The following is a 57,671-nucleotide window of genomic DNA, read 5'->3' on the forward strand; positions in this document are numbered from 1 at the left end:
AGGACCGTGGGCGCGACGTCGAACAGGTGGGCGTCTTCGACGGGGACGGGGTCGACGCCGGAACCGGCGACGGCGACGATCCCGTCCCGCTTGTGCGTCCACGGTTCGCGCGGCGATCCGAACGTCTCCTCTCGTATCGACGCCGAGAGCGTGTGCTCGAACTCGTTCGGAACGAGCAGCAGGTCCGGTGCGTCGTCGACGTACGGACCGTGAAAGACGTCCTCCCGCGGGAGCACCGCCTCGAACGCCGGCTCGCCGTCGGGCGTGCGGAGCGACTCGAACGCGTCGGCGATGTCGGCGCGGCGCTCCCGGTACTCGTCGATGCCGACCGTCCCGTCGGGCTCGCGCCCCTCGAGGTTGAGGCGGACCCCGAGTTCGATCCGGTCTCGGAGGTACGCCGTCGAGTTCGGGAAGTCGACCGTCTCCTCGGCGGCGGCCACGAGGTCGGCGGAGACCACCTGTAACACGAGTCCGTCGAGTCTGAGTTTCCGGAGCACGGTCCCGATGCGCTGGCTGGTGAGCCCGACGCCCGCGGCCGCGGCGAGCGCTCGCTCGACCGCGGAGGGGCCGTCGTCCGTCGAATCGACGTCGGTCTCGTCGCCCGCGCGCAACCGGCGCGTCGAGATGTCCGACCACGACGGTTTCTCCCCGTCGGTGGTCGTCACGACGTCCCCGCGGTCGCGCAGGAGCGCGTTCGGCCGGATCTCGTAGCCCGAACAGGGCCCGATCCCGTGGTCGCTGACGAGTACGACCGTCTCCGGGGGGAACGCGTCCATCGTCGCTTCGATCTCGGCGTCGATCGCCGCGTAGACGCGGTCCGGCGCGTCACCGTCGGGAAACTCGTGAAAGACCGTGTCGCTCTGTTGGAACTGGAGGAACGCGAAGTCGGGGTCCTCGCGGTCGAGCAGGTACCGGAACGCCTTCCCGCGCATTTCGACGAGTTCCTCGTAGCCGTCGATGCGGTCGGCCTTCGACGCCCCTTCGCGGAGCTGTCGGTTGTAGAGCCGGTACTCGCCGACGGCGTCGCGGACCTCCGCGAGCAGCCCCGGCGGGTGACACTCGGGGTCTTCCGGGGCGGTGTAGCCCGGGATCAACGCCCCCTCGAAGGTCGGCGGCGGATGCGTCACGGGGACGTTGACGACGACGCTCGTGAGCCCCTGCGCCGAACAGAGCTCCCAGATCGATCGCTCGCGGACGTCCGTCGAGTTGACGACGTCCCAGTCGTACCCGTCGAAGCGGAGGAACCCGTACACCCCGTGTTTCCCCGGGTTGACGCCCGTGTAGATCGAGGGCCACGCGCTCGGCGTCCACGGCGGCAACTGCGATTCCAGCGGCCCGCTCGCCCCCGACGCGAGGATCGACTCGATCGTCGGAGCCGTCCCCTTCGAGAGCCGAGACAACACGTCGCGGCTGAGCGCGTCGATCCCGATCACGAGCGTGCGGGGTCCCGTCGCACCTGTCTCAGACATACGGGAGAAGTCCGGCACAGTTCGGCTTTGTTAGCCCCTCGATACGCCCGAATCGAAGGACTGAACGATCCGAAGCCGGCCGCTACGGCGGAAACTATCGCATAACAAAGTGCTCCAGCGGAGATGCTTCGACAGATCACGCGACGGTCGGCGAAACCGTCGCAGACGGACGATCTATCGTGGTTACCATCACTATGAGACGCAGTTACAATCGGAGTAAACGCGACCGGAGTAGAGTCACCGAGCGCCGAGCACCGCCCGGCGAGCACCCGAACGGGAAGCGATGACGGCGTCGAACGAATCCCGATCGAACGCGGTGGGGCAGGACTCCCGTATCGACCCCGGCGTGCGGATCGGCGGTGACGGCGACGACGCAGTCACGGTGGTCGGCGACGGCGCGCGGATCCGCTCGGGGACGGTGATATACCCGAACGTCAGGATCGGCGAGAACTTCACGACGGGCCACGACGCCCTCGTCCGGGAGGACACGTGGATCGGCGACGATGTCCTCGTCGGGACGAAGACGGTCGTCGACGGCGCGACGACGATCGGCGATCGAACGAGCCTCCAGACCGGCGTCTACGTCCCCAGCGAAACGTCGATCGGGGCCGAGGTGTTCGTCGGCCCGCGGGCGGTGCTGACGAACGACCCCTATCCGGCGCGGACCGACGTCGAACTCGTCGGCCCGACGCTGGAAGACGGCGTCAGCATCGGCGCGAACGCGACGCTCCTCCCGGGGATAACCGTCGGCGAGCGGGCGTTCGTCGCGGCCGGTGCGGTCGTGACCGACGACGTGCCGCCGGAGACGCTCGCGGTCGGGTCGCCGGCGAGACATCGACCGCTCCCCGACGAGCTCGCCGGGAGGAACGACCTGTGATGACCGGACTCTACGGGTCCGACCTCGGTCCGGCGGCCCAGCGGATCGCGCTCTTGAACGGCGACGTGCCGATCGCGGTCTACGGCCTCGGAAAGATGGGCCTCCCCGTCGCGTCGGTGCTCGCGGACGTGACGGGATCGGTCGTCGGTGCCGACATCGACGAGGACGTCGTCGACGCGGTCCGGCGCGGGGAGTGCCCGGTCTCGGGGGAGCCGGGGCTCCCGGAACTGCTCTCGGACGTCGTCGACGCCGGGAGGCTGGACGCCGTGTCCGACCCCGCCGAAGCGGCCGACGACGCCGCGATACACGTCGTCGTCGTCCCGACGCTGGTGGACGACGACGGCGAGGTCGACCTCTCGGCGCTCGGGGCTGTCCTCGAAGACGTCGCCGCGGGGCTCGATCCCGGCGACACCGTCTGCATCGAATCGACGGTGCCACCGCGGACGTGCGCGGACGTCGTCGTCCCGACGCTGGCCGGGCGCAGCGGCCTCAGCGAAACCTCCTTCGGCGTCGCGTTTTGCCCGGAGCGAACGCTCAGCGGTCGCGCGCTCGAAGACATCAGAGAGGCGTACCCGAAGGTCGTCGGCGGCGTCGACGAGGAGAGCACCCGGGTCGCCGCGCTCCTCTACGACGAGGTGACCGACAACGACGTCATCACCCTCGACGACGCCACGACGGCGGAGGCGATGAAGGTGTTCAGCGGCGTCTACCGCGACGTCAACATCGCTCTGGCCAACGAGTTCGCGCGGTACGCGGACGCGATGGAGATCGACGTCAGAGACGCCATCTCGGCGGCGAACAGCCAGCCGCACTCGAAGATCCTCTCGCCGGGACCCGGCGTCGGCGGGCACTGCATCCCGGTGTACCCGCACTTCCTGCTCTCGACGTTCGACGTCGAGAGCCCTCTGACGCGAGTCGGACGCGCGGTCAACGAGTCGATGCCCGCGTTCACCGTGGACCTCGTGCGCGACGCGCTGGCCGACGCCGGGACCGAGACCGCCGAGGCGACGGTCCTGCTCTTGGGAACGACCTACCGGCCCGGCGTGGCCGAGACGCGGAACAGCCCCGCGGTTCCGATCGCAGAGGGCCTCGCCAAGCGCGGTGCGGACGTCTACAGCAGCGACCCGCTCGTCGACGGCCCCGACCGCATCGCTGCGGAACCGGTTCCCCTGCAGCGCGGCCTCGACCTGAACCCGGACGCGATCGTCGTCGTGACCCCCCACGAGGAGTTCGCGTCGATCGACTGGGCGGACGTCGAGCCGACGATCGTGGTCGACTGTCACGACGCCCTCGATCTGGAGGGGACCCGTCACGCCGGGTACGCCATCGGCTCCCCGAGAGCGAGATCGGATCCGAGGGCGGACGCGAACGCCGTTCGCGGCGAACCACGCGGCGGCACCGAGACGGTGAACGACGGCGTCGGCGAACTGTCCGGAAGCAGGACCGTCTTCGACGGCGGCGAGGAGGAGACGGACGACGCGAACCGAGAGCCGCGGGACCGGAGCGAACGATGAGCCGCATTCAGTTCGACGTCACCCATCCGGCACACGTGCACCTGTTCAAGCACGCGATCGAAGAACTCGCCCGCGACGGGCACGCGGTCGCCGTCACCTCCCGGGAGAAGGAGATCACGACCGACCTGCTGGACGCCTACGGCATCGCACACACGGTGCTCTCCAAGAAGGGGACCCGGAAGGCGGCGCTGGTGCCCGAGTGGCTCCTGCGGGACGTCAGGACGGTCCGGTTCGCCGCCCGGTTCGATCCCGACGTGATCGTCAGCCGGCTCAGTCCCACTGCCGTCCACGCGGCGAAGATGGTCGGCGCGGGCGCGGTCGCCTTCCACGACCACGAGGGGACCAACCGGCTGGCGAGCGCGCTCGCGCCGTTCACCGATCGGCTCTGTACGCCGGCGACGTTCGAGGCCGACTTCGGGGAATCTCACGACCGCCACGCCGGGGTCCAGGAACTGGCCTACCTCCACCCGGACCGGTTCGATCCCGACCGCGACCGGTTACGCGAGTTCGGCGTCGATCCCGACGATCCCTACGTTGTCTTGCGATTCGTCGAGATGGGAGCGCACCACGACGTTGGGCTCGACGGCTTCTCCGCGGCTGCGAAACGACGCCTCGTGCGGGCGCTTTCAGCGGACACGGCGGTGTACGTCTCGACGGAGCGAGGCGTCGACGCCGACGTCGACGCGGCGCAGATCCCCGTGCCGCCCGCGATGATGCACGACCTACTGAGCGAGGCGTCGCTCCTCGTCACCGACTCCAACACGATGGCGACCGAGGCGGGGATCCTCGGGACGCCCACGGTCAGGTCGGGCGCGTACGCCGGGACGGACCAGTTCAGCAACTTCGAGGTCCTCACCGAGGCGGGGCTCGTCGAATCGGTGGCCGCGGAAGACCGCGCCGTCGAGCGCGCGCTGGAACTGTTCGCGGACCCGGACGCCGAGCGTCGCTGGCGCGAGCGGCGGGACGAATACGTCGCCGACAAGCCCGACCTCACGGACTACATCGTCGAACGGGTGCTGAGCGTTGCGGGCGATACCCCGGGGAAACCGGAGGCGGAAGACTCGCCACGGCGGCCGGTGGCGGCCGGGACGGCTCGGTTCGACACGCAGATCGACGAGCGGGGGCGGAAGCTCGCGGACGGGGAGGGCGATGACTGATACCGCGTCGGAATCCGCTGCGGACGGCGGTCGGCCCGGAGACGCCGCGTCGCGTCGTCGGCGGCAGATCCCCGAGGGGAAGCCCTTCGCGCTCTGTCTCACCCACGACGTCGACCGGCCGTACAAGACGTATCAGTCGATCTACTACGCCGTCAGCGAGGGCGACCTCGCACAGTTGAAATCGCTGTTTCCTGGGCGGAATCCGTACTGGTCGTTCGACCGGATCAAGGCGATCGAGTCGGACCTCGGCGTCCGCTCCTCGTTCAACTTCCTCGACGAGCAGTCGCTCTTCACCGACCGTCCCCGGCGAGAGCTGCTCAGTCCGGAGTCGTGGATGCGGTACGCCGGGCGCTACGATCTCACCGATCCGGCGATCGTAGAGCTGATCCACGACCTCGACGCCGGCGGGTGGGAGATCGGACTGCACGGCTCCTACGACTCCTACCGCGACCGGGAGCGACTCCGCGACGAGAAGCGGCGGCTCGAATCGGTGCTGGGCCGGGAGGTCACCGGGATCAGACAGCACCATCTCAACCTCTCGGTCCCCGACACTTGGGAGCACCACGCGGCGATCGGCCTCGAGTACGACACCTCACTCGGCTCGTCGACCGAGTACGGATTTCAGTACGGCTACGGACTCAAGCGCCCGTTCGGCGACTCGTTCGTCGTCTTTCCGCTCACCGTGATGGAGATGGCCCTGCCGGTCGAGCGCGACCCGACCGCCGCGTGGGAGGCGCTGGAGTCGCTCCTGTTCGAAGCCAGAGCCAACGGCGCGGTGATGAGCGTGCTCTGGCATCCGCGGTTCTTCTGCGAGGACACGCCGGCGTACGGTCCGCTGTACCGGCGGTTGATCGAGCGCGCGTTGGAACTCGGGGCGTGGGTCGGACCGCCGGGGGCGCTGTACGAGCGGCTCGATCACCCCACGGCGGCCGCGGATCAGGCGTCGCCTTCGGACTGATACGGTTCGCCGACGGCCTCGCGCGGGAGCGCGTTGTGCAGTTCGGTCTCGAGATCCTCGGGCGACTCGAACGTCTCGCTCCCCGTCGATTCCACTAGGTCGCCGAAGTTCTCGGAGCCGTCTGCCAACAACAGCGTCACGTCGGCGAGTTCGTCGGCCGCGGTCGCGCGGTCGATCGGGTACTCCAGCGCTTCGAGCGTCTCTCGGACGTGACTGAATTTCACTTCTCGGTCCATAGCCACACTACGCCGACAGGACACTTGAAGCTGTAGCCGGGCGGTCGCATCGGCCGGCCCGTCCGGGTAGCGCGGGACGAACCGGGTCGACCGTCCGACACCACCGGCGGGAGGCGGCCGTCGAGACCGAGAGCGTGCCGGCAGCGTGACAGTATGCGCGGGTTAACAAAGCCGTCGAGGCGGTAGAGTACTCCCAATGGAACTCGAACGGATCTCGCTGTCTGAGTGGGCCGCGGCGCTGCCAAAACGCGGGTTCGAGGTGTTTCACTTCCCGGAAGCGCTGTCCGTGCTCGACGACCACACGTCCGGAGAGATGGAACTCCTCGGCGGTTTCAAGGGTGACAGACCCACGGCGTTACTCCCGGTGTTCGTCCGGGACCTGCCGGTGGGCCGCGTCGTGACGTCGCCGCCGCCGGGGATGGGCGTCCCCCGCCTCGGGCCGGTCGTGATGCCGGCGAGCCCGAAGCGGCGGAAACGGGAGAAAGTGAACCAGACGTTCGCCGACTTGGTGATCGACGAGTTGGATCTCACCGCGCCGACGACGCTGTTCTCGATGGTGTGTCACTCGCGGTTCGGTGACCCCAGACCGTACAGTTGGGCCGACTTCGACGTCGGGACGCGGTTCACGTACCGCCTCGATCTCGACGGCGGAGACCCCGAAACGGTCCTCGCGGACGCCAGCAAGAGCCTCCGACGAGAGGTCAACGACGCCCGCGAGTTGGATCTCAGCGTCGAGCGCGGCGGGGTCGACGACGCGAAGCGGGTCTTCGAGGAGACCCGCGATCGATACGCCGAGCAGGGCGAGTCGTTTCCGCTGCGCTGGCCGTACGTGCGAGACCTCGTCACGGCGCTCGGGGAGCACGCGAGAGTGTACACCGTCAGAGACGGCGACGGCGACTTCCTCACCGGCGTCACCGTCCTGTACTCCGCCGACGACGCGTACTTCTGGCAGGGCGGCAGTCGCACGGTTCACGAGGGGGTCGCGGTGAACAGCTTCCTCCACTGGCGGGTGATCGCCGACGTCGTCGGGGACCCGCCCGCTGACTCGGTCCGGTTCTACGATCTTCACGGGGCCAACACCGAGCGGCTCTGCCGCTACAAGAGCAAGTTCGGCGGCGAACTGGTCCCGTACCACGCCGTCGACACGAGCGGGTATCGGATGAACCTCGCCAAGCGCGTCTACGAGCGGTTCGTGCGGTGATTCGATGCGGGTACTCAGCCTCGTCACGAACGGTCACTCGCGCTTTTACCGCCAGCAGTGCGACGGGCTCCGCGAGCGGGGCCACGAGGTCGACACGCTGGCCGTGCCCGGGCGATCGAAGGAGTCAGGGCGGTCGATGTGGACCTACGCGAAGTACTACCCGCGCGTTCTCGCCGCCTCCGCCGGCGACTACGATCTCGTGCACGCGAACTACGGCCTCAGCGCACCGCCGGCAGTCGTCCAGCCCTCACTACCGACAGTGCTGTCGCTGTGGGGCAGCGACCTGATGGGTACCTACGGGTGGCTGTCGCGGTACTGCGCTCGGTTCGCCGAGGAAGTGATCGTCATGTCGCCGGAGATGGCCGCCCTGCTCGACCGCCCGACGCACGTGATCCCACACGGGATCGACCTCGACCTGTTCCGACCGCTTCCGCAGTCGTTCGCGCGGCGGGAAGTGGGCTGGCGGGAGGACCGCTATCAGGTGCTCTTCCCGTATCGGCCCTTCCGGCCGGTGAAGAACTTCGACCGGGCGGAGCGCGTCGTCGAGTCGGCCCGCGAGCGCGTCGACCGACCGATCGAACTGCAGGTCGCCGACGGCGTCGAACACAGCCGGATGCCGGTGTTGATGAACGCGGCGGACGCGATCCTGCTCACGTCGAACCGGGAGGGATCGCCGAACACGGTGAAGGAGGCGATGGCCTGTAACGTCCCGGTCATCGCCACCGACGTGGGGGACCTGTCCGAGCGGTTGGAGCCGATCGCCCACTCGACGGTCAGCGACGACGACGACGCCCTCGCCGCGGCGCTCGCTGCGACGCTCCGGACGGGCGAGCGCTCCGACGGGCGCGAGGCGATCGCCGAGATCGGCCTCTCTCGACAGCTCGATCGCCTCGAAGCCGTCTTCGAGCGAGCGGTCGGCTCGTCGTGACGGCGAGACCGGATGCAGGCCGGTCGCTTCAACTCCCGAGAAACGGTGAGACGACCGCTTTCGCTCCCTCGACGAGGTGCGGGAGCGGGTCGGTCGCCGAGAGGTTCGTGTCGGTCCGCGGTGACACGAGGTCCCCGAAGATCGCGGGCGTCGAGTCGGGTCGGGCGATCGCGTGTTGGATATCCCCCGAGAGCGGCCAGTGAAACCGCCGAGAGGAGAAGGAGAAATCCGGTCGGGTCCCGTCCCGGAGATACCGCACCATCGCCTCGGGGAAGTCCAGCCCCGAGGCGATCCCGAGGTCGAGCGAGCCCCAGAACTTCGGGTTGATCTCGATCAGGTGCGGCGTCCCGGTCGCATCGCGTTTGAACTCCACCATCACCGGCCCGTTCCACCCCAGCGCGTCGAGGATTCGCGTCCCGTACTCGGTCAACGTCTCGTCGAGAATGGACTCCGCACAGGCGCTTATGCCTCCCGTCGGCGGGAACTCCCGGATTCGACGGTGCGAGTAGCTACCTGCCGGTTCGCCGTCGAGGTACAGCGCGAAAAAGCCGCAGCCCTCCCCGGAGAGGTACTCCTGTGCGAGCGGTGAGTCGGTGTACTGCTCGGCGTAGTCGTCGACCGCCGCGCGCAGTTCCGCCTCCGAGGTGGCGTACTCGACGAACCGGGGGGCGGACTCGGTCCCGGCCTTGACGACGAGCGGAAACCCGAGGGAGTCCGCAGCCGAGACGTCGCCGTCGGGGTCGAGTCGCACTGTCTCCGGGACGGGGACGTCCAGAGCCCTCGCGAGGAGGTAACACCGCCACTTGTCCTGGGCGATCCGCATCGACTCCCGCCCCGGCAGGACCTCCTCGATCGGGGCGGACAGCGCGTCGCGGTGTTCCGAGAAGACGTTCGTCGTCCAGCCGCCGACGGGGAGCACGTAGTCGTAGCCGTACCGTTCGACGACCTCGTTCACGCCGTCGACGTAGGCCCGCGGCGAGGTCCTTCGAACCTGATGCTCTCCGTCGGCGAAGCGAGATATCCCGGCCATCGAGTGGGGAAACGACGAAACGACGCCCGTCCGCGACGCGACGGGGGCGACCGAGCGAAGCACCGAGAGCGACTTCTTCATCATCCCGTCGGTTATCAGGACCTCCATAGCCGCGTACACAACGCGGACACACAAAACCACACGTGACAGATAGTTGGATTTGGTGGCGTAAGACGTGCGTACCCCAAAGGAACTGGCCAGCACCCCTCAGACGCGTCGGGGCGTCTCACAGGAGACAGTTCGGTCTCGCGGTCGGGGAGAGAGACGACACAGCAGACGATTCAGGGGCGATCAGAGTCTCCGGACCGACCCCGCCCGAGCCGGTTCCAGCGGCGTCTCCCGCATAACGACCGCCTTACTAAGCCGCGGGCGGTTCCGCTACCCGTATGGCTGATCGCTCCGTCCCGGAGACGGGCCTCGAAGACGCGACGGTACTCGTCACGGGTGGTGCGGGCTTCATCGGGAGTCACCTGACGGCGGCTCTGGCGGCGGAAAACGAGGTCCGCGTGCTCGACGACTGCTCTACCGGCACCGCGTCGAAACTCCCGGACGGCGCGACCCTGCTGCGTGCCGACGTCCGGGACGAGACCGCCCTCGACCGGGCTATGGCCGGCGTCGACGTGGTGTTTCACCTCGCCGCGGTGGTCAGCGTCGAGCAGTCCGTCGAGGATCCGGTGGAGTCGCACGCGGTGAACGTCGACGGAACCCTGGCGGTGCTCGAACGCGCCCGACGGGAGGACGCACGCGTGGTCTTGGCGTCCAGCGCGGCCGTGTACGGCGAACCCACCGACCTCCCGGTGGACGAGACCGCGGACACGGACCCGCTATCGCCGTACGGGGCCGACAAACTCGCCGCCGACTCGTACGCGAGAGTGTACGCCGACGTGTACGACCTCCCGGTCGCAGTTATGCGCTTCTTCAACGTGTACGGGCCGGGGCAACGCGGTCCCTACAGCGGCGTCGTCGACGCGTTCCTGCAGCGCGCGTTCGCCGACGAACCGCTCGTCGTCCACGGCGACGGCGAGCAGACGCGGGACTTCGTCCACGTCTCCGACGTCGTCCGCGCGCTGGTCGCCGCCGCCTCCACGGCCCACACGGGTCTGGCGTACAACGTCGGGTCGGGCGAGTCAGCGTCGATCAACGAACTCGCGGCGGCGATTCGGGAGGCGACCGGGACCACGGCGGAGATCACACACGGGTCCGCTCGTCCGGGAGACATCCGGCACAGCTTGGCGGATTGCGACAGGATGCGGGAGCGACTCGGCGTGGAACCGACGGTCTCGCTTCGGGAAGGAATCGAACACCTCGTCGCGTACCGACGAGGCCGGGGTGTCGACTCGGGGGACGAGCGCTCGTCGACCCGAGACACGATCGCTGAATGACCCCCCACGCCGCGTCGATCCGCCCGCGGTTCAGGTTCCAGTGGCTGGCCGATCCCGGACGGCGGCCGATCGACTGGCTCGACGACGACACGTGGATCCCGGACGGGCGGCGGCGGGTGTACCGGTGGGCGAAACAGGGGCTCACCGTCGCCTTCGAGACGCTCGATGCCGGTGAGACGGTGCTCCTCCCGGCGTACGTCCCCGGCGGTGTCACGTGGGCTGCGCTCCACGCGGGGCTGGACGTCCGTTACTACCCGGTCGCGGCCGATCTCACGCTCCCGGTCGGAGAGATCAGTCGGCTGATCCGAACGGTCGAACCCGCGGCGGTCCAGTTCATTCACTACTTCGGCTTCGTGGACGAGGGGTTCGATTCCCTCGTCTCCGTCGCCCGCGAGCACGGCGCCCTCGTGGTCGAAGACTGCGCCCGGGGGTTGTTCGGGCGCGACGAGAACGGCACTCCGCTCGGCTCACGCGGCGATCTCGCGGTGTTCTGCCCGCACAAGACGCTCCCGGTCCCCGACGGCGGTATCGCCGTCTCGCGGAACGGCCTGGAACTCCCGGAGCCGTCGCCGACGCGGGACTGGCGTCACGACGCGCGCTACCTCCTCGGGTCGCTGCGCGACCGAGTCCCGGTCGACGTCGTGCCCGACGCCGTTTTCGGTCGATCGCACACCGGCGAGGTCGACGACGTCGAACCCGAAGAGGCGCTCGCGGGTGCCAGTCCGCTCACCGCGTTCGGGCTCGCACGCTGTCGACCGGCGGTCGTCAGCGCGAAGCGACGGGCTCGCTATCGGTGTCTCCGGGGGCTTCTCGACGGCCGCGAGCGGTTCCGTGTCGTCACCGGAACGGTACACGAGGGCGCGTGTCCGTACGGAGTCGTCGGCGTCCTCGACTCCGAAGCGGAACGAGACGAGCTGTTCCGGGGGCTCCGCTCGGCCGGGTTGCCGTCCGAAGTGCTCACGTGGCCGCCAGTTCATCGCCGCGAGGAAGTACGCGGGTTCGAGGGGGCGGAGCGGCTGCGGAAGCGATCGATCGTGTTCCCGACGCACCAGCAGTTGTCGTGGGCCACGGTCGGTCGACTCGCCGCGCACGTCGCCGAGTGGGAGTGAACCATAGCTCTCGGTCGCCTCAAAGACGGCAGCGGCGTCTCGCGATTACGACCTCGCGGCCTCGCGGAGCGACGCGAGATCGGGGTGCTCGCGAAGCCGCCCCCGGAGGTCGCCGCCGTTTTCGAGGAACGTCGCCACGGCATCGCGCCAGGCAGCCCACTGGGCGTGCCTGCGGAGCACGACCACCGGGACGGCGTCGACTCCGAGAATCTTCGCGATCGCGAGTCGATTGCGGCCGTCCGCGAACAGCAGTTCACCGTCGCGGGCGACGTCGACCGCGATCTCGTCGTTGATGATGCGCTCTGCGACCGTCGCCCGACGGTACTCGACCGGGTCGTCGACCCCGGACTCCAGCAGTTGGCGCTGGCTGTAAAACCCGTGTTCGCGGAGCGATTCGTACAGGCGGTCCAGCCGTTCACACCGATCGCGGAACTCCGAACGGGACGTGCAACCCCAGCGTTCCGCGCCCTCGTTCATCTCCTCGAGGACTCTGGAGAAGAACGCCGTCTCCTCCCAGGGGACGCCCTCCTCGAAGTGCCGTTCGAAGGCGTAGAACACGTCGGTCTCTCGGAACCGAATCTCACAGCGGTCCCAATCACCGTCCACGACGGTCCCGAGGCGTCGGAACCGCGGTCGAGTCGAGTGTCGGGAGAGCCGGACGATACGCGCCGGATCGACCCACAGTACTCGATAGGGTTCGATCGGGGCTGCGTGTCGCCGGTTGTATCCCCAGCAGGTGAGACGGACGGTGGCGTCGGCGTACAGCGACCGGACCAGTCGAAGCTGTCGCTCGAACACCGGCAGCGCCTCGAAGAGTGACCGACCGAGTCCCCGCAGCGCGGAATCGAGCCACGCTCCCGCTCGTTCTGCGGGGGTCTCCGGTGGGTCGGCGGGCGATTCGGGCGGCCCGCGAGGCATACGGACGGGTTCGGATCGAGCGCCCTCTGAGGAGCGCTCGGATTCCACGGTCGGACGCGAGGGTGACGTCATACCGAATCGGTGGGGGATTCCGTCGTGAGTTGCGGCTCGAACGACGAGGAGCTGGTTCCGGACCGGGCCCGCCGGGGACGGTCGCAGCGGGCAGTACGCAGTACGTTCCAGCGACAATTCCGGGATAACGCGTTGCGAGCGACGAACGAACCACGCCGGTTCGTAGTCCGTTCCGAAAGTCCAAACACGCCGAAGCGGACGGTGGGGAGGCAGTTTGTAGTACGGAAGTTACCACGGAGTAGCAGATCGCTACCGTCGAGAGACGAGCGCGGTCATCCCGGCCGTTGTTGGATGGGGACGCCTTCGGCGCGGTTGGAGTCGTCGGGAGACCGCGGGTGGACGGCCGACCGTCGTAAGCCCGTGCTGAAACCCAGACGTCGACGACGGCCGGCGGTCGTCGCCGGACGATACCGTAGCCATACTATAAGGTATCATTTCGTTACCGTAGCGGTATCGCACGAAAAAGTCAGGTGGTTTTAATATCGTGCTTCATAATAGTGTGTCTGTCACGTGGACAACACCAATGCTGGACGACCAATCGAAGAGCTTCCGACGGAACAAAAGCTGACTGCGGAAAGCCGGAACGATCCGATCGTATGCAACAGATTACCACGAATCGCGGGGTAGAGTGCCGCGGGCACTCGACGGTAAAGGGGTGGATAGCGACCGGATCGGCCCCCGGTGGATGGTCAGCCTCACGGCGCTGCGTCCGGCGTGCCGAGACACAGACGGCCCAAGTCGGCCGCATCCTACCTCGGGAGCCACGGGTGCACACCGAGGAACTCGGATGGGCCACGCACGAGTCGACGGATGAGAACCGGGACGCAAGAGGGAACGGCGGCGACCCTCGGCTGCGTCCCGCAGTCGAACTGCCGCTCGACGTCCCGCCTCGCGGAAGCTCTGCGGTGCGTTCTACAGTCGCCCCCAAAGTGACGAGTGATGAGCCATGAGCGTGTCAACACAACAATCGGGAGAGAAGTCCGGCAGCGAAGCGGAAACGACAGACCAATCGGAGGCGGGCAATCGCGTCGAATCGGCGGAGCCGTCACTGGACGTGATCTTCGACGTGCTCAGAAACCGCCGACGGCGACTCGTGATGCAGGCCCTCGAGGAACGCGACGGGGAGACCACGCTGAGCGACCTCGCAGAGCACATCGGGGGGATCGAGAACGACAAACCGCCGGAAGCGCTCAACGCCCAGGAACGAAAGCGCGTGTACGTCGGCCTGTATCAGTGCCACCTACCGAAGATGCACGACGCCGGCGCGATAGAGTTCGACAAAGACCGCGGGACGGTCAAGCGCGGCGCGATCACTGACGAGTATCACAAGTACCTCGAGCGGGAGGTAGACGGCGGGTCTCGGTGGCCGAAGTACTACGGCGGCGTCGCCGCCGGCGCGTGTCTGCTCTACGTCGGTGCCGTAACAGCTGTCGGCCCACAGCCGATCGTTGCGATCACCTCGCTCGTTCTCGTCGGCGCGCTGTCGGCGTACCACTGGAGACGCGAATCGCCCTGAGTCGCGAGCGGGCGGTCGATACCGCGGTTCGATAGTTACTCACTAGCAACGTGGCTCGCCGATACGGCCCATTTTCGTCGATATCTGCTCGTCGTGTCAGCAAGGGGACAGCGACCTCCTAACCGGCGGTAACGTCGAGTGTCTCATCATAACAAAGCCCAGCGCTCCAGTCGGATACAGCCACCCGCTTCGATGCGATTCCGAGCGGTTCACTGAACCTATGGTCCCACAACGAAGATCCGAGAGTCCACGGACGAGTCACCGAAAAACCGACGAGAGAGCGAGGCCCTGAGAATGTGCGGAATCATCGTACGCGCCGGTGTCGGCGACGCCCTCGGGGAGCTTTTGACCGGCCTCGAGAACCTCGAGTACCGCGGCTACGACTCCGCCGGCGTGGCGCTCCGCCGAAGCGACGGCGAGATCGCAGTGTGCAAGCGCGAAGGCGAGACCGAGGCGCTCCGGAGCGACCTCGACGCCGACCGACTGAGCGGGGCCGTGGGGATCGGCCACACTCGGTGGAGCACCCACGGCGCTCCCTCGGATGCGAACGCCCACCCGCACACCGACGGGGAGAACCGCGTCGCGGTCGTCCACAACGGAATCATCCGAAATCACGAGACGCTGCGTGCAGAGCTCCGCGACCGAGGCCACGAGTTCACGAGCGAGACCGACACGGAGGTCATCCCCCATCTGGTCGCCGACGCCCTCGATGCCGGTCGCGATCCGTCGGCCGCGTTCCGATCGGCAGTCGATCGCCTGGAGGGAAGCTACGCGATCGCGATAGTCGTCGAGGACAGCGACGAGGTGTACGCGACGCGTCGCGGTTCACCGCTGGTCCTGGGACTCGGAGAGACCGCGAACTACCTCGCGAGCGACGTGCCCGCGTTCCTCGAGTTCACCGACCGAGTCGTGTATCTCGAAGACGGCGACGTCGTCGTCGTCGACGCCGACGGGTACCAGATCAGCGACGTGGCCGGCGATCCGATCGAGCGCCCGGTCGAGACCGTCGACTGGAACGCCGGAGACGCCAGAAAGGGCGTTTACAACCACTTCATGCGGAAGGAGATCGACGAGCAACCGGTATCGCTGCGACAGACCGTCGACGGGCGGATCGAGAACGGGCGGAGCGTCCTCTCGGAGTTCCCGCCCGGGTCGCTCTCGGACGTCGACGAGGTGATATTCGTGGCCTGTGGCACCTCCTATCACGCCGGGATGTACGGCTGCACGCTGCTGCGACGGAGAGGAATTCCGGCGACAGCGGTCCCCGCGAACGAGTTCGCGCACGAGCCGATGCCTCTCAGCGACCGGACGCTCGTGATCGCGGTGACGCAGAGCGGCGAGACCGCCGACACGTTGGCGTCGTTGCGGGCGGCCGAGGAGTCCCCGGCGCGCACCCTCGCGGTGACGAACGTCGTCGGATCGACCGCCGCACGCGAGGCCGACGACGCTCTGTTCATCCGCGCGGGCCCCGAGATCGGCGTCGCCGCCACGAAGACCTTCTCCTCGCAGGTCGCCGCCATCGCGCTCTTGGCGGATCAGCTCGAAGCCAGCGGTGCGGGTCGGCCCGACCGCCGAGCGGATCCAGCACAGAGCAACGACAGAGACAGTCACGACGCCAGTGCAGACACCGAGGGGAGCATTTCGGAACTCGACACGTTACCGGACCTCGTCGAGACCGTCGTCAACGACGGCGGTGCGGCGCGGTTGGCCACACAGTACTCGGAGGCGGACTCGTACTTCTTCATCGGGCGGGGCGTCGGGTACCCGGTGGCGTTGGAAGGCGCGCTGAAGTTCAAGGAGATCACCTACGAGCACGCCGAGGGGTTCGCCGCCGGGGAGCTGAAACACGGCCCGCTCGCGCTCGTGACGCCCGCGACCGTCGTCGTCGCGGTGTTCACGGGTCGGAACGACGACCGGACGCTGCACAACATCCGCGAAGCCCAGAGCCGCGGCGCACCAGTCATCGGAATCGGCCCCGATTCCGCGCGGGCCGCCCGTGAGACGGTCGACGAGTACCTGTCGTATCCCGCAGTCGATCCCGACTTCGCCGGGATCCTCGCGAACGTCCACCTGCAGTTACTCGCCTATCACGCCGCAGAGATCCGCGACCGGGCGATCGACAAACCGCGAAACCTCGCGAAAAGCGTCACCGTGGAGTGAGCGTCTACCGGGACGACGAAAAAATAGAACCGCATCGCACCACCTCGCCCGCCGAGAGCTACGGAGTGCTGCCCGTCGGCCACCGGATCCCCGCATCGGCTTCTTCCTCTTCGGCCCCTGTTCGATTCGCCGCCTTCCCGACCGCCAGTTCGGTCCGGGTGAGACAGTTGAGACAGCCGTGAACCGTGTTGTCGAAGCCGAACACGCGAACGAACTGTTTGCTGACCGCCGCGCCGCACCGTTCACACTGCCGGTTCGTGTCCATCGTGTACCTTCGGTCTGGCATACACGCTCCGATTGCGGAATACAGTCTTGGTAATGCGGACGGTACTGAGACGCCCGCGGGTTTTCCCGACGGTACCGATCGAACCGTCCCGGCGTGACTCGACAGAAGCCCGCAGAGTGCGCCGCATCGGCGTGTCGAGAAGTGACACGGTCAGCAGCCGAACGGTAGGTCGCGACAACCACCGTCTAACGGGACGATAACGAAGGTGTTGCACCGCGTCACACAACGTGCCCGGAGCACCCGACGGTCACCCCCCACCCCCCTTCACTGGCCCCCACACGATGCGTCGGGTCCACGGGCAATTTTTCACCGCCCTCCCTACGCTGGCGTGTCGCGTAGAGAGGCCCGCCTACAGTACTGGCCAACGAGCTGTGTGACGAAGACTCGTCGAAGCGTCGGTCCCGATCTCGAGGCGACGAGCGTCTCGACGCTCACCGGCCCGTTCTCGATATGTGGCAATCACGCCGTCGTTCCTGTGGCGCCAGCGGTACAGGGAACTGACAATTGGAAGGCAGTTCCGTGAGACAGAAAGTGTTGATATTTAAATATAAATAGACAAGATATGAAAATTTTATTTTATAAATTTAGAGTTTAGGCGTACTAGTTTCTTCAAACAGTATTACTACTAGTACTACAGTAATTAGTTCTGAGTATTTATATTAAATACAATATTTGTTATATTTCTATCGGCCTATCTGTGTCCGTTTGCACAGGATCGACTAGCAGAACGAACGCCGAAACATCCCACTCGGGGCGGCGGTGATACGAGAGAATTTCTAACACGTGTACGTCCGTTACTTTTTCTTGGCTACACGACGGTCAGCTGAACGTCGGGAACTCGTCGTCGGTCTCCTCCATATTGATGTTCACCTCGATGACGTTCGCGGTGTTGACGACCTCCTCGATCAACTGCTCGTGGTACTCCGATCGCTTCATCCGACGGACGGGACCGGACACGCTGATCGAACCGAGAACGCGTCCGTGACGGTTCGTCACCGGCGCGCCGATGGCCTGGAGGCCGGTGATCTCCTCTTCGTCGTTGAGCGAGTACCCGCGTTCACGTATCGTTTCGAGTTCCTCGAAGAGGTCCTCGCGGTCGGTGATCGTCGATTCGGTCTTCGACGGGAGGCCGTACCTGTCGACGATCCACTCGACGCGCTCCCGCGGGAGGTGTGCGAGGATCGCCTTGCCCGTCGCCGAGAAGTGAAGGTAATCGGCGCGCTGGAGTTTGTTCACCTGGTAGTCGCTGCCGACCGCCTTCTCGCCGCTCACTTTGTAGAGGTTGACACCCAGGCCGTGCTGTTCGGTGGCGAGGTGAGCGAACTCGCCCGTCTTCTCGGCGAGGTCTTCGAGTTCTGACTTCCCGATTCGATAGAGCGTGTTCTGATATCGGACGTACTCGCCGACCAGCAGGAACTGCAACGACAGGCGGTACGTGTCGCCCTCTTTGACCACGAACTTCTCCGAACGGAGCGTGCTGAGGTAGTTGTACACGACGCTCTTCGAGAGGTCGAGATACTCTGACAACTCCGTCACGCCAGCGCCGTCTAACTCTTCGAGGGCGCGCACGAGGTCGAACGCGCGCGACACCGTCTTCAGGGTCCGCGGCGAACCGGTCGGCCGTTCTCCGTCATACCTCCGCTTACGTCCCCACCAGTATAGGTGTTTGTATTTCACAAACCATCGAGTTCGGATTGCTCTCTAAAACCATCTAAAAGGGCTCTAAAGAGCGATCTAGCTAATCCAATCATTCCCTAATGCACGAATAGCACCGGTAGCGGCGCTCTATCTGGATCGACAAGTTGTGTTCACATACTACAAAATTTATCGACTCGATCCATCGAACTGGTCGCAAAAAATGCGAGGGGTACGGGTGACCGGGAGAGGAAATACAGCGGCGGAAGTCAGGAGCAGATCACTACGGAGCAACTGACGCGGTCAAATGGATGCGGGCGACGCTACGCTGAGGCCAGACGCCCGAGCGCACCAGCGAGCACTCGGGTCGCGTCCGCGCAGTCCTCCCAGTCGGTCCACTCCAGCGGATTGTGGGAAATCCCGTCACGCGAGGGTGCAAAGAGCAGGGCCGCGTCGGTCACGTCGGCGACGTGCATCGTGTCGTGGCCGGCCCCGGAGTGGAGATCGATCGTATCGAGGTCCGCGGACTCTCCGGCCGCGTGCAGCGCCTCGCGACACCGGTCGCTCATCTCGATCGGCCGTCGGTCCCACGGGTGTTCCAGCGACGTGGTGACCGCTCTGTCGGTCTCGATTCGGTCGAGACTCGCTCGTGCGGCGTCGATCACGTGCGTGATAGAGTCGTACTCGACGTCGCGAACGTCGAGCGTGAGCGAGACCTCGCCCGGAATCACGTTGGGCGCGTTCGGTGAGACGTCGAGTTTTCCGACGGTGGCGACGACCGACTCCGAGTCGCCCCGCCGCTCGTTGGTCGCGCGTTCGACGTCAAGGACGAACTCGCTGGCGGCCGCCAGTGCGTCCGAGCGCTCGTCCATCAGCGTCGATCCGGCGTGGTCGGCCTCCCCTGAGACGTCGATCAGGCACCGCGAGAGCCCGACGATGCTCGTTACGACCCCGGCGGCCGCGCCCGCGTCCGTCAGTCGCTCGGCCTGTTCGACGTGGAGTTCGACCCACGCGTCCCATCCGGCCGCGTCGAGTCGACCCTCGCCGCGGTGCCCGATGTCTGCGAGGGCGTCACCCAGCGGAACGCCGTCGGCGTCCTCGAGGTCGAGAGCCTCGTCGACGGCCATCGCGCCCGTAGCGACCGCCGATCCGATCAGTCCACCGCCGAATCGCTGCCCCTCCTCCTCGGTAAAACAGACGACCTCGACGGGTCGCTCGGGTTCGAGGCCCGCGTCCTGCATCGCCCGGACGCTCTCCAGCCCCGCGTAGACGCCCAGGGGACCGTCGAAAATCCCGCCCTCGGGGACGGAGTCGAGGTGGCTGCCGGTGGCGACTGGGGCCGCCTCCGGGTCGGCACTCTCCGGTACCCAGCGGCCCGCGATGTTGCCGACCTCGTCGATCTCGATCGAGAGACCGGCGTCGCGGAGTCGTTCACAAAAGAATTCCCTGGCCCGCCGGTCGGCTTCACTGCCGGTGAGAACCGTCCGTCCGCGGCCCTCGTCAGTGGGGATGGCCCCGAACTCCGCGTTGGACTCGATGTCACTGCGGAGTCGTTGCTGGTTGATCTGCATAGCGCGTACCTCCCGAATCTACCTTCTCGTATTTTATACTATCGTCTATCGGGGGATCTGCGGACACCTAGTTGTCCGCTGTTCCAGAATATTTATATACTATTGTGCTCTCTGACGACCATATGCAAGAGAATGGCAAGGAGGTAGAGTCGACTACGGACAGCGGTAGCCGGACGGGACGGCTCGGTCGACGGACGTTCCTCGGAACCGCGGCTGCCACGGGCGCAGCGGCGTTGGCCGGATGTACCGGCGGTTCCGGCGACGGAAGTGGGGACGGTGACGGCAGCGGGGACGGCGGTTCGGGAACCGGGACGGAGTCCTCCGGAAGCCCGAAGCAGGGTGGAACGCTGAACTGGGGCGGAGCCGTCCCGGTGCAGGGTCTCGACCCACACATCGACACGTCCGCGGCCTCGAAGCGAGTCCTCGAGAACATCTACGAGGAGGTCGTCGCGCTGCAGGACGACTACTCGATCGAACCCCACCTCGCGGAGTCGATGGAGCAATCGGAGGACAACACGCTCCTGACGTTCAAGCTCCGAGAGGGCGTCACGTTCCACAACGGCAAGGAGATGACCTCCGAGGACGTTCTCGCGACGTACGAGCGCGTCCAGAACGGCGATTACCTCGCGACGGGCTTTTTCGACCACGTCGAGGAGCTCCGCGCGCCCGACGACTACACGTTCGAGATCCAGCTCACTGAACCGTTCGCGCCCTTCCTCGCGAAGATGGCGACGGCCGAACTCTCGGTGATGCCCGCCGAGAAGGCCGAGCAGGATATGGTCGAAGAGCCGATCGGGACGGGCCCCTACAAGTTCGAGAGTCGGGAGATCGAGACCTCGTTCACGATGGTCCGCAACGAGGACTACTGGGGGGCGTCCGACGAGGACGGCCCGTTCATCGACACCATCGTCAAGAGCGAAGTGCCGGACTCGAGCGTCCGCCTCCAGTCGTTCCAGGCCGGCGAGTACGACTTCATCAACGGCGTCGCGCCGAAGGACGCCTCGACGGTCGAACAGAACCCCGACGCGAGGTTCGAGACGCAGTTCCCCAAGTCGCTCGTCTACCTCGGACTGAACTGCGACCGCGAGCCGTTCGACAACAAGGACGCGCGCCTCGCGCTCGATTACGCGATCGACAAGGAAAAGGTCGCCGAGGCGGCGCTGTACGGGACCGGCCAGACGACCGCGTCCCCGGCAGCGCCCGACAGCCCGTGGGTCCACCCCGATCTCGGCCCCCGCGAGCGCGACCTCGACAAGGTGCAGGAGCACCTCGAGGCCGCCGGGATGCCCGACGGCTACTCCGCGACGTTCAAGATCCCGCAGTCGTACCCGACGCAGGTGCAGGCCGCGGAGGTCATCGCCGACGACGCCGCGGAGGCGGGCATCGATCTGGAGATCCAACAGATCACCTGGAACTCGTGGCTCTCAGACGTCTTCACCGATCAGAACTTCCAGGCGACGACGAGTTCCTACCTCGCGCTGTGGTACCCGGACGTGTCCTTCTACAAGTTCCTCCACCCCGACGGGGCGTTCTTCTTCACCAACTGGGTCAACGAGGACTACAACGAACTCGTCGAGGAGGCCCGAACGCTGTACGACGAGGACCAGCGGGCCGAACTGTACCACCAGGCGACGGAGATCCTCCACGAGGAGCGCGCGGGCCACCTCTTCCTGTGGTGGCAGCCCAGCCTGTACGCCGCCGCACCGGCGTACAAGGGTGACATCGGCGCGCCGGACGGTTCGACGCTCCAGTTCGCCGACAACTGGCTCGACAGGTAACTCATCGAAAGCCATCGATGTACAATTACGTCATCCGACGCGTCGGGTTCATGGCGGTGACGCTGTTCTTAGTGACGCTCATCGCGTTCGCCGTCACGAACATCCTCCCCGGTAACGTCGCGCTCGTGATACTGGGACCGAACGCCACGGAGGAGTCGCTCGCGGCGCTGCAGGCGCAGTTGGGGCTCAACCGACCGCTGTACGTCCAGTACTTCGATTGGGTACTCGGTCTCCTGCAGGGAGACATGGGCCAGTCGCTCCGGTTCGGCGAACCCGTCGCCGCGCTCATCGCCGAGCGGCTTCCACGGTCGCTGCTGCTGGCGGTGACGGCGACGCTCATCGCGGTCGCGCTCTCGATCCCACTCGGCGTGTACGCCGCCGTCAATCAGAACGAAGCGCCCGACCTGACGGCGTCGATGTTCGCCTTCGTCGGCATCTCGATGCCGATATTCCTGTGGGGGCTGGTGTTCATCTTGATATTCGCCGTCTGGTTCAACCTCTTCCCGACCGGCGGCTACGTGTCACCGACCGAGGACCTCGTCGGATCGTTGCACCGACTGGTCCTCCCGGCAAGCGCGATGGGATTCGCGCTGACCGCCTACATCATGCGGATGACGCGGTCGTCGATGCTGGAGGTGCTGAGCGCCGAGTACATCAAACTCGCGCGTGCGAAGGGGATGAGCCAGCGAGTCGTCGTCCTTCGGCACGCGCTGAAGAACGCGGTGATCCCGGTCATCACGGTCATCGCGTTCCAGTTCAGCTACGCCTTCGGCGGCGTCGTCGTGCTCGAAGAGGTGTTCTTCTGGCCCGGCATCGGCCGCCTGACGCTGACGGCCATTCAGAGCCGCGACATCCCGCTCATTCAGGGCTGCATCATCGTCGTCGCACTGATCTACATGATATCGAACTTCGCCGCGGACCTGCTGTACGCGTACTTCGATCCGCGGATCCGGTACGGAGGTGAGGAGTAATGGCAGTCGAACAACACCGCGAGGAGGCCGACGGCGACGACGGGTTCCTCTCGGAATCACAGAAGGAGCGGCTCGGGAGCTTCGCGCGGAAGTTCCGGTCGAACACGAAGGCGATGGTCGGGTTGTTCATCGTGGTCTCGCTGATCCTCGTCGCCGTGTTCGCCCCGTTCATCGCGCCGTACGAGATGAACGAGACGAACATCGAGGACCGCACGGAAGCGCCGTCGGTCGAACACCCGTTCGGCACCGACGACCTCGGTCGGGACATCTTCAGCCGCGTCGTCCTCGGCAGCCGGATCTCGCTGTACGTCGGCTTCGGCGCGATCTCCGGCGCGCTGCTCGTCGGGGCCGTCGTCGGCGTCGTCTCGGGGTACGCCGGCGGGCTGACAGACGAGATCATAATGCGGGTGATGGACGCCGCGATGGCGTTCCCGCCGGTCCTGTTGGCCCTGACACTACTCGTCGTGTTGGGGCCGGAGCTGGTGAACGTGGTCATCGCGCTCGCGTTCGTGTACACGCCGTACATCGCACGCGTGTCGAGGAGCGCGGCGCTCGCCGAGCGCAACGAGGCCTACGTAGAATCGGCGGTCGCACGCGGCGAGAGCGACACCCGAATCGTCTTCAGCGAGGTGTTCCCGAACTGTATGGCACCCATCCTGGTCCAGGGCTCGCTCAACGTCTCCTTCGCGATCCTCGCGGAGGCGAGCCTCTCCTTCCTCGGCCTCGGCGCACAGCCCCCGCGCCCGTCGTGGGGATTGATGATCAACACGGGACGAGGGTTCATGGAGACCGCGCCGTGGATGCTGCTGTTCCCGGCGCTGGCGATCGGTATCGCCGTCGTCGGCTTCAACATGCTCGGTGACGGCCTCCGCGACGTCCTCGATCCGAAGGTGGAGGCGATAGAATGAGCGCACAGCGAGCCGAGAACGCGGAGCACGCCGACGGCGTCGAGGGACCCACTGATTCAGAGGCACCTCTCCTCGACGTGCGGGGGCTCCGCACCGAGTTCCGAACCGAGGGCGACCCGGTCGTCGCCTCCAACGGCGTGTCGTTCTCGCTGGACCGCGGCGAGACGATGGGCCTCGTCGGCGAGTCCGGCGCGGGGAAGTCGGTCACCGCGCGGTCGATCATGCGGTTGATCGACACGCCCGGGGAGATCACGGGCGGCGAGGTCGTCTTCGACGGCGAGGACCTCCTCGAAAAGAGCGAAAAGCAGATGCGGGACATCCGCGGGAACCGAATCGCGATGATCCCGCAGGACCCGATGTCCTCGCTGAATCCCGTGATGACGGTGGGCGAGCAGATCATCGAGACGATCCGCCGTCACCAAGACGTCTCGAAGTCCGAGGCGCGAGAGCTCGCGATCGAATCGATGGACGACGTCGGGATCCCCGACGCCGCCGAACGCATCGACGACTACCCGCACGAGTTCTCCGGCGGGATGCGCCAGCGCGTCCTCGTCGCCATAGGGTTCTCGTGTGAACCCGACCTGATCATCGCCGACGAGCCGACCACCGCGCTCGACGTCACGACGCAGGCGAAGATCCTCGACCTGCTCAACGAGATGCAGGAGCGGGAGAACACGGCCGTGCTGATGATCACGCACAACCTCGGCGTCGTCGCGCAGACCTGCGACCACGTCGGCGTGATGTACGCCGGGAACCTCGTCGAGACCGCCGAACTCGAAGATCTCTTCGAGCGGCCGCGACACCCCTACACGCGGGCGCTGATCGATTCGATCCCGGAGGTCGACAGCGAGTACGACGAACTGCCGACGCTCGACGGGGCGATGCCCGACCTCTCGGACCTCCCGAGCGGGTGCAACTTCGCGCCGCGGTGCCCGCACGCGACGGAAGCGTGTCGCACCGGCGGCGACCCCGCTCTCGAAAGCGTCGGAGACAGCACCTCGCGAGCGGCGTGCATCCACGCCGAAGACCTGGATCTCTCAGAGAGCACTGCAGTCGAAGCGGGCAGCGGACGCCGAGAGATCGACCGCTCCGGCGAGCCGCTCTTCGAGGTCCGCAACCTGAAGAAGTACTTCAGCGCCGGCGACGGCGTGTTGGGGAACGTGCGGCTCTCGTGGGACGGCGGCGGCCTCCCGTCGGTGGAACGACGGTACGTCAAGGCCGTCGACGACGTGAGTTTCGACATCTACCCCGGGGAGACCGTCGGGTTGGTCGGCGAGTCGGGCTGCGGGAAGTCGACCGTCGCCCGAACCGTGCTGCGGCTGTTGGAACCGACAGACGGCGAAGTGTACTTCGAGGGCGAACCGATCCACGACCTCGGATCCGGGGCGATCCGGAGCCTCCGGCGGGAGATGCAGATCATCTTCCAGGACCCGCACAGCTCGCTCAACCCGCGAAAGCCCGTCGGTCGCATCATCGGCCGCGCGATGGAGCGACACGACATCGCGACCGGCGAGGAGAAGCGCGAGCGCGTGGGTGAACTGTTAGAGCGCGTCGGTCTCTCCGCGGAGGCCGCGAGCAAGTATCCCCACGAGTTCTCCGGCGGCCAACAGCAGCGCGTCGCCATCGCGCACGCGCTGGCCGTCGAGCCGAAGCTCATCGTCTGCGACGAGCCGGTCTCGGCGCTCGACGTGAGCGTACAGGCACAGATCCTCAACCTGCTCAACGAGATCCAAGCCGAGACCGACATCTCCTATCTGTTCATCTCCCACAACATCGGCGTCGTCCGGCACATCTGCGACCGCGTGGCCGTGATGTACCTCGGCAAGATTGCGGAGTTCGGACGCATCGGCGACGTCTTCTCCGCGCCGTTCCACCCCTACACGGAGAGTCTGCTCTCTGCGGTGCCGCACGCGAACCCGAACCGGAAGACCGATCGGATCCTCCTCGAGGGCAGCGTCCCGAGTCCGATCGATCCGCCCTCTGGCTGTCCGTTCCAGACGCGCTGTCCGAAGAAGATCGGCGAGGTCTGCGAAACGGACGTGCCGGAACTGGAGGACGTCGGCGACGACGATCACCGGATATCCTGTCACCTCTCGATCGAGGAGATGAGCGAGCGCGACTCGTTCATCCGCGCTGAGCGGCAAAGCGCGGAGACTGTCGAGTCCGACTGAATCGCCGGCGCGTCGGGTGGAATTTTTTACGCGGAAAATACAGCAGTTCGCGCGTCAGTACTTCACGCCGAAGTCGAGCAGTTCCTCGGGGTAGTCGTCGAACACCTCGTCCGTCTCCGCTCGGACGCGCGCTTTGGCCTCGCGGGCCTCTTCGAGCAGTTCCCGGAGGTCCGAGACAGGAGTCTCCGAGAGATCGATCCGGAGGTTGTGATAGAACTCCGGTTCGGGCGCGTGAACGAGAACCGCCGCGCTCAGTTCTCCGCGGTCGTCTCCGCCGGCCCGCTCGCCCGCCTCGAGCGCGGAGACGAGTCGATCCGCCATATCGCCGTCAGTTTCCTCGTAGGCCGCCGCCGCCGCGTCGACGACGCCCGGACCGGCGAGGAGATTCCCCGCGACGGTGTAGTGATCGCCCGCGCGGTGGCCGGCCCAGTCGCTGCACTCCTCGCCCGTGAAGGCGAACTCCGTCTCGCTATCGACGCCGTGGACCTGTCGGTAGGACGCGTGCTCGTCGGCGGCGAGCAGCGCCTCGAAGGCCTCGTCGATCCTATCGCCCGAATCGACGCGGTCGACCGCATCGCGGCCGTGCTCGGTCTTCGTGAACGCCTGTGTGAGCGCCGCCGCGTTCGCGCTCACGTACGGGCAGGTCGCTCCGACGGCGACGGTGCCGGTCGTCACCGCGGCGCCGAACGTGTCCGTCGCGGGGTCGTGGGCGGCTATCGAGAACGTGCCAGGGGTGTATCGCATATCTCTCGAACGGACACTCGTTCGGAGGCGGTAAATAGGTGCCCGTCCGGCGCTGTGCCGCGCCGTGAGCCCGATGTCAGTGTGGATCGCAACCCGCCACCGAGCGAGTACCTATGCCCGTAGCGCCAGCACCCGAATCAGACCATATACTCAATTGTCGTATTATAACAGATTTCGTGTACTTCTGTGGAAGTTCGCGTTTTTCAGCCCGTCGAGAAAGAGATAGAAGATAGTTAGGAATAGTCGTGGTACAGTATAACAACCAAAAGGCGCAAAAATTCGATACGATGTGATCTCGGTACCAATAACATAAGTACGTCTGTTAGTACAGTCGCCGAGAGTGGTATAAAAAAGAGTCGTACATTCGAACGGGGTCAACGGCTCACCGAATCGAGCAGCAAAATGTTCTGATTATTGAAGTTCTCTGGGTTGATATCACTGTAGTAAATATGGAGCGGGATTTGAAGTTTGTATTCAAGTGAGTAGAAGTGATTATTGTTGAAATACCAAATTTTATTCTCTCTGAAAGAGCCGAGGGGGACAGTTGTGCCGTTCACTGGTCTCGTTGGTCGATATCGCAGTTTCGAGGTCTCGAAACCCGCTGTCTCACAGTCTTGCGCGGGATCTCTCACCTAACGCTCAGGATCCCAGCACAACCTAATTCGAATATAAGAAACTATTATATAACCACCTCGTGTACCCACGTGGTACGATGACGACCGACGAATCAACGGTGAAAACCACCCAGACGTCTCTGGATATCATTTCCACCATACGGGAGCGAGGCGGGGTGCGGATGAACGACATCGTCGACGAGCATGGCGTCGCAAAGAGCACGGCCCACAAGCACCTGCGCACGCTCGAACGCGCCGGATACCTGCGGAAGGTCGGCGAGCGGTACTACATCGGCTACAAGTTCCTGAACCTCGGCGAGTACGCCCGCGAACAGTGGCCGTGGTTCGCGACTGTCAAAGCCGGCGTCGAGAAATTGGCCGAGCGGACCGAGGAGGAGTGTGACTTCGTCGTCGAGGATCACGGACGCATCATCACCATCGTCGAGTCGTACCACAAGTGGGCGAAGTTCGGGAGCGACGACGGCACGAAGCGGTACCGGGCGAACATCGGCACCTACTACCCGATGCACGCCACCGGTTCGGGCCTCGCGATTCTGTCGTCGTATCCGCGGGCCCGCGTCGAGGAGATCATCGACGAACACGGCCTTCCCGCGCTCACCGATCACACCATCACGTCCCGATCCGACCTGTTCGCGGAACTCGATCGCATCGACGAGCGAGGGTACTCGATCGGCGATCAGTACTACGCCGAGGGGCTCCGAAGCGTCGGGACCGTCGTCACGGGAGCGGACGGGTGGCCGCTCGGTGCGCTCAGCGTCTCCGGGCCCACCTACCGGCTCGACGGATCAGTTCTGGACCGGGAGATTCCGCGCGCACTCGCGGACGTTACGGACTCGATCGAGGCCGACCTGGACTCGCTGGACTACCACGTTTGAGACTCGAACAGGCAGATATCGACCGGTATCGGGGCTCAAGCGTGCTCATAGATCCCCAGTAGCCGTTTTCGATCCGGGGCCACCGTTGGCTGACCGATTCAAACTGGGGTGGGAGAAGATTTTTGGTATGTGGTCTCACACTTCAATCCGTATGCGAGCAGCAGTACTCGAAGCGTACGAGGAGCCGTTAGCAATCAGAGACGTCGACCGTCCGAGCCCCGATCCGGACGGCGTGATCGCGGAGGTCGACGCCTGCGGCGTCTGTCGCAGCGACTGGCACGGGTGGGTCGGCAACTGGGAGTGGTTCGACTACAAGCCGCCCCTGGGACACATCCTCGGGCACGAGCCCTCCGGAACCGTCGTCGAAGTCGGTGAGGACGTCGAAACCGTCAGCGAGGGAGACGAGGTCGCGATCCCCTTCAACTTCGCCTGCGGGCACTGCCACGAGTGCCGCGTCGGCTACGAGAACCTCTGTGAGAACCACCTCGGGTTGGGGTTCCAAGAGGGTGCCCCCGGCGCGTTCGCCGAGGAGGTCCCGATTCCGCACGCCGACATCAACGCCGTCCCGCTGCCCGACGGCGTCGATCAGGTGGAAGTCGCCGGGATGGGCTGTCGGTACATGACCGCCTATCGCGGGATGGCCCATCAGGCCGACGTCAGCCGCGGCGAGTACGTCGTCGTCTACGGGCTGGGGGGCATCGGCCTCTCGGCCGTCCAGATCGCCAACGCCCTCGGCGGCAACGTCATCGGCGTCGACCTGATGGACGAGAAACTCGAGATGGCCGAGGAACTGGGCGCGGTCGCGACGATCGACGGCTCGGAAGTCGACGACCCGGTCAAGGAGGTCAAAGACATCACCGACGGCGGCGCACACGTTTCGCTGGACGCGCTCGGTATCGAAGAGACCTGCCGGAACGCGATCAACTCGTTGCGGACCCGCGGACGACACGTCCAGATCGGCCTCACGACGAAAGAGCAGCACGGGTACAACCCGTTGCCGACGGACACCATCGTGATGAACGAGATCGAGATCAACGGCTCCAGCGGACTCCCGCCGTCGAAGTACGGAGAGATGTTCCGGATGGTCGAACACGGGAAGTTGGATCCCGGCGCGATCATCACCGACGAGATCGGCCTCGAAGACGTCACCGACGAACTGGAGGCGATGACGGACTACCAGACGGTCGGGATCCCAGTCGTCACCGACTTCGCCTGACCGATGGCCCGAGACGAAACGCGAGACGCGATCCGACAGCGACACCGTGAGGCACACACCGAGGCGCTCCTGACCGTCGAGGTCGGCCCGTGGATCGACGGAGAGACGGCGGTCGAGGCAGGTACCCAAACGGTCGCGACGAACGACCCGGTGATCGACGAGCCGATCGCCGACGTTCCCGCCTGTGACGAGGCCGCCGTCGACCGCGCCGTCGACGCCGCGTGGGACGCCTACGATCGAACGTGGGGCGAGACGTCACCGAGAGAGCGCGCCGAACGGCTCACCGAGTGGATCGACGCGATCGAGGACCGCGTCGAGGAGCTGACCAGACTGGAATCGCTCGACACGGGCAAGACGCTCGCAGAGGCCCGCGGCGAGGTCGAGGGCGCGATCGACACCCTCCGGTACTACGCCGCGATCGTCCGCGGGGGAACGGGCGAACAGATCCCCGCCGGCGGGGAGTTGCACCTCTACACCCGTTCGGAGCCGTACGGCGTCGTCGGACAGGTGACGCCGTGGAACTTCCCCGCGTGGGCGACCGCGTGGAAACTGGGGCCGGCGCTCGCCGCCGGGAACTGCGCCGTGCTCAAGCCCTCGGCCCACGCGCCCCTGAGCACCCTGCGAATGGCGCAACTCTCGAAGGACGTCCTACCGGACGGCGTCGTGAACGTGCTCACGGGCCGCGGTTCCACCGTCGGCGCGGCCCTCACGGGACACGGGGACGTCCGGAAGGTATCGTTCACCGGCAGCGAAGGCGTCGGCGCGGAGGTGATGCGGGCGGCCGCCGGCAACATCTCCCCGGTGACCCTCGAACTCGGCGGGAAGTCACCGCTCGTGGTCTTTCCCGACGCCGACCTGGAGCACGCCGTCGACGCCGCCGCAGACGGCGTCTACTACAGCACCGGCGAGATCTGCGACGCGCTCTCGCGCGTCCTCGTCCACGAGGACGTCCACGACGAGTTCGTCGGCCGCTTCCGCGACCGCGCGGAGTCGTACGTCCTCGGCGACCCGCTCGACGAGTCGACGACGATGGGACCGCTCACGAACCGCGAGCAGTACGACACCGTCCGAGACTACATCGACGCGGGCGTCGACGAGGGGGCGACCCTCGAAGTCGGCGGCGACGTGCCCGACGATCCCGCGCTGGCAGACGGCCACTACGTCGAACCCACCGCCTTCACGGACGTCGACAACGGGATGCGGATCGCCCGCGAGGAGATCTTCGGTCCGGTCCAGACGATCCAGTCGTTCGAGACCTACGACGAGGCGATCGAGTTGGCGAACGACACGAAGTACGGCCTCGCCGCCGGGATCGCGACCGAGTCGACGGACCTCGCGCACGGCGCGGCGGCCGACCTGGAGGCCGGGATCGTCTACGTCAACGCCTACGGCCCGATCCTGCCCGAAGGGCCCTACGGCGGGTTCAAGCGCTCCGGAATCGGCAGAGACCTCGGCGAGGAGGCGCTCGAACACTACCGACAGACGAAGACGGTGTACGTCAACCTCGACGACCCCTCCGAGGCGGGTGGCCTGTAAGGCCGTTCGATGATAGCAAACCGGCAGGGACCAAACGTTTTTTTCAGAGAAGCCAGATACTCCGGCAGAGGGAACTATGGGACTAGTAGACACGCTCAAGCGGAAACTCAACCAGGAGAACGCGTCGCGGGAGACCGCCGGAATGGACAAGGATCCGGGGGTGACGCGGCTATTCTTCGCGACCGACATCCACGGCTCGACGGCCTGTTGGCGGAAGTTCGTCAACAGCAAGGAGTTCTACGACGCCGACGTGTTGGTACTCGGCGGCGACACCACCGGCAAGGCGATCTTCCCGATCGTCGACGAGGGCGATCGCTACACGTACACCCGACAGGGCGACGAGCACACGATCACCGAAGAGAGCGAGCTCGACGACCTGTTGGAGTCGCTGGAGAACACGGGCTATTACCCGTACGTGATGAACGAGTCGGAGTACGACGAGCTCCAGAACGCCGACGACGCCGACGAGCGGCAGAACGAGATATTCCTCTCGGAGATGAAGTCCCGGATCGAGGAGTGGATCGAGTTCGGCGAGGAGCGCCTCGACGACACGCCGGTGTACGCCAGTCCGGGGAACGACGATCCCTTCGAGATCGACGAGGTCTGGGAGTCGTCCGATCTCGTCCGGCTGGTCGAAGGCGAGGTCGTCGAACTCGAACAGGGCTATCAGATGGCCAGTTCGGGCTGGACGCATCCGACGCCGTGGGACACCGACCGCGAGGAGTCCGAGGCGGAACTCCGCGAACGGCTCGAACGCGTCGTCGGGCAGGTCGACGACTACGACCGCGCGATCTTCAACTTCCACGAGCCGCCGTACGACTCGGGGCTCGACGAGGCCCCCGAACTGGACGAAGATCTCAGGCCGAAGTTCGGCGCGCAGTCGACCGAACCCGTCGGGAGCGAGGCCGTCAGAGACATTATCGAGGAGTATCAGCCGCCGCTGTCGCTGCACGGGCACATCCACGAGTCCCGCGGCCAGACGGAAATCGGCGAGACGACCGCGATCAACCCCGGGAGCGTCTACTCGGAGGGGTCCTTACAGGGGGCCGTGATCGACCTCACGCCCGAAGTCGACGTCGTCGGGCTGGTCAGGGGGTAAGTTTAACTGTCGGGGTCAGATGCTACACGGTAGCAAGGTGATGCCGCCGTGAGTCAAACAGAACCGCTGTCCGACCCCATCGAAGAGGCCGAGCGAGTCATCGAGCACGCCGATCGACGCGATCTGACGGTGCGGTTGATCGGGGGAACTGCGATCAATCGTCACGCCGAGACGGCTCGCGAGGAGCCGTTCAAACGAGGGTATCGCGACGTCGATTTCGTCGGACGGCGCGAGGAGGAACAGGAGATGACCGACCTGATGCTCGATCTCGGCTACGAGGCCAACGAGCGGTTCAACACGATGCGTCGGTTCCGACTGGAGTTCTTCGATCCGGTCAACGAGCGGAAGGCCGACTACGTCATCGATCGCTTCGACTTCTGTCACTCTTGGGGGCTCCGCGATCGGATCGATCTCGACCATCCGACCGTCCCGATCGAGGATCTGCTCCTCTCGAAGTTACAGATCGTCGAGGTCTCAGACCGCGACGTCCGCGACATCGTCGCGATGCTCGTCGACCACCCGGTCGAAGCCGGGAGCGACGACACGGAAGTGATCGATCCGACGTACATCGCCGAACTCTGCAGCAGCGACTGGGGACTGTGGCGGACGGTCACCTACAGCCTCGATCGGGTCCGCGAGTACGTCGAATCGAACGAGCTCCCGATCGACGAGGAGTCCGTTGTCGACCGCCTCGACGGGATCCGAAGCGAGATCGACGACGCCCCCAAGAGCCTCCGGTGGAAGCTCCGATCGATCGTGGGCGAGCACAAGCAGTGGTACAAACGCCCCGAACTCGGCTGACCGGTCGCAGACTGCCGCTCTCTATCTGATTTCGACTACCTCGGCGCGGGAAGTCACAGATACCGTTTCTTCGGGCTACTGTATCCGACACGACCGTACCGCAAAAAACGAGCGAGGTTCGCGGACGTCGACACGGCGTCGTCGACGCGTCGATCAGTCCTTCGGGATCTCCGAGTGGAGGTTGCCGAGGTCGACGCCCTCCTGCGCTCGGTAGTACCTCATCCCGAGGTAGATGATCGCCGAGAGCAGATACAGCACGCCGAGGAAGCCCATCGAGCGCACGTTGTTCAGCCCGTAGACGCTCTCTGTCGCCCACAGGTAGAACACCGAGAGCAGGATGAGCACGTAGACGCCGGCGACGATCGAGACGACCGGAACGCCCGCGATCTCGTACTTCGAGACCGGGTTCTTCGAGAACAGCTCCGGGCGTCGCCACGGGAACAGCATACACGCGATCGTCGATCCGAGGAACGTCACGGCGATCGCGAAGGTCGCAGCGAGCGTCAGCGTCTGGAAGCCCGGTGCGAAGAAGTAAATCACGGTGAGGATCGCGGCCGGGATCGCCATCAGCAGGATGGCGTAGATCGGCGTGTTGTACCGGCCCTTGACCTCGGAGAACACTTCGGGGATCGTCCGGTCGAACGCGGTCGCGAAGATGACGCGTGTCGAGGAGAGGAACACCGTCCCCGACCACGCGAAGAACCACCCGGCCATCAGGATCGCCATCAGCTTCGCCAGCACGCCGTTGCCCATCGCGATCGCGGCCAGCGTCGTCGGCGAGGAGAGCCACTGCTGGGCACCCGCACCGACGAAGTAGTTGTAGTTCAGCGCCTGATAGAACGTGTACCCGACCGCCGAGTCGAAGAGCGGCCACAGGACGATCGCCAGCGCCGCCGCGGCGAGCAGCGCGCCCTCGAAGACGCCGAACATCTTCTTGAACTCGCCGGCCTCGCGGACCTCACCGAACAGCGTCGAGCCCCACACGGTCCACATTATCCAGAACAACAGCATCGGGAACAGCTTGTAGGAGGCGCCCCAGTTGAGGTTCCACACCGGTGCGAAGCTCACTGCGGTCCCCTCGACGATGCCGTTGTACGTCTGATCCATCCCCCACGTCGCCATCTGGGCGTCGAAGGCCGACTGGAACTGCGAGGGGTTCGTCGTTAGCAGGCCGCCGACGAAGAGCGCCAGCCCGACGACGCCGAGATAGAACAGCGCCTGTTGGATCCGCGCGTACCACTTCATTCCGAGGCTGACGTAGATGAACACGAACGCGACGACGATCATCGAGGAGGCGAAAAGCCCCATACTGGAGTTCCAGAAGTTCGCCAGTTCGACGAACCCGAACAGCGCCGATACCGGCCCGAGGACGAGCCACGACAGGATCGACCCGTAGATCGGGACCCACAGCCACAGGATGAACACCCACCCGGGCCACGAGAGGAAGAATCCCCAGAACCCGCTCAGTAACCGACTCTGCCACACGTAGTCGCCACCGACGCGCGGCATCGACGCCACGAGCGTCGCGTAGACGACGTTCTGCAAGGTGATCGCGACCACCGCGATCAGCGTCGCCAGTATCGGGCTCCCCTGCGGGATGAACGCGTTGAACGTCCAGATGTAGAAGCCCAACGTGACGATGTTCACGGACAGGAACGCGTATATTCCTGCGTCGTACGATGACCAATCACGGACTAAGCCCGTGGCTTCTCGGACGAAGAGGGTGTCATCGGATGACATGATGAACCTCCGTGCCAACGCTGAACACGACTACACTTAACATTGGTGGTTGGATTCAGAATACCCCAGATGAGATAGCGAAGCAGTCCCGGGAAGGAATTGTTTACTGTAGAACTATTTCCGATTTTAGTTGGAATAGATATGGTTCTGTGACTCAGATACGACTCGTTCATAGATTTAAGCCGAGAAATAAAGACTGTAAACATCTATATCTCTAGAATTGGTAAATTTACTGGTATGTGTTTTTATTATATATTTCGCCGATCAGTCATCGAGGTCAGAGCCGAGTACCGGTGCGTCGGCGTCGTCACTGAGCGCGATAGAGCAGATCGTACTGGTGCGCGACGTACAACAGTGTCCCGGCGTCGAGTTGCGCCCACCGCGTCGAGAGCCACGAGTCGAACCCCTCGGGGGCGTCGGCCGCCTCGGAAAGCGCGCCCGCTACGAATCCGAGAATCTGTGCGAGGAAGTACCGCTCGTCCGCTCGATAGCGCCCGTCTTGGGGTCGAACCACCCAGTCGGAACTCGCCATCGCGAGGAGGTCACCGTCGCGCTTCCTCAACTTGTCAGCGAGGTGCCGTCCCGCTCGAACGTCTCGCCCCGGCGCGTCGTCTATCGCCGCGTGGTAGGCGCGTTCGACGGCCGCGTCGTCCGGGTGGTCCGGTTGGAAGATCGTCCCGCCGTCGAACGTGAGCGGGAGATAGGCGAGTCCGCCAGGGCGAAGTGCGGACTCGATCGCGGAGACGAAGCGGTCGAGCGGGACCAGATCCGCGAACGATTGCGCGACGACGAGGTCGACGCTGCCGGCTGATTCGAGGGCGTCGAGCGCGTCGCCCGTCTCGAAGGAAATCGAGAGGTCCTCGACGGCGAAATCGGGGGGAGAGGCTGTCGCACGTGACACCGGGCGGTCGGTCCCGGCCACCGTCACGGTGTGGCCGGCCCGACGGAGCGCCGGCGGGCGGACCTCGCGGGCGAACGAGACGATCCGCTCGTCGGTGTCGATTCCGCGGTATCGACCCGCGTCGACGCCCCACGACAGCAGTTGCGGGACCGTCGCGCCCGTCCCACAGCCCGCCTCGAGGATCGTCGGCTCGTCGGGGAGTTCCGCGAGCAATCGGTCGCGGACGCGGGGACTGCGAGCGCGGGCGTCCACCGTTCGCTTCGATTCGAGATACCGCGGCCGTGCGTGCTTCATCCGTCGAGCCGACGACTGTGGCTGGCCCAGGAGACGTCGTCCTCCCAGATACGCACGGTCAGTCCCGTCGGCGTCGGGTCCGAGAGCCGATCCTCGACGCGGTCGCCGAACAGGCGGGCGAAGTGCTCGATGCTCGGGTTCAGGTCCTCGAACTCCGGCAGGTCGTTCAAGAGCGCGTCGCGATACCGCGCCTCGAGGGCGTCGAGCACCGCCTCGACGGCGTCGATGTCGACGAGGTAGCCGTAGTCGCCGAGTTCGTCCCCCGTGAATCGGACCTCCGTCGTGAAGTGGTGGCTGTGGACGTCGCCCTCGGGACCCGGGTCGGGGACGGTGAGAAAGTGCTGTGCGATGAAGTCTCTCGTGACGGTGAGTTCGTACGCGTCGGTGTTCTCAGAGTGGGACATGGTACTTTCGAGCGTGTCAGTCGTACGTGAGGAGTACCTGCAGGACGCCGTCGGCGCGGTCGTCGAGGAGGCGGTAGGCCTCGGCCGCGTCGGCGAACGGGATCCGGTGGGTGACGAGCGAGGCGGCGTCGACCTCGGCGAGTCGGTCGAGCGCCACCGACGCGCGGCGGGATTTCGTCCACCGGCCCCGCGTCTCGGGTGCGAGCGTGCTCACCTGGCTCGACTCGACGGAGATCCGGTCGCGGTGGAACGACGTTCCGAGGTCGAGCGTCGCCGGTTTGTCGCCGTACCACGAGCCGACGACGACGCGGCTGTCGTACCCCGCGGCGTCGACGGCGGCGTCGAGGGTCTCCGGCCGCCCGGACAGTTCGTACACCAGGTCGGCACCACTCGGCTTCGACCCGCCGGAGTCGGAGCCGCGACGCGTTTCGAGGTCGAGCGCCGTGTCGAGTTCCGCGGGTGCGACGGCGACGTCAGCACCCATCGCTTCCGCGCGGTCGCGTCGTTCGGGGATCGGTTCGACCGCGACGAGTCGGCCGAGCGGGAACGACGCGAGGACGCCGATCGTGCAGAGCCCGACCACGCCAGCGCCGAACACGACGACGTCCTCGCCGACCCGGGGGCTGCCGTCGAGGACGAGAGAGGTCGCCGTCTCGACCGACGGGAACATCGCCATCGTCTCCGGTGAAACGCCCTCCGGAACGGGGATCACGTTTTCCGGGGGAACCGAGAACCGCGTCTCGTGCGGGTCGAAGGCGAACACCGACCGGCCGAGCCACTCGTCGTCCACCGCCTCGCCGACGTCGACGACGTCTCCGACCGCGGCGTACCCGTACCGCAGCGGGAAGGAGAGGTCGCCGTCGAGGGCGTCGAGCGTCTCGTCGGCGGGGAGTTCCCTCGGTGCCTCGCCGCGGTAGATGAGCAGTTCGGTCCCCGCGCTGACGCCCGAGATCCGCGTCTCGACGAGTAACTCGTCGTCGTCGACATCGACGACGGTGTCCCTGATCGACGTCTCGTACGGGGCGGTGAAGTACAGCGATTTTCGGTTCATCGATGCGAGTGTGGGTGCCACTGGAGAGCGAGGAGACGAGACGTGATCCGGGGTCTGACACGTCGAAACGGCGGACCCGCTGGATCGGAGTGATACGACGACACAATCAGTAGACAGGTGCGTTCTACGCGGTATTCATACTGTCGGCCAAATCGGTCGGACAGCGGCGGGAACCGACTCCGCACCACGTAGTGCGATATAAGTCCGTCCGGCGGCGACACCGACTATGCCAGCGATCCGGGAACCGAACGCACGCGAGGGAGTGAGCTGAATGGAGCGGCGACCGATCGGCGTCGACGTCGGCGGGACGTTCACCGACGTCGCCCTGCTGTGCGACGGCGAACTCGTCACCGCGAAAGTCCCGAGCACACCAGACCAGAGCGAGGGCGTGATGAACGGGATCGAGAGGGCCTGCGAGGAGGCGGAAATCAACCCCGAGGCGCTGACGACGTTCTCCCACGCGATGACCGTCTCGGTCAACGCGCTCCTGGAGGACGACGGCGCGAGGACCGCGCTCGTCACCACCGAGGGATTCCGCGACGTCCTCGAAATCGGTCGACAGGACCGACCGTCGCTGTACGATCTCGACGCCGAGAAGCGCGCGCCGATCGTGCCGCGTCGCCGGCGCTTCGAGGTGTCCGAACGCGCCTCCGCCGAGGGAATCGAATGCCGAGTCGACGAGGCGGAGGTTCGAGAAGTGGCCGCGGAGATCCGCGACGCCGAGGCGGAGGCCGTCGCCGTGTCGCTGCTGCACGCGTACGCCCATCCCGAGAACGAACGGCGCGTCGCGAGCGTGCTCAGAGACGAACTCGACGTGCCCGTGTCCGCCTCTCACGAGGTCCTCGCGGAGTTCCGCGAGTACGAGCGGATTTCGACGACCGCCGTCGACGCGTACGTCCGGCCGGCGATCGACCGCTACGTCAGTACCCTCACGGAGCGCGCCCGCGACGACGGGATCCCCCAGCCCCGAATTATGCAGGCGAACGGCGGCATCACCGACGCCGACGCCGTCAGGAGAAACGCCGTCACCACCGTGCTCTCCGGGCCCGCCGCGGGCGTCGTCGGCGCGAGCGAAATGGCGAGCGACGAAGAGGGACTCGTCACCTTCGATATGGGCGGCACTTCGAGCGACGTGAGCCTCGTTCGCGACGGCGAGGCCGAGCGGACGACAGAGGGCGTCATCAACGGTCGGCCGATCAGGACGCCGATGGTCGACGTCGAAACCGTCGGTTCGGGCGGCGGATCGATCGCCTGGGTCGACGCCGGCGGGGCGCTCCGAGTCGGGCCGCGGTCCGCCGGAGCCGACCCCGGCCCCGCCTGCTACGGTAACGGCGGCACCGACCCCACCGTCACGGACGCCAACCTAGTGCTGGGTTACATCGGCGCGAGCACCACCCTCGGTGGCGAACTCTCACTCGACGCCGAACCCGCCTACGACGCCCTCTCGGACCTCGCCGACGAGGCGGGGATGGCCGGGGCGCGCGAGGCCGCCCGCGGCGTCCACCGGGTCGCGAACGCGAATATGACGCGGGCGATCCGCGCGGTGACCGTCGAGCGCGGCATCGACCCGCGGACCTTCGGACTCGTCGCGTTCGGCGGGGCGGGGCCGATGCACGCGGTCTCGATCGCGGACGACCTCGAGATGGACCGGGTGATCGTCCCCCGCGCCTCGGGCGTGTTGTCCGCGTACGGCCTCCTCGCGGCCGACGAGAAGCGCGACGCGGTCCGAACGCACCAGCGCGCCCTCGACGGGATCGACCCCGACGAGGTCGACGCGGTGTACGAGGAACTGACCGAGGGGGTACTCTCGGAGGTCAGCGAGCGCGACGAGGCGACCGTGACCCGCTCGGCCGACCTCAGGTACGCCGGCCAGAGCTTCGAGCTGACGGTGGACATCGAGGTGCCGTTCGAGCCTGACGAGGCACGAGAGCGCTTCGACGAGGCACACGAGGAGGCGTACGGCTACCGGACCGACGAACCGGTCCACCTCGTCAACTGTCGCGTGACGACGACTGTTCCGCGAGACACGCCGGCAGTCGAGTACAGGGGCGGCGGCGACGCGCGGAAGGCCACCCGCGAGGCGACGTTCGCGGACGGGAGCCACGAGACGCCCGTCTACGAGCGAGGGCGGTTGTCGGCCGGACGGACACTCTCCGGGCCGGCGATCGTCGAAGGGGACGAGAGCACGATCGTCGTCCCGCCCTCGTGGGGTGGGCGGGTGCGCGAAGACGGCGCGTTGATCGCGGAGGTGAGCGCGGAATGAGCGGCGAGGCCCGGTCGTCGGCGGACGCCGACCAGATCGATCCGGTGACACTCGAGATCCTGCGGAACCAACTGGAGAGCGTCGCCACCGAGATGGGCCACGTGCTCATTCGAGGCGCCTACTCGCCGAACATCAAGGAGCGACAGGACTGCTCGACGGCGCTCTTCGACGCGTCGGGGCGGATGATCGCGCAGGCGGAGCACATCCCGGTCCACCTCGGCGCGATGCCCGACGCCGTCGAGGTCGTCCTGGAGAAAGAGCCGAAGCCCGGGGACGTCTTCGTCGTCAACGACCCCTTCGCCGGCGGGACGCACCTGCCAGACGTCACGCTCGTCTCGACGATCGCCCCGGAGGGGGAAATCGTCGGCTTCGCGGTGTCGCGGGCACACCACGCGGACGTCGGCGGCAGTACCCCGGGGAGTATGCCGCCCGGGGCCCGAGAGATCTACGAGGAGGGCCTCAGACTGCCGGCCGTCCGCCTCGTCGACGGCGGCGAGCCGAACGATGCGGTAGCGGAACTGATCCGGGCGAACGTCCGCACGCCGGACGAGCGCGAGGCCGACCTCCGCGCCCAGCGCGCCGCCAACGTCCGGGCCGAGGAGCGAATCGGTGAGTTACTGGAGGAACACGGCGAGCGACTGCTCGACGCGTTCGACGCCGTCGTCGAGTACTCCCGCGAGCGCGTCGAGGCCGAACTCGCAGACCTCCCGGACGGCACCTACCGCGCCAGCGACGTGCTCGAAGGCGACGGAGTGACCGACGCCGACGTGCCGATCGAAGTCGCCGTCACGATCGACGGCGCGGCTATGGACGTCGACTTCGCCGGGACCGCAGCGCAGGTCGCGGGGAACCTGAACGCCCCGCTCTCGGTGGCCAAGAGCGCGGTGTACTTCGTCGTCCGCGCCGTCACGGACCCGGAGATCCCGCCGAACCACGGCTGCTACGAGCCTGTGACGGTGTCTGCGCCCGCGGGGTCGGTGCTCGATCCCACGCCACCGGCGGCGGTCGTCGGCGGCAACGTCGAGACGAGCCAACGCGTGATGGACGTCACGCTCGCGGCGCTCGCTGAAGCCGTGCCCGACGAGATCCCCGCCGGCGGGCAGGGCACGATGAACAACCTCATCATCGGAGACAGGGGCGGGGAGTTCACCTACTACGAGACGATCGGCGGCGGATTCGGTGCCCGCTCCGAGAAGGACGGGATGGACGGCGTCCAAGTCGGGATGACGAACACCCTCAACACCCCCGTCGAGGCGCTGGAGACCGAGTACCCCCTCCGCGTCGAGCGGTACGCGCTCCGGCCCGACAGCGGCGGCGACGGTCGCCACCGCGGGGGACTCGGCCTCGAACGGACAGTCACCGTCGAGACCGACGCGACAGTCTCCCTGATCACCGAGCGTCGCCGGACCGCCCCCGCGGGCGTGGCGGGCGGCGAGGACGGAGCGACCGGCGAGAACCTCGTCGACGGCGAGTCCGTACCCTCGAAGGCGTCCGTCGACGTCGAGGCGGGGACTACCGTGTCGATTCGGACGCCCGGCGGCGGCGGACACGGCGACCCCGACGAGCGCGACCCCGACGCACGGGAACGCGACCGCCACGACGAAAAAGTGGACGGGGAGTAGCCGGTCCAGTGGAACGAGAGTAACCGATTCAGTAGAGCGATCGTACCCGGCGCGATCGACGTCGTCCGCTCACGCCGACCGCAGGCGAATTCCGATTCCGTTGGGATCGACGATGTCGGCTCCGGCGTCGCGCTCGGTGACGTCGCCCCCGACGTCCGCGATCCGCTCCGCGACCGCCGCTACCGCGTCCGCGTCCGGAAGGAGGATCTCGAACCAGTCGAGACCGCGGCCGCCCGCGGGGGCCGAGCGGCGGTTCCACGCGTTGAGACCGATGTGGTGGTGGTAGCCGCCGGCGGAGACGAACAGCGCGGAGTCGACGTCCATCTGCACGTCGAATCCCAGCGTCTCGACGTAGAACTCGCGGGCGGCCGGGACCGACGTCACCTCTAGGTGGACGTGCCCGAGCGTCGTCCCCGCTGGGGCCAGCGACGCGCCGTCGGAGTCGGCGGCGACGTCGTCGAGGTCCAACGAGAGCGTCGGCATCTCGACGCCGCCGTCGGCCGTGGTCGGCCACGCCTCTCGTGGCCTGTCGCGGTAGAGTTCGACGCCGTTCCCCTCCGGGTCCGAGAGGTACAGCGCCTCGCTGACCCGGTGGTCGGACGCGCCGTCGAGCGTCCAGTGCTCGCGGATCCGGTCGAGCGCGGCACCGAGCGCCGTCCGAGACGGAAAGCGGAACGCGTTGTGGAACAGCCCCGCCTGCTCGCGGTCCCGCGTCGGCGCGTCGGGGTCTTCGCGAAGTTCGAGCAGCGGCGTGTCGTCGACCCCGAGCGTCGCGCTGTCGTTCCCGCGGTCGAGAACCGCGAGGCCGACGACAGCGTGATAGAAGTCGACCATCTCACCGAGGTCGTGCACGCGGAGTGCGGTCCGCCCGAGTCGCGTCGACGCCGGAAGCGACGCCGACGCGCCTGTGTCAGTCATTGGTGGTCGGATATTCGACGCGTCTTCCGGTAGCGGTTTCGGTCCCGGCAGCACGCGAGATTCCATAGGGCTGTGGAGCGGAGAGAACCGAGGAATCAGAGCACGTCGAGTACGACGATCGAGAGGTAGAGCTGTCCGAGCCCCGCGAGGATCAGGAGACCCCCCGCGGCCCGCTCGAGCCGCCCCGAGTACCGGCCGAGCGAGCGCCACGCGTCCACGCCCGCGTCCGAGAGCAGCGTGACGCCGACGAGCGGGATCGCGACCGCACCGGCGTACGCACCGAGCACGACGAGCCCCTGCCCCGATGGGAACGACGACGCCTGCGCGACGACGCCGAGGAACAGCGGCACGACACAGCCCGCGGCGGCGAGCGCGTAGACGGCTCCGAAGAGGCCGAACCCGAACAGCGACTCCGGCCGCTTCGGCAGCCGGATGGTCGGCGACGCGCGCCCCGAGAGGACGAGCAGGCCGAAGACGACGAGCGCGCCGCCGACGAGCGGCTCGAAGAGGGGAAGCACGGTAGTGAGTTGCCGTCCCAACGCGAACACCAGCGCGGCGATGCCGCCGAGCGCGAGCGTCGCTCCGGCGGCCGCGACCAGTCCGGACACGAGCGCCGGCGAGCGGTTCTCCTGCCCGAGGTAGAAGCCGACGTACCCCGGGAGCAGCGGGAACGCACAGGGCGCGAAGAACGTGGTGAGCCCCGCGCTCGCGGCGAACGCGACGGCACCCAGAAACCCCGGCGCGCCGAGGCCGTCGAGAGCGGCGACGGCGGAGAGCAGACCGCCGAGAGCGAGTTCTGGAATCACGACTCGTCGAGTACCCGATCCAGTTCGGGCCGGAGCGTGTCGGCCGTCGACAGCCCCGCTTTCTGCCAGCGGATCGTCCCGGTCTCGTCGGCGATGGCGTGATACGGGATCCCGCCCGCCCCGAGCGCCGACATCAGGTCGCTGTCGGGGTCGACGCCGACGGTCCACGCGCCGTGATGTCGACGCCACCACGCGCGGACGTCCCGCTCGGTCAGCGTCTCGCCCAAGCGCTCGTTCGTCACCGAGACGAACCGCACGCGGTCGCCGTACTCCTCGTGGATCGTCGAGAGGACGTTCATCTGCTCTTTGCAGGGCGCACACCACGTCGCGAAGAGATCGATGAGCGTGGGTCGGCCGGGAGCGGGGACCGTGACTTCACCCGCCGTCGAGCCCGGAGCGTCGATCGTCTCGACCCGCAGCGGCAATCCGGACCCGTCGTTCAGTGGGTTCGGGAGGTCCCCGCGGACGGCCAAGACACTCCCGCCGGTGAGCCCGAGTCCGCCGAGCGCCGTCAGGAGTTGTCGTCGATTCATCGGTGTGAAATCAGTTGCGTCGGTCGGTCGCGCTCACGCGTTCCGCACGGTTTCGAGGTCGTCGATCAACCGTTCGGGGTCCGGCGAGTCGGTCCGGTACGCGCGCTCGACGAACCCATCCGGATTGACGAGATACGTCATCGCCGAGTGCGCGAACATATACATGTCCATATCGTCAGGGTGGGTCCGCTCGAAGGTGACGGCGAATTTCTCGGAGACGGTCTCCTTCGCCCGCGCTTTCGATTCGGGCCGGAGGAACTGCCAGTTGCCCTGATCGAGCGCGACGTTCATCTCCTCGGCGTACGTCTCGAGGCGCTCGGCGTCGTCGCGCTCGGGGTCGAACGTGACCGGGAAAAACGCCACCTCGCCGGCGTAGTCCTCGTTGATCGAGTGGGCCTGAACGTTGCGCATCGACTGGATCAGGACGGGACAGACCGTGTTGCAGTGGCTGTAGAAGAACGTGTAGAGCGCCGGCGTATCGACCGCCCGCGTCGAGATGTCCGCGCCGTTTATCGGGTCCGGGAGCGTCACGTCGGGAACGCGCTGACCCCACGCGGGGTACGGGAGCTCCTCGCTCGTGTACTCGCGGTCGGGTTCCGAGAGCGCGACGTCCGGGTTCGAGTCGCCGAGACCGAGACAGCCGGCCGTGCCGACGACGCCCGCGGCCGCCGAACCCCGGAGAAAGGTCCGTCGTTGCATACTGAGTGGTAGCGGGTCAGGACCACACAGCTATAAGAGACGTGGTCGGTTCCCACGCGCTGAGAAGCGCGGCGTGGCGGTGATGAGTCGGGCCCGGGATCGAAGCGAAAACGTGCTTACCGGACCGAAAGCGACGCCACGTCGGCCTCGACGACGCCGACGCCGAACGCCGGGAGCGACTCGCTGCCGACGCGCCACTCGGCGTCGTCGGGCGCGTCGACCGTCACGGGCTCTCCGCCGAAGTTGAGGAGCCAGACGTACCCGTCGCGTTCGGCGACTCGGACCGTCTCGGGGAAGCGCTCGCCGTGGGAGACCCCGCCTCGGTCGAGGAGATCGACGACGAGCGCGTCCGCGAGGTCGGCCTCCGGCCAGACGCCGCAGTAGGTCACGGAGCCCGCACCGACCTCGTTTTCGAGGACGGCGGAGCGACCACTCGCGACGCCCGACGCGTACTCGCCGACCGCCGTTCCGTCCTCCGGAGTGAGCCACTCGGCCCACGTCCAGAAGTCGTACCCCTCCCCGCGGTAGGTGAGCCGCGTCTCGATCGATCCGGGGAGGCTCTCGTGTTGGTCGACGCGGCCGCCGACGAGGTCGGCGAACGGCCCGGGCGCCAGCGTCGATTGGAGCTTGTTTCCGGGCAGTTTGTAGCCGGTTCGCGGGCCGAGGAGCAGGTGGCCGCCGTCGTCGACGTACCCCTCGAAGGCGTCCGCGAGCGACTCGTCGGCGAGGTGGACCGTCGGCGCGACGACGGCCGCGTAGCCGTCGAACGAGGGCTCGGTGCCCGGCGAGACGTCGACGACGTCGACCTGGATCCCCCGGGCGCGGAGCGCGCGGTAGAACGCGCCGACGAGTCCCCAGTAGTCGAACTCCGGGGCGTGCGGTTGCTCGTCGAGCGCCCACAGGTCGTCGTAGGAGAAACACAGCGCGACCGGGGCGTCGACGGCGTCGAGGTCGCCCAGCGCCCCGAACTCCGCGGCGGCGCGGGTCGCGTCCTCGTAGCCGCGGTCCGGCGATCCGTCGTGCTTCCGTAGCCCCGCGTGGTACTGCTCTTGGCCCTCTCGGCAGCGACGCCAGCGGAAGTAGGAGACGACGTTCGCGCCGTGGGCGACGGCCTGGTGCGCCCAGAGACGCATCGCGCCCTCGCCGGGCTGGGGGCAGCGCGGAGGCCAGTTGACGTCGCCGGGCTGTTGCTCCATCACCCAGAAGCCGTTCGGGCCGCGGTAGAGGTCGTGGTTCAGGCTCACCTGATCCGGGTCGCCCGCGCGGAGGCGATCGGCGGTCGCGTCCTCGGTGTTCCGGTCCTGCGCGAACCCCGTCGGGTAGGAGTCCCACGTCGCGAAGTCCAGCGAGTCGCCGACGCTGAAGGAGTCGAGGGTGTCGAAGTGACCCATGAAGTTGTGCGTCACGAACCACTCGTCGTTGGCCTCGCGGATTATCTCGGCTTGGAGTTCGTTGTAGTCGACGACGCTCGCGTTGGCGAACCGGGCGTAATCGAGGAGTCGTGAGGGGTGGTGTTCGGCGGCGGTGTGCCGCGGCGGGTCGAGTTCCTCGAAGGAGCCGACCTGTTGGCTCCAGAAGGCCGTCCCCCACGTCTCGTTGAGCGTCTCGACGTCGCCGTAGCGGTCGCGGCACCACTCGCGGAACCCGCTCGCGCAGTCCTCGCAGTAGCAGCGGACCGTCTCGTGACAGCCGTACTCGTTGTCGGTCTGCCAGCCGACGACGGCGTCGACGTCGGCGTAGCGCTCGGCCATCGTCCGGGCGATCCGCTCGGTTTCCTCCCGGTACACCTCGGAGTTGAAGCAGTAGTGACGACGGCTGCCGAACTCGCGGGTCGTCCCGTCGGGTTCGACCTGGAGGATCTCGGGGTGCTCGTCGATCAGCCACTTCGGCGGCGTCGCCGTCGGCGTACAGAGCACCACGTCGATGCCCGCATCGGAGAGCAGGGAGACGGCCGTATCGAGCCACTCGAAGTCGAACTCGCCGCGCTCGGGTTCGAGTCGACCCCACGAGAACTCGCCCATCCGGACGACGTCGATCCCGGCCTCGACCATCTGCTCGACGTCGGTCTCCCAGCGTTCCCGCGGCCAGTGCTCGGGGAAGTAACAGACCCCGATTCGGGGGGTCGCTTCGGCTGTGGCGGGCGCGCGATTCGTTCCGTCGTCGGTTTCGGTGTCCTCAGTCATAACTCAGCGTCGAATTTCGAACTCGTTGGGCCCCGGCGTGGCGGTCAGTTCGGCGAGGGCGACATCGCCGCTCGTCTCGTCGGTCCGCCACGCGCCGGGGGTCGAGGCGAACAGCGTCGTCGGTTCGTCGGCGTCCAGCGTCACGGACAGCGTTCCCTCGTTCCAGTCGACCGCGGTCACCTGCGCGGCCGCGTTGGCCAGGTGGTCGGCACCGACGAGCCTCGGACGCGAATCCGGGGTCGACGGTGCGCAGTGGACGAGCAGGCAGCCGTGGGAGTCGATCTCTCGTTCGACCGGTCCGACGTGGAGCCGTCGACCACCCTCATCGGGCGCGAACGCCTCCCACGCGACCGCTGGCTGCCCGTCGCCGTCCTCGTCACCGGCGGGATCGACGTACTCGGCGGGGTCGACGCGCACCTGACGCGGTTCGTCTCCCCAGTTGAACGCGGCGACCGCGACGGCCCCGTCGGCGTCGCGCTCGCAGACGACGCGCTCGGGGAATTCCCGCTTCCCGAAGTCGTCGACGCGGCCGTTCGCGACCGGCGGGAGCGTCCGCTCGAACAGTCTGCGGTCCGCCTCGTCGATCTCGCTGACGGCGTCGCTCAGGAAGTTCGAGCCGCCGGTGAGCGCGACGAGGACCGCGAACGACCGCCGTTCGGCGGCCGTGAGTTCGGTCGTCTCGCGGACGAGTTGGCAGTCGGGGTCGTTAGCCCACAACCGTCGGTGACAGAACTGGCGGTTGAGGACGTTCCTGACGGCGTTCTCGTGGGCGGGCTGGCTGCCGCTCTCGCCCTCGCGCCGCCAGTACGGCGCGGTGTCCGGGCCGATCCGCATCGCATCGACGAGACCGACGCTCGGGAAGGCCGGCGCGCCGCAGCCGAGGACGAACGCGTCGCCGACGGCCTCGCGGATCGTTTCGAGCCCGTTGCGGTAGGCCTCCGCGCGCGTCACGTCGGCGTGGCGGTCGCCGGGGAGCGCCGCGGCGTAGAGGAAGTCGAGCTTGAGGTACTCGAATCCCCACTCGTCGACGATGGTCTCGAACGTCTCGGTGAGCCACTCGGTGACTTCCGGGTGCGTCGCGTCCAAGGCGTACATCGGACCGTGGCGCGCGCCGGCGTCGACCGGCTCGCCGTCGTCGGTGACGAGCCACTCGGGGTGGGCGGCGGCCAGTTCGGAGTCGGCCTGCACGTAGAACGGCGCGAGCCAGAGGCCGGGCTCGTAGCTCGCCGATTCAATGTCGGCGCGCAGTTCAGACATCGACTCGAAGCCGTCGGCGAGCGTGCGCCAGTCGCCGAAAGCCGTCTCGTACCCGTCGTCGATCTGCACGAGGTCGACGTCGACACCCCAGTCGTCGAGGGCGGCCGCGTTCTCTCGGACGTCGGCGGCGGTCACGTCGGTGAAGTAGTGATACCACGAGCACCAGCCGGTCGGGACCGACTCGGGAACGCGGGCGTTCATTCGCTCGCCAACGGCGTCCGCGAGATCGGCCAGTCCGTCGGTGATCGGCCGTCCGACGTCGATTCTGAGCGTGGCGCTCTCGCGTCGGTCGCCCGGCGCGAGCGCGACACCGTCGAGCGGGCAGACCGCCGCGAGCGACGTGGATGCCGTTTCTCCGTCGGTATCGACGCGGAGATCGAACCGGCTCAGGTACGACTCGTGTTCGAGGAACCCGAGCGTCAGTTCGCCGGGATCGCCCCGCAGCGCCGTGACGGCGTGGCTCGTCGTCGCGTCCCGCGGCGCGGCGAGGTCGACCATCTGCGGTCGGTTCGCGGGCGTCTCCGTCGGGAACGACTCGTCGAGTCGCAGCGTCGCGGTCGGCGTCCACGACTGATAGCCGTGGAGGAACGCCCGGTCGCTCGGCCCGAACGGCGTCGACGCGTCCAGCACCTCGATCGCGTCGAGGCGGACGGGCTCCGTCGAGCGGTTCTCGACCGCGACGGTGACGTCGACCGCGCCGTGGTCTCCGTCGTCGGATCCGACGTCGACAGCCGAGAGCGACACGTCGACGGCGAGGGCGTCGCGCGCGCTCACCGCCTCCTCTCCGTCGGCGAGGCGGACGCCGACAGTTCCGGAGGCGAGAGGTTCGTCCGCGTCGTCCGGAGTGGCCGCTTCGACCGTGAGCCGCCCGGTTTCGTCGTCGTACGTGACGACTGTCGGGTCGGCGGCGACTCGTGTCACCTGCCGTCCCCCGAGTCGTCGCCCACGTCTGGTTCAGAATCGCCGCCAGCGTCCGGCCCCGACTCCCGACGGGCGCGGTAGTCCGGCAGCGTTCCGTCCTGCATCACGGCGGTCCGCCCGCCGTCGACGAGGAGGTTCGCGCCGGTCACGAACCCCGCCTCGTCGCTAGCGAGGAAAGCGACCGCGCTCGCGACGTCCTCTGGCGTCCCGAGGCGGCCGACCGGGTGGATCGACTCGATCTCGCGCCGCTCGGCGTCGCTCATCTCCGAGAGCGTCCGCTCGATGGCGACCCAGCCGGGGTTGACGGTGTTGACCCGAACGTGCGGCCCGAGATCGAGCGCCATCGCCCGGGTCATCCCGTTGATGCCCGACTTGACGGCGTTGTACGGAAACATCTCGGGCATCGTCAGGAACGCGTGGTTCGAGGAGGTGTTGACGATCGCCCCCTCGTCCATCCGCGCGGCGGCCTCCTTCGCGCAGAGCCAGAAGGACCGGAAGTCGGTCTCGACGACGAACTCCCAGTCCTCGATCGTGGCGTCGGCGACGCCGGTGTTCGTCTCGACGCCCGCGTTGTTCACGAGGACGTCGAGGCCGCCGTATTCGTCGACCGTCGCCTCGAAGAGCGACGCGATGTCGTCGGGGTCGCGCATGTCCGCGCGGACGAAGACGGCTTCGCCGCCCGCGTCCTCGATGTCGGCGACCGTCTGTTCGCCCGCCTCGCGGGTGCGTCCGGTAACGACGACGCTCGCGCCCTCGCGAGCGAGTCGCTTCGCGACGCCCGCACCGATTCCACGGGTCGAGCCGGTGACGACGGCGACGTCGTCGGTGAATCGCTCCGGGGCCACGCTCACCACTCCGCGACGCTGCCGTCCTCGTGCCGCCAGACGGGGTTGTGCCAGTCGATCTCGTCGGTGACCTCTCGGACGCGGCGCTCGTCGATGTCGATCCCCAGTCCGGGGTCGGTCGGCAGTTCGACGTAGCCGTCGCGGTACTCGAACACCGAGGGGTCCGCGAGGTAATCGAGCACGTCGCTGTGCTCGTTGTAGTGGATGTCGAGGCTCTGCTCCTGGATGAGCACGTTCGGCGAGCAGGCGTCGACCTGCACGCAGGCCGCGAGCGCGATCGGTCCCAGCGGGCAGTGCGGGGCCATCGCGACGTCGTAGGCCTCGGCCATCCCGACGATCTTCTTCACCTCGGTGATGCCGCCGGCGTGCGAGAGGTCGGGTTGGATGACGTCGACCGCGCCGTCCTCGAAGACCTCCTTGAAGTCCCAGCGGGAGTACATCCGCTCGCCCGTCGCGATCGGGATCGTGGTGTGCTCTGCGAGGTCGGGCAGGCACTCGTTGTGCTCGGGCAGCACCGGTTCCTCGATGAACATCGGATCGTACGGTTCGAGCGCCTTCGCGAGGCGCTTGGCCATCGACTTCGAGACGCGGCCGTGGAAGTCGACGCCGATGTCGACCTCCGGGCCGACGGTCTCGCGGACCGTCGCGATGCGCTCGCGGGCGGCGTCGATCGCGCCGGGGTTGTCGATCCGGCGCAGTTCCGCGGTCGCGTTCATCTTCAGGGCGCTGAAGCCCTCGTCGACCTTCTCCTGGGCGGCCTGTGCGACCCCCTCGGGGCGGTCGCCGCCGACCCACTGGTAGACGCGGACGCGGTTGCGCGCTCGACCGCCGAGTAAGTCGTAGATCGGCGCGCCGAACTCCTTGCCCTTGAGGTCCCACAGCGCCTGGTCGATGCCCGCGATGGCGGACATGAGCACCGGCCCGCCGCGGTAGAAGCCGCCGCGGTACATCGTCTGCCAGTGGTCCTCGATCGGGTTCGGGTCCTCGCCGAGCAGGTAGGTGTCGAGCAGTTCCTCGACGGCCGCTTCGACCGTTCGGGCGCGGCCCTCGACGACGGGTTCGCCCCAGCCGACGCGGCCGTCGCTGGTCTCGATCCGGAGGAAGAGCCACCGCGGCGGGACCTGATAGAGGTCGTAGTCGACGATGCGGGTCATTCGACCGCCTCCTCGATGGTTTCCCCGGAAGCGTCGTTCGTCCCGGTCGCTCCGGGAATCGAGCCCTCCAACTTCGTCTTCAGCGACTCGCCGGTCTCGGGGTCGAACAGGTACAGCGCCGACTCTTCGAAGGCGAACGCGACCGTCTCGTCGGTTCCGGGTCGCTTCGTGGCGTCGATACGAGCGGTGATGTCCTTCTCGCCGAGCGTGGCGTACAGGAAGTTCTCGTTGCCCATCGGTTCGAGGACGTTCGCGACCATCTCGATGCCCTCGTCGACGAGCGTGATGTCTTCGGGTCGGATGCCCACGCGGACGGTGTCGAGACCCTCGACCGGCGAGGGATCAGAGAGGTGGTAGGTGAACGCGCCCGGGCCGTCGAGCCGAGCGCCGTCGACGGTCGCGTCGAAGACGTTGATGCTCGGCGAGCCGATGAAGTCGGCGACGAACTCGTTGACCGGCGAGCGGTACACCTCTTCTGCGGTCCCGACCTGTTGGAGCGTTCCGCCGTCCATCACGGCGATCCGGTCGCCCATCGCCATCGCCTCGGTCTGGTCGTGCGTCACGTACACCGTCGTCACGCCGAGGTCGTGTTGCAGCGTCTGTAGCTCCGTCCGCATCTGCGAGCGGAGCTTCGCGTCCAGGTTCGAGAGCGGTTCGTCCATCAGGAAGACCTCCGGGTCGCGGACGATCGCGCGGCCGAGCGCGACGCGCTGCTGCTGCCCGCCGGAGAGCTCCTTCGGCTTCTGGCCGAGCAGGTCCTCGATCCCGAGCATCTCGGCGACGTCTTCGACCTGCTCGTCGATCTCGGCGGCCGTCTGCTGGGTCGAGAGCTTCAGCCCGAAGCCGATGTTCTGCGGACGTTCATATGCGGATACAGCGCGTAGTTCTGGAAGACCATCGCGACGTCGCGGTCGCGGGCGCGGAGGTCGGTCACGTCGCGGTCGCCGAACGTGATCGTCCCGCTCGTCACGTCTTCCAGTCCCGCGATACACCGCAGCGTGGTCGTCTTCCCGCAGCCCGAGGGGCCGACGAGAACGAGGAACTCGCCGTCTCGGATCTCCAGGTCGACGTCTTCGACGGCGACGATCTTCTCCGGACCGTCGCCGAACTCCTTTCGTACCGTATCGAGTGTTATTCCGGACATAAATTACTCCTTGACAGATCCCGCGAGGATCCCGCTGACGAACTGTTTCTGTAGGAACAGGAACAGCACGAAGATCGGGATGATCGAAAGCGTTGCGGCGACCATAATCTGGTCGTAGTAGACGCGCTGTGCGCCGACGAGTTGGTTGATCGCGACGGGGATCGTGTACTTGCCCTGGTCGAGGATGACCAGCGGGAACAGAAAGAGGTTCCACTGGAAGAGGAACAGGATGATCGACAGCGCCGCCAGCGACGACTTCATCGTCGGCAGCGCGATCTTGTAGTACAGTTGGAACTCCGTCGCGCCGTCCATCCGCGCCGACTCCAAGAGCGCGTCCGGGATCGACCGCATGTTCTGCCGCATCAGGAAGATCCCGAGCGGGTTCGCCAGCCACGGGAGGATGATCGCCCAGTAGCTGTTCGTCAGGCCGATCTGGCTCATCAACAGGAACAGCGGGATGACGAGCAACTGGATCGGCAGGATCAGCGTCGCGAGAATCGCGTAGAAGATCGGCTGCTTGAACCGGAACTCGTACTTCGCGAAGGCGAAGCCGGCCATCGAGCACAGCAGCAGCGAGAGGATCGTGTAAACCCCCGCGACGAAGATACTGCTCTCGATCGCGCCCATATTCCACAGGTTCCAGAAGTCGTAGGCGATGTAGATCGGTCCCAGGTCGATGTAGTGGGTCATCTCGCCGACGTGGCCGACGAACTGGACGTTGTCGCGGGCGCGCAGCGCCGCGAAGTTAGAGAGGAAGCTGTCGCCGGGGACGAGCGTCGGGTCCGTCGAGGAGAGGAACTCCGACTCCTTGAGCGTCGACGCGACGAAGATCCAGTACAGCGGGACCAGCGTCACGACGGCACCGAGGATGATGAACGCGTAGGTGAGAAACTGCCAGACGGCCTCGCGGCGAGTCTCCTCACGCATCGCTCTCACCTCCGATGTTGAGTTGGATCGCGGAGAACACGCTCACGATGGCGATGAGTACGTACGTGAGCGCGCTCGCGTAGCCCAGTCGGAAGTCGATGAACGCCGTCTGGTAGATGTACTGGACGATGGTGATCGTCGAGTCCAGCGGCGCGCCGCCGCCGTTGATGATGACGGGCTCGCTGAACAGCTTGAACGTCCCGATCGTCGAGGTGACGAACACGAACAGCAGCACGGGTCGGAGCTGCGGGATCGTCACGTACCAGAACTTCTCGATGCGGTTCGCGCCGTCGATCTCGGCGGCCTCGTACAGCTGTTTGGGGACGTTCTGCAGTCCCGCGAGGAGGATGATCATGTTGTATCCGGTCCAGCGCCACGTCACCGCGCCGACGATGGTCATCCGCGACCAGAAGGAACTGGTCAGCCACGGTATCGCGGGTAAGCCCACGCTCGTCAGCACGTAGTTGATCAGCCCGGCGTCCTGCATCATCAGGAGGAACACCGTCGAGTACGCGACGAGGTTCGCCGAGACCGGCAGCGCCAGCACCGTGCGGAACACGCCGCGGAGCTTGACGAACGAGGCGTCTAGCGCGACGGCGAAGAGCAGCGCGAGCGCCACCATCAGCGGCACCTGCACGACGAGGATGAACGTCGTGTTGAACATCGCCTGGTGGAACAGCGTGTCGGAGAACATCCGCGTGTAGTTGCTGAGCCCGACGAAGCTGAGGTCCGCGATGCTCGTCAGCCGGTAGCTGAAGAAGCCGGTGTCGATCCACAGGAGCGTCTCGTCGCCGACCCCCTCGAACCTGAAGAACGAGAGGTAGAACGTGTAGACGATCGGGAACGCGAGGAAGATCCCGAAGAGGAGAAACGCCGGCAGTAGGAACACGTAGCCGACGATTCCCTCCCCGGGCGTCGGCAGTCGCTCGCCGACGGACTGTCGCGCGAACCGCAGACGATCACGTACCGACGGGTCCGATCCCGAAAGAGAATCGCGAGTAGCCATCTGACGTTCTCAGGCGAGGTCGCGGTCGGTCCGGTCGGCCACCTGCTGTGCGGCCGCGTCGACCGCTTCCTTGGGCGTCTTGTCGCCGGCCATCATATCGCGGAAGTGCGAGTTGATGGCCTGCGTGACCTCCGGCGTGTCGACCGTATAGCGGTACGGCGCGATCTCGGGCGCGATCTCGGCGTAAATCCGGCCGGCTTCCTGCCCGCCGAGGAACTCGTTCGGCTGGTCGAAGGCGTCGGACTCGTAGGTCGTCTCCAGCGCCGGGAACAGCCCGTACTCGCGGTACATCGTGAGCTGACTCTCCTCGGTGCCGAGGGTGTAGGCCATGTAGTCCCACGCGCGTCGGGCCACCTCGTCGGAGACCTGTGCGGGGATCGTGAGGTTCGAGCCGCCCCAGTTGGTGGCGCGCGATCCGCCGGACTCGACGGCCGGGGGCTTGAAGACGCCCCAGTCGCCGGACGTGTCGCCGAGTTCGGCTTTCAGCGTGCCTTCCATCCACGCGCCCGCGGTGAGGCTCGCGGTCGTCCCGTCGCCGAAGGCCGTGAACCAGCCCGAGGACCACGAGGCGAGGTCGTTCGCGATGCCGGAGTCGCGGATCTCCTTGAGGATGCGCGCGACCTGCAGGCTCTTGTCGGAGGCGACGTTGACCGCGCCGTTCGCGGTGAACGGCTGCCCGCCGATCTGTCGGAGCATCATCCGCCAGAGTCCGTCGTAGTCGTTCGACGGGAGGTTCAGGAGGTACTGGTCGTCGGGGAGCTTCTTCCCCTCCTCGATGTACTGATCCCACGTCTCGACGCTACTGACGTCGATGTCGTTCTCCTCCATCACGCTGCGGCGGTAGAAGGTCACGACGGGGCCGATGTCCCACGGGAGCGCGTACGTGCCCTCGTCGTTCTCCAGGGGGCCCCACTTGCCCTCGACGAAGTCGCCTTTGATGCCGGACTCTTCGAGCCACCCGGAGATGTCGCGGAGGCCGCCGGTGTCGACCCACGAGGCGGCGTCGACGCTCTCCATCATCGAGGCGGCGGGTGCGCCCGTGCCCGAGAGGAGTCGCGATTTGAATCGGTCTTTCAGGTCCGCGCGACCGATCTGGTTGATCGAGACGTCGCCGCCGTTGGCCTCCTCGTAGGGGTCGTCGATGAGGTCCATCGCCCGCGCGGCGACGTCCCACCCCCACACCTCGATCTCGTCGGCCATCGCCGGGCCGGCGCTGGTCGTCGTCGAGCCCCCGCTGGACTCCGTGCTGCCGCCGCCGGACTCCGTCGTCTCCGGGGCGGGGTCACCCGTCCCGACGCACCCCGCGAGCCCCGCGAGCCCCGCGAGCCCCGCGATGCCTGCACCTTTGAGAACGGTCCGCCGACCGACCGAGCGTCTGTCATTATTTGTCATTCTGAGACTCGTATTCAACATAGGAAATTGTGTACTTAAACCTTTGGAATATTCGAGGCTAAAAAGGTAGTACAAGGCCTCTAAAGGCGTTTTGTCTGAGAATGTTATGAGTATTCATATCAAATGCGTTCGCCGATAGTAAACAGAAGTGTTTGGGCGATATCCCAATATTTTGCACTCTCAGCCGTTTTATTCCGCATATCCAGCAGATTACCGAATCAGATCAAATAGTCATTATTTATCACTACGTAACAAGTTCGTTCGTCGTCACTGAACAGTATTTAAGTTCCCACGTCCCTATCGTCGAACGTGAGCGAGTATCCAGTCGGTGCGACGCATACGACCGGCCGCATCGTGAGCGCACTGGAGGGCGGAAGAGAGGCCGGAGTGACGGAACTCGCGGGAGAGCTAGGCATCTCCAAGGCGTCGGTCCACAACCACCTGGTGACCCTCGAACGGCTGGGCGTCGTCGTCTCGACCGACGGACGATACCGACTCGGGCTGCGGTTTCTCGACATCGGGATGTCGGTCCGCGACGGGATGCCGCTATACGCGGTCGCCCGCGAGGAGACGAAGGGCATCGCCGAGTCGACCGGCGAATCGTCCGCACTGGTGATCGAAGAGCACGGGGAAGCCGTCTACGCCGACGTCGAGCGACCGGAGCGAAACGGGGGACGGATCCGCCTCGGCAGTCGACATCCGCTTCACGCCAGCGCCGCCGGGAAACTGATCCTCGCGTATCGGAGCCGCGAGACCGTCGACGAGTACGTCGAAACCCGCGGCCTCGATCGCTTCACCGACCGGACGATCCAGTCGCGGGCGGACCTCCGCGACGAACTGCGCTCGATACGCGACCGCGGGCTGTCGTTCGACCGCGGGGAGTACTCCGAGGACATGCGGGCCGTCGCCGCACCGATCAGACGCGAGGACCGCTCGGAGGCGCTCGCCGGGGCGCTCTCCGTGCTCGGCCCCGCCGAACGGCTGTCGGGGAAGCGGCTCGAAGAGGATCTGCCCGGAATCATCCTCAGCGCCGCCAAGCGGGTCGAACTCGATCTGAGCGAGTGAGTGTCTGTTCGGAATCGCTAAACGAAGGTCACTCTCCGATTACTGTTTCCTATTACTGAACGCCCTGTGGTCTACGCTCCTCGTTCGTCGGGGGCTTTATCAGCCGCTCACGACACAGAGAGCGTATGAGCCGGAACCGACACGCGGATCTCGAACGACTGTTCGACACCGGAATCGTCGGCATCCTCCGCGGCGTGCCCGCGGAGCAGACGGTCGACGTAGCCCAAGCCCTCGTCGACGGCGGCGTCGACGTGATCGAAGTGACGGCGGACACCGACGGCGCGCTCGACACGATCGCCCGTCTGGACGACGCGTTCGACCGCTCGGAGGCGCTCGTCGGCGCGGGAACCGTCCTCGACGCCGACACCGCCGGAGCGGCGCTCCGCGCGGGCGCGTCGTTCGTCGTCACCCCGAGCTTCGACGAGGAGGTCGTCCGGACGTGCAACCGCTACGGCGCGGTCGTCGCGCCGGGCGTGATGACTCCGACGGAGGCCGTCGAGGCCTACGAGGCGGGGGCCGACGTGTTGAAGATCTTCCCCGCGTCGACGCTCGGTCCGGGACACATCCGGAGCCTCAAGGGACCGCTCGAACAGCTCCCGCTGGTCCCCACCGGCGGCGTCTCGCTCGACAACGTCGAGGCGTTCGTCGAGGCCGGGGCCGACGCCGTCGGCGTCGGAAGCGGACTCGTCGACGGCGACGCCGTCGCCAACGAGGAGTACGACGCGCTGACCGAACGCGCGGAGGCGTTCCGCACGGCGATCGAGGACGTCCGGTAGTCGGTCACTCCAGCGCGCGCGGAACCGCAGGCTACGTGCCAACTTTACACACGGTCTGTTACCTCGTGAGGCACGTTTAGGACGTGAATAATCGTCCGGGAGGATTTTTTACATTCAGCAAATTTATGCGGTTTACAAATCCAGTAGTATCTACGATGGTGACTTCGACGCGCTGGCCCTCGGTCGACACGCTCCCCGATCCGGACGCGGCCGACCACGTGACGTACAACCCCTCGTTCGAGGATCTGCGCCGGTTCTCGTCGCACCTGGAGACGACCACGTCCTTCGGGGCCGCCTCCTACGCGAGCGAGTACCGATCGCGGAGCGCAGAGCGGACCGCGAACGCGGTCGACGACCGCTTCGACGGGTCGGACCGCGAGGCGTTCAACAGCGCCATCGAGTGGGTGAGCGATCCGGCGAACGACGTGCTCTGCGTCGACCGAGTGGTCGGCCGGCACGAGGACGTCTCCGCTGTCTGTCGATTGTACCTCCCGAAAGCGTACGGCCGCATCGCGCTCGCGTGGGCGAAACTGCTCGATCCCGTCGACGGAGCCGACGATCCCTCGAGAGAGATCGAACCGGACTTCGTCACCGTTCAGCTTCCGGAGGCCGCGGACGAACCGAAGATCCGCGTCCTCCCCGAGGAGGGGATGACCGTCGTTCTCGGGAGCGACTACACCGGCGAGGCGAAGAAGTCGTTCCTCCGCCTGTATATGTACCGCGCGAAGCAGGCCGGCGGTCTGGGCCTGCACGCCGGGAGCAAACGGGTCACGCTCGACGACGAGGACGGCCACCGCGAAGCGGGACAGCTCTTCTTGGGCCTCTCGGGGACGGGGAAGTCGACCCTGACCAGTCACGGCCTCTGGCTGGACGAGCCGGAGGGCGCGGAGATGCTTCAGGACGACGTCTGTGCGCTGCTGCCGTCCGGCACCGTCGCGGGCAGCGAGGGCGGCGGGCTCTACATCAAGACGCTGGGGCTGGACGCGGAGGAACAGCCCGAACTGTACGACGCCGCCA

47 protein-coding genes and 1 pseudogene (2 of these 48 running past the window's edge) are annotated in these 57,671 nt (G+C 66.5%); 24 read left to right on the forward strand and 24 right to left on the reverse strand.

Going from position 1 to position 57,671, the window contains the following annotated elements; all coding sequences use genetic code 11:
- Positions 1–1,469, reverse strand: the 5' portion of a protein-coding gene (locus ACP99_RS07195; RefSeq protein ID WP_049985947.1) for an alkaline phosphatase family protein. Its footprint begins 163 nt before the window's first position; only the first 1,469 of its 1,632 coding nucleotides appear in the window; its start codon is at positions 1,467–1,469; its stop codon lies beyond the left edge, outside the window.
- A 283-nt stretch (positions 1,470–1,752) separates the two neighbouring features.
- Here ACP99_RS07195 and ACP99_RS07200 point away from each other — a divergent pair, with 283 nt between their 5' ends.
- Genes ACP99_RS07200 through ACP99_RS07215 form a run of 4 tightly spaced genes read left to right on the forward strand, consistent with a single transcriptional unit; the run spans position 1,753 to position 5,975 of the window.
- The gene (locus ACP99_RS07200) at positions 1,753–2,346 is read left to right on the forward strand and encodes an acyltransferase (RefSeq protein ID WP_049985948.1); all 594 of its coding nucleotides are present in this window, start codon (positions 1,753–1,755) and stop codon (positions 2,344–2,346) included.
- The gene (locus ACP99_RS07205; RefSeq protein WP_081927250.1) at positions 2,346–3,860 is read left to right on the forward strand and encodes a nucleotide sugar dehydrogenase; all 1,515 of its coding nucleotides are present in this window, start codon (positions 2,346–2,348) and stop codon (positions 3,858–3,860) included. Before ACP99_RS07200 ends, ACP99_RS07205 begins: the two co-directional genes overlap by 1 nt.
- Complete coding sequence (locus ACP99_RS07210) at positions 3,857–5,017, forward strand: DUF354 domain-containing protein (RefSeq protein ID WP_081927252.1); 1,161 nt, start codon at positions 3,857–3,859, stop codon at positions 5,015–5,017. Before ACP99_RS07205 ends, ACP99_RS07210 begins: the two co-directional genes overlap by 4 nt.
- Positions 5,010–5,975, forward strand: a complete 966-nt coding sequence (locus tag ACP99_RS07215) for a polysaccharide deacetylase family protein (protein ID WP_231554235.1) — start codon at positions 5,010–5,012, stop codon at positions 5,973–5,975. Before ACP99_RS07210 ends, ACP99_RS07215 begins: the two co-directional genes overlap by 8 nt.
- On the opposite strand, the gene ACP99_RS07220 is transcribed toward ACP99_RS07215, so the two are convergent.
- Positions 5,954–6,211, reverse strand: coding sequence for a DUF5789 family protein (locus tag ACP99_RS07220; protein WP_049985949.1), 258 nt, complete (start codon positions 6,209–6,211; stop codon positions 5,954–5,956). The genes ACP99_RS07215 and ACP99_RS07220 overlap by 22 nt on opposite strands.
- 196 nt (positions 6,212–6,407) lie before the next feature.
- Here ACP99_RS07220 and ACP99_RS07225 point away from each other — a divergent pair, with 196 nt between their 5' ends.
- Together ACP99_RS07225 and ACP99_RS07230 are read left to right on the forward strand one after the other, a co-directional pair.
- On the forward strand, positions 6,408–7,412 hold the full coding sequence (locus tag ACP99_RS07225) for a GNAT family N-acetyltransferase (protein WP_049985950.1): 1,005 nt from the start codon (positions 6,408–6,410) through the stop codon (positions 7,410–7,412).
- A 4-nt stretch (positions 7,413–7,416) separates the two neighbouring features.
- Positions 7,417–8,340: a glycosyltransferase family 4 protein gene (locus ACP99_RS07230; RefSeq protein WP_049985951.1), complete on the forward strand. Its 924-nt coding sequence runs from the start codon at positions 7,417–7,419 to the stop codon at positions 8,338–8,340.
- A 28-nt stretch (positions 8,341–8,368) separates the two neighbouring features.
- Here ACP99_RS07230 and ACP99_RS07235 read toward each other — a convergent pair whose 3' ends face one another.
- The gene (locus ACP99_RS07235) at positions 8,369–9,478 is read right to left on the reverse strand and encodes a carboxylate--amine ligase (protein WP_049985952.1); all 1,110 of its coding nucleotides are present in this window, start codon (positions 9,476–9,478) and stop codon (positions 8,369–8,371) included.
- Positions 9,479–9,756: 278 nt separating this feature from the next.
- Between ACP99_RS07235 and ACP99_RS07240 the strand changes: the two genes are divergently transcribed.
- The gene (locus ACP99_RS07240; protein ID WP_049985953.1) at positions 9,757–10,752 is read left to right on the forward strand and encodes an NAD-dependent epimerase/dehydratase family protein; all 996 of its coding nucleotides are present in this window, start codon (positions 9,757–9,759) and stop codon (positions 10,750–10,752) included.
- Positions 10,749–11,861: a DegT/DnrJ/EryC1/StrS family aminotransferase gene (locus tag ACP99_RS07245; RefSeq protein WP_049985954.1), complete on the forward strand. Its 1,113-nt coding sequence runs from the start codon at positions 10,749–10,751 to the stop codon at positions 11,859–11,861. Before ACP99_RS07240 ends, ACP99_RS07245 begins: the two co-directional genes overlap by 4 nt.
- Positions 11,862–11,906: 45 nt before the next feature.
- Here the strand turns inward: ACP99_RS07245 and ACP99_RS07250 are convergent, their stop codons facing one another.
- Positions 11,907–12,779 (reverse strand): hypothetical protein, encoded by an 873-nt coding sequence (locus tag ACP99_RS07250; RefSeq protein WP_049985955.1) that lies wholly within the window; start codon positions 12,777–12,779, stop codon positions 11,907–11,909.
- Between the two features lie 1,018 nt (positions 12,780–13,797).
- On the opposite strand from ACP99_RS07250, the gene ACP99_RS07255 reads away from it, so the two are divergent.
- Together ACP99_RS07255 and glmS are read left to right on the forward strand one after the other, a co-directional pair.
- Positions 13,798–14,367 (forward strand): DUF7344 domain-containing protein, encoded by a 570-nt coding sequence (locus ACP99_RS07255; protein ID WP_049985956.1) that lies wholly within the window; start codon positions 13,798–13,800, stop codon positions 14,365–14,367.
- Positions 14,368–14,661: 294 nt separating this feature from the next.
- Positions 14,662–16,527, forward strand: coding sequence for a glutamine--fructose-6-phosphate transaminase (isomerizing) (glmS, locus tag ACP99_RS07260; RefSeq protein ID WP_049985957.1), 1,866 nt, complete (start codon positions 14,662–14,664; stop codon positions 16,525–16,527).
- 58 nt (positions 16,528–16,585) lie between these two features.
- Here the strand turns inward: glmS and ACP99_RS07265 are convergent, their stop codons facing one another.
- The 3 genes from ACP99_RS07265 to ACP99_RS07275 form a co-directional block, all read right to left on the reverse strand.
- Positions 16,586–16,813 (reverse strand): DUF7563 family protein, encoded by a 228-nt coding sequence (locus ACP99_RS07265; RefSeq protein ID WP_197052376.1) that lies wholly within the window; start codon positions 16,811–16,813, stop codon positions 16,586–16,588.
- An 819-nt stretch (positions 16,814–17,632) separates the two neighbouring features.
- A complete protein-coding gene (locus ACP99_RS07270) occupies positions 17,633–18,412 on the reverse strand; it encodes an IclR family transcriptional regulator (protein ID WP_049986187.1) in 780 nt (259 codons plus the stop codon).
- 359 nt (positions 18,413–18,771) lie between these two features.
- Positions 18,772–20,019: a Zn-dependent hydrolase gene (locus tag ACP99_RS07275; RefSeq protein ID WP_049985959.1), complete on the reverse strand. Its 1,248-nt coding sequence runs from the start codon at positions 20,017–20,019 to the stop codon at positions 18,772–18,774.
- 122 nt (positions 20,020–20,141) lie between these two features.
- Here ACP99_RS07275 and ACP99_RS07280 point away from each other — a divergent pair, with 122 nt between their 5' ends.
- Genes ACP99_RS07280 through ACP99_RS07295 form a run of 4 tightly spaced genes read left to right on the forward strand, consistent with a single transcriptional unit; the run spans position 20,142 to position 25,847 of the window.
- Entirely contained in the window at positions 20,142–21,797 is a 1,656-nt protein-coding gene (locus tag ACP99_RS07280) for an ABC transporter substrate-binding protein (protein ID WP_049985960.1), read from the forward strand.
- 17 nt (positions 21,798–21,814) lie between these two features.
- A complete protein-coding gene (locus ACP99_RS07285) occupies positions 21,815–22,768 on the forward strand; it encodes an ABC transporter permease (RefSeq protein ID WP_049985961.1) in 954 nt (317 codons plus the stop codon).
- Positions 22,768–23,676, forward strand: coding sequence for an ABC transporter permease (locus tag ACP99_RS07290; RefSeq protein ID WP_049985962.1), 909 nt, complete (start codon positions 22,768–22,770; stop codon positions 23,674–23,676). The genes ACP99_RS07285 and ACP99_RS07290 overlap by 1 nt, the downstream gene beginning before the upstream one ends.
- Entirely contained in the window at positions 23,673–25,847 is a 2,175-nt protein-coding gene (locus ACP99_RS07295; RefSeq protein WP_049985963.1) for a dipeptide ABC transporter ATP-binding protein, read from the forward strand. The genes ACP99_RS07290 and ACP99_RS07295 overlap by 4 nt, the downstream gene beginning before the upstream one ends.
- Positions 25,848–25,901: 54 nt before the next feature.
- Here the strand turns inward: ACP99_RS07295 and ACP99_RS07300 are convergent, their stop codons facing one another.
- Positions 25,902–26,591, reverse strand: coding sequence for a DUF1028 domain-containing protein (locus ACP99_RS07300; protein WP_049985964.1), 690 nt, complete (start codon positions 26,589–26,591; stop codon positions 25,902–25,904).
- A gap of 712 nt (positions 26,592–27,303) precedes the next feature.
- Between ACP99_RS07300 and ACP99_RS07305 the strand changes: the two genes are divergently transcribed.
- The 5 genes from ACP99_RS07305 to ACP99_RS07325 all read left to right on the forward strand — a co-directional run bounded on the left by ACP99_RS07305 (position 27,304) and on the right by ACP99_RS07325 (position 32,753).
- Positions 27,304–28,101: an IclR family transcriptional regulator gene (locus ACP99_RS07305; RefSeq protein WP_049985965.1), complete on the forward strand. Its 798-nt coding sequence runs from the start codon at positions 27,304–27,306 to the stop codon at positions 28,099–28,101.
- A gap of 151 nt (positions 28,102–28,252) precedes the next feature.
- A complete protein-coding gene (locus ACP99_RS07310) occupies positions 28,253–29,317 on the forward strand; it encodes a zinc-dependent alcohol dehydrogenase family protein (protein WP_049985966.1) in 1,065 nt (354 codons plus the stop codon).
- A gap of 3 nt (positions 29,318–29,320) precedes the next feature.
- Complete coding sequence (locus tag ACP99_RS07315; protein WP_049985967.1) at positions 29,321–30,853, forward strand: aldehyde dehydrogenase family protein; 1,533 nt, start codon at positions 29,321–29,323, stop codon at positions 30,851–30,853.
- Between the two features lie 76 nt (positions 30,854–30,929).
- The gene (locus ACP99_RS07320) at positions 30,930–31,952 is read left to right on the forward strand and encodes a metallophosphoesterase family protein (RefSeq protein WP_049985968.1); all 1,023 of its coding nucleotides are present in this window, start codon (positions 30,930–30,932) and stop codon (positions 31,950–31,952) included.
- A 48-nt stretch (positions 31,953–32,000) separates the two neighbouring features.
- Positions 32,001–32,753: a hypothetical protein gene (locus ACP99_RS07325; protein WP_049985969.1), complete on the forward strand. Its 753-nt coding sequence runs from the start codon at positions 32,001–32,003 to the stop codon at positions 32,751–32,753.
- 153 nt (positions 32,754–32,906) lie between these two features.
- Here ACP99_RS07325 and ACP99_RS07330 read toward each other — a convergent pair whose 3' ends face one another.
- From ACP99_RS07330 to ACP99_RS07345, 4 genes are all read right to left on the reverse strand, one after another.
- On the reverse strand, positions 32,907–34,493 hold the full coding sequence (locus ACP99_RS07330) for an APC family permease (RefSeq protein WP_081927256.1): 1,587 nt from the start codon (positions 34,491–34,493) through the stop codon (positions 32,907–32,909).
- A 307-nt stretch (positions 34,494–34,800) separates the two neighbouring features.
- Complete coding sequence (locus tag ACP99_RS07335) at positions 34,801–35,688, reverse strand: class I SAM-dependent methyltransferase (RefSeq protein ID WP_049985971.1); 888 nt, start codon at positions 35,686–35,688, stop codon at positions 34,801–34,803.
- Positions 35,685–36,092 carry a 6-pyruvoyl trahydropterin synthase family protein gene (locus ACP99_RS07340; protein WP_049985972.1) on the reverse strand — a complete coding sequence of 136 codons (408 nt, stop codon included), beginning with the start codon at positions 36,090–36,092 and terminating at the stop codon, positions 35,685–35,687. The genes ACP99_RS07335 and ACP99_RS07340 overlap by 4 nt, the downstream gene beginning before the upstream one ends.
- A 16-nt stretch (positions 36,093–36,108) precedes the next feature.
- Complete coding sequence (locus ACP99_RS07345) at positions 36,109–37,143, reverse strand: zinc-dependent alcohol dehydrogenase (RefSeq protein ID WP_049985973.1); 1,035 nt, start codon at positions 37,141–37,143, stop codon at positions 36,109–36,111.
- Positions 37,144–37,414: 271 nt separating this feature from the next.
- Between ACP99_RS07345 and ACP99_RS07350 the strand changes: the two genes are divergently transcribed.
- Positions 37,415–39,406 (forward strand): hydantoinase/oxoprolinase family protein, encoded by a 1,992-nt coding sequence (locus ACP99_RS07350; protein ID WP_049985974.1) that lies wholly within the window; start codon positions 37,415–37,417, stop codon positions 39,404–39,406.
- Positions 39,403–41,028: a hydantoinase B/oxoprolinase family protein gene (locus ACP99_RS07355; protein WP_049985975.1), complete on the forward strand. Its 1,626-nt coding sequence runs from the start codon at positions 39,403–39,405 to the stop codon at positions 41,026–41,028. Before ACP99_RS07350 ends, ACP99_RS07355 begins: the two co-directional genes overlap by 4 nt.
- 69 nt (positions 41,029–41,097) lie before the next feature.
- On the opposite strand, the gene ACP99_RS07360 is transcribed toward ACP99_RS07355, so the two are convergent.
- The 12 genes and pseudogenes from ACP99_RS07360 to ACP99_RS07415 all read right to left on the reverse strand — a co-directional run bounded on the left by ACP99_RS07360 (position 41,098) and on the right by ACP99_RS07415 (position 54,813).
- Entirely contained in the window at positions 41,098–41,946 is an 849-nt protein-coding gene (locus ACP99_RS07360) for a VOC family protein (protein WP_049985976.1), read from the reverse strand.
- A 95-nt stretch (positions 41,947–42,041) separates the two neighbouring features.
- On the reverse strand, positions 42,042–42,725 hold the full coding sequence (locus tag ACP99_RS07365) for a cytochrome c biogenesis CcdA family protein (protein ID WP_197052393.1): 684 nt from the start codon (positions 42,723–42,725) through the stop codon (positions 42,042–42,044).
- A gap of 23 nt (positions 42,726–42,748) precedes the next feature.
- Positions 42,749–43,285: a TlpA family protein disulfide reductase gene (locus ACP99_RS07370; protein WP_049985977.1), complete on the reverse strand. Its 537-nt coding sequence runs from the start codon at positions 43,283–43,285 to the stop codon at positions 42,749–42,751.
- Positions 43,286–43,318: 33 nt separating this feature from the next.
- Positions 43,319–43,984, reverse strand: a complete 666-nt coding sequence (locus tag ACP99_RS07375) for an SCO family protein (RefSeq protein ID WP_049985978.1) — start codon at positions 43,982–43,984, stop codon at positions 43,319–43,321.
- Positions 43,985–44,100: 116 nt separating this feature from the next.
- The gene (locus ACP99_RS07380) at positions 44,101–46,167 is read right to left on the reverse strand and encodes a beta-galactosidase (protein WP_081927258.1); all 2,067 of its coding nucleotides are present in this window, start codon (positions 46,165–46,167) and stop codon (positions 44,101–44,103) included.
- Between the two features lie 3 nt (positions 46,168–46,170).
- Positions 46,171–48,345, reverse strand: a complete 2,175-nt coding sequence (locus ACP99_RS07385) for a glycoside hydrolase family 36 protein (RefSeq protein ID WP_081927260.1) — start codon at positions 48,343–48,345, stop codon at positions 46,171–46,173.
- Positions 48,342–49,196, reverse strand: coding sequence for an SDR family NAD(P)-dependent oxidoreductase (locus ACP99_RS07390; RefSeq protein WP_231554238.1), 855 nt, complete (start codon positions 49,194–49,196; stop codon positions 48,342–48,344). The genes ACP99_RS07385 and ACP99_RS07390 overlap by 4 nt, the downstream gene beginning before the upstream one ends.
- A complete protein-coding gene (gene dgoD, locus ACP99_RS07395) occupies positions 49,193–50,344 on the reverse strand; it encodes a galactonate dehydratase (protein WP_049985980.1) in 1,152 nt (383 codons plus the stop codon). The genes ACP99_RS07390 and dgoD overlap by 4 nt, the downstream gene beginning before the upstream one ends.
- Positions 50,341–51,488, reverse strand: a pseudogene (locus ACP99_RS07400) (ABC transporter ATP-binding protein). The gene dgoD and the pseudogene ACP99_RS07400 overlap by 4 nt, the downstream one beginning before the upstream one ends.
- Positions 51,489–51,491: 3 nt before the next feature.
- On the reverse strand, positions 51,492–52,415 hold the full coding sequence (locus tag ACP99_RS07405) for a carbohydrate ABC transporter permease (RefSeq protein ID WP_049985981.1): 924 nt from the start codon (positions 52,413–52,415) through the stop codon (positions 51,492–51,494).
- Positions 52,408–53,421 (reverse strand): carbohydrate ABC transporter permease, encoded by a 1,014-nt coding sequence (locus tag ACP99_RS07410; RefSeq protein WP_081927262.1) that lies wholly within the window; start codon positions 53,419–53,421, stop codon positions 52,408–52,410. Before ACP99_RS07410 ends, ACP99_RS07405 begins: the two co-directional genes overlap by 8 nt.
- A 9-nt stretch (positions 53,422–53,430) precedes the next feature.
- The gene (locus tag ACP99_RS07415) at positions 53,431–54,813 is read right to left on the reverse strand and encodes an ABC transporter substrate-binding protein (RefSeq protein ID WP_049985982.1); all 1,383 of its coding nucleotides are present in this window, start codon (positions 54,811–54,813) and stop codon (positions 53,431–53,433) included.
- A gap of 309 nt (positions 54,814–55,122) precedes the next feature.
- Between ACP99_RS07415 and ACP99_RS07420 the strand changes: the two genes are divergently transcribed.
- The 3 genes from ACP99_RS07420 to ACP99_RS07430 form a co-directional block, all read left to right on the forward strand.
- Complete coding sequence (locus ACP99_RS07420) at positions 55,123–55,878, forward strand: IclR family transcriptional regulator (protein ID WP_049985983.1); 756 nt, start codon at positions 55,123–55,125, stop codon at positions 55,876–55,878.
- 125 nt (positions 55,879–56,003) lie between these two features.
- Positions 56,004–56,654 (forward strand): bifunctional 4-hydroxy-2-oxoglutarate aldolase/2-dehydro-3-deoxy-phosphogluconate aldolase, encoded by a 651-nt coding sequence (locus ACP99_RS07425; RefSeq protein ID WP_049985984.1) that lies wholly within the window; start codon positions 56,004–56,006, stop codon positions 56,652–56,654.
- Positions 56,655–56,809: 155 nt separating this feature from the next.
- Positions 56,810–57,671, forward strand: partial view of a phosphoenolpyruvate carboxykinase (ATP) gene (locus ACP99_RS07430; protein WP_049985985.1) — the 5' portion only. 674 nt of this gene lie beyond the right edge of the window; the window shows 862 of its 1,536 coding nt (coding positions 1–862); it begins with the start codon at positions 56,810–56,812; its stop codon lies off the right edge, out of view.

It is taken from the genome of Halobellus rufus (assembly GCF_000739575.1).
In the GTDB taxonomy this organism is placed as follows: domain Archaea; phylum Halobacteriota; class Halobacteria; order Halobacteriales; family Haloferacaceae; genus Haloquadratum; species Haloquadratum rufum.

Bases quoted from the DNA above. Each gene is read 5' to 3' on its own strand.
- ACP99_RS07200 (WP_049985948.1), top strand. From the start codon at position 1,753: ATGACGGCGTCGAACGAATCCCGATCGAACGCGGTGGGGCAGGACTCC.
- ACP99_RS07205 (WP_081927250.1), top strand. From the start codon at position 2,346: ATGACCGGACTCTACGGGTCCGACCTCGGTCCGGCGGCCCAGCGGATC.
- ACP99_RS07210 (WP_081927252.1), top strand. From the start codon at position 3,857: ATGAGCCGCATTCAGTTCGACGTCACCCATCCGGCACACGTGCACCTG.
- ACP99_RS07215 (WP_231554235.1), top strand. From the start codon at position 5,010: ATGACTGATACCGCGTCGGAATCCGCTGCGGACGGCGGTCGGCCCGGA.
- ACP99_RS07220 (WP_049985949.1), bottom strand. From the start codon at position 6,211: ATGGACCGAGAAGTGAAATTCAGTCACGTCCGAGAGACGCTCGAAGCG.
- ACP99_RS07225 (WP_049985950.1), top strand. From the start codon at position 6,408: ATGGAACTCGAACGGATCTCGCTGTCTGAGTGGGCCGCGGCGCTGCCA.
- ACP99_RS07230 (WP_049985951.1), top strand. From the start codon at position 7,417: ATGCGGGTACTCAGCCTCGTCACGAACGGTCACTCGCGCTTTTACCGC.
- ACP99_RS07235 (WP_049985952.1), bottom strand. From the start codon at position 9,478: ATGGAGGTCCTGATAACCGACGGGATGATGAAGAAGTCGCTCTCGGTG.
- ACP99_RS07240 (WP_049985953.1), top strand. From the start codon at position 9,757: ATGGCTGATCGCTCCGTCCCGGAGACGGGCCTCGAAGACGCGACGGTA.
- ACP99_RS07245 (WP_049985954.1), top strand. From the start codon at position 10,749: ATGACCCCCCACGCCGCGTCGATCCGCCCGCGGTTCAGGTTCCAGTGG.
- ACP99_RS07250 (WP_049985955.1), bottom strand. From the start codon at position 12,779: ATGCCTCGCGGGCCGCCCGAATCGCCCGCCGACCCACCGGAGACCCCC.
- ACP99_RS07255 (WP_049985956.1), top strand. From the start codon at position 13,798: ATGAGCGTGTCAACACAACAATCGGGAGAGAAGTCCGGCAGCGAAGCG.
- glmS (WP_049985957.1), top strand. From the start codon at position 14,662: ATGTGCGGAATCATCGTACGCGCCGGTGTCGGCGACGCCCTCGGGGAG.
- ACP99_RS07265 (WP_197052376.1), bottom strand. From the start codon at position 16,813: ATGCCAGACCGAAGGTACACGATGGACACGAACCGGCAGTGTGAACGG.
- ACP99_RS07275 (WP_049985959.1), bottom strand. From the start codon at position 20,019: ATGCAGATCAACCAGCAACGACTCCGCAGTGACATCGAGTCCAACGCG.
- ACP99_RS07280 (WP_049985960.1), top strand. From the start codon at position 20,142: ATGCAAGAGAATGGCAAGGAGGTAGAGTCGACTACGGACAGCGGTAGC.
- ACP99_RS07285 (WP_049985961.1), top strand. From the start codon at position 21,815: ATGTACAATTACGTCATCCGACGCGTCGGGTTCATGGCGGTGACGCTG.
- ACP99_RS07290 (WP_049985962.1), top strand. From the start codon at position 22,768: ATGGCAGTCGAACAACACCGCGAGGAGGCCGACGGCGACGACGGGTTC.
- ACP99_RS07295 (WP_049985963.1), top strand. From the start codon at position 23,673: ATGAGCGCACAGCGAGCCGAGAACGCGGAGCACGCCGACGGCGTCGAG.
- ACP99_RS07300 (WP_049985964.1), bottom strand. From the start codon at position 26,591: ATGCGATACACCCCTGGCACGTTCTCGATAGCCGCCCACGACCCCGCG.
- ACP99_RS07305 (WP_049985965.1), top strand. From the start codon at position 27,304: ATGACGACCGACGAATCAACGGTGAAAACCACCCAGACGTCTCTGGAT.
- ACP99_RS07310 (WP_049985966.1), top strand. From the start codon at position 28,253: ATGCGAGCAGCAGTACTCGAAGCGTACGAGGAGCCGTTAGCAATCAGA.
- ACP99_RS07315 (WP_049985967.1), top strand. From the start codon at position 29,321: ATGGCCCGAGACGAAACGCGAGACGCGATCCGACAGCGACACCGTGAG.
- ACP99_RS07320 (WP_049985968.1), top strand. From the start codon at position 30,930: ATGGGACTAGTAGACACGCTCAAGCGGAAACTCAACCAGGAGAACGCG.
- ACP99_RS07330 (WP_081927256.1), bottom strand. From the start codon at position 34,493: ATGTCATCCGATGACACCCTCTTCGTCCGAGAAGCCACGGGCTTAGTC.
- ACP99_RS07335 (WP_049985971.1), bottom strand. From the start codon at position 35,688: ATGAAGCACGCACGGCCGCGGTATCTCGAATCGAAGCGAACGGTGGAC.
- ACP99_RS07340 (WP_049985972.1), bottom strand. From the start codon at position 36,092: ATGTCCCACTCTGAGAACACCGACGCGTACGAACTCACCGTCACGAGA.
- ACP99_RS07345 (WP_049985973.1), bottom strand. From the start codon at position 37,143: ATGAACCGAAAATCGCTGTACTTCACCGCCCCGTACGAGACGTCGATC.
- ACP99_RS07350 (WP_049985974.1), top strand. From the start codon at position 37,415: ATGGAGCGGCGACCGATCGGCGTCGACGTCGGCGGGACGTTCACCGAC.
- ACP99_RS07355 (WP_049985975.1), top strand. From the start codon at position 39,403: ATGAGCGGCGAGGCCCGGTCGTCGGCGGACGCCGACCAGATCGATCCG.
- ACP99_RS07360 (WP_049985976.1), bottom strand. From the start codon at position 41,946: ATGACTGACACAGGCGCGTCGGCGTCGCTTCCGGCGTCGACGCGACTC.
- ACP99_RS07370 (WP_049985977.1), bottom strand. From the start codon at position 43,285: ATGAATCGACGACAACTCCTGACGGCGCTCGGCGGACTCGGGCTCACC.
- ACP99_RS07375 (WP_049985978.1), bottom strand. From the start codon at position 43,984: ATGCAACGACGGACCTTTCTCCGGGGTTCGGCGGCCGCGGGCGTCGTC.
- ACP99_RS07380 (WP_081927258.1), bottom strand. From the start codon at position 46,167: ATGACTGAGGACACCGAAACCGACGACGGAACGAATCGCGCGCCCGCC.
- dgoD (WP_049985980.1), bottom strand. From the start codon at position 50,344: ATGACCCGCATCGTCGACTACGACCTCTATCAGGTCCCGCCGCGGTGG.
- ACP99_RS07405 (WP_049985981.1), bottom strand. From the start codon at position 52,415: ATGCGTGAGGAGACTCGCCGCGAGGCCGTCTGGCAGTTTCTCACCTAC.
- ACP99_RS07410 (WP_081927262.1), bottom strand. From the start codon at position 53,421: ATGGCTACTCGCGATTCTCTTTCGGGATCGGACCCGTCGGTACGTGAT.
- ACP99_RS07415 (WP_049985982.1), bottom strand. From the start codon at position 54,813: ATGACAAATAATGACAGACGCTCGGTCGGTCGGCGGACCGTTCTCAAA.
- ACP99_RS07425 (WP_049985984.1), top strand. From the start codon at position 56,004: ATGAGCCGGAACCGACACGCGGATCTCGAACGACTGTTCGACACCGGA.